The following is a 43165-nucleotide window of genomic DNA, read 5'->3' on the forward strand; positions in this document are numbered from 1 at the left end:
CGCTCGTTCAGTTGTGCTATCAACAGGGTATGCGCTTGTTCCATCGTGTTTTTTCCTGGCGAAAGTCAGGAAACAGTATACTTTTCGCCAGGCATGAAGACTACCACCATGCGTGAAAATGGTGTACCGGACCGATGCCGTGCCCCACTTCCAGCGAATCCGCCTGCGCCAGCGCCGCCGAAAGCCAGCCCTTGGCTTCCGCCACGGTTCGCCCCCAATCCTCGTAACGCGGACGCAGGGCCGCCAGCGCCGCCGACAGCGTACAGCCTGTGCCGTGGGTATTTTTGGTCTGGACTCTCGGCGCGGTAAAGCGCTGCTCCCCGTCGCGGGTAAAGAGCCAGTCCGGGCTTTCCGCATCATCGAGATGGCCGCCTTTCATTAATACCGCTCCGCAGCCCATGCCCAGCAGCGCTCTGCCCTGCTCCAGCATCTCCTGTTCCGTTCTGGCATGCGGCGCATCCAGCAGCGCCGCCGCTTCCGGCAGGTTCGGGGTAATCAGCGAGACCTGCGGCAGCAGGCGCTGGCGCAGCGTCTCCACCGCCGAGGCGGAGAGCAGCGGATCGCCGCTTTTCGCCAGCATGACGGTATCGAGCACCACATTTTTAATCTGATAACGCGCCAGCCGTTCCGCCACCGCCTCGACGATATCGGTTTCCGCCAGCATCCCTATTTTGGTGGTATCGATACGCACATCGCTGAAAACGGAATCGAGCTGCGCGGCGACAAAATCAGGCTCTATCCGGTACACCGACTGGACGCCGCGGGTATTTTGCGCCACCAGCGCGGTGATGACCGAGCAGCCGTAAGCGCCCAGCGCCGAGAAGGTTTTGAGATCCGCCTGGATCCCCGCGCCGCCGCTCGGGTCGGTGCCGGCGATGGTTAACGCATTAATTCGTTTCACAGATCGCCTCCCGCATAGAGCGCATCGAGGAAGGCAGGAGTAAAGCTGCCGGGGCCGCCCTGCAGCGCCGCTTTTCCCCCCGCAAGCTTCATCAGACCGCAGGCCGCGGCCACGTTCTCCAGCCGATCGCCGGGCATCGCCGCAGCGGCGGCAACCACCGCCGATAGCGCGCAGCCGGTGCCGACTACCCGGGTCATCAGCGGATCGCCGCCGGTGACCGCGCGCGTGCGCTGACCATCGGTCACGTAATCGACCTCGCCGGTTACCGCGACAACGGTATTCAGCTGGCGGGCCAGCGCCTGGGCCGCGGGCAGCGCTGCGGCGGCGGTATCGGTCGTATCGACGCCGCGCCCGCCGCCGCTCATTCCGGCCAGGGCCATAATTTCCGACGCATTACCGCGAACGGCGGCAGGCTGCAGCGCCAGCAGCTCCCGGCAAAATTCTGTCCGTAAGGTCAGCGCGCCGACCGCCACCGGGTCCAGCGCCCATGGTTTACCCGCCTGCTGCGCGCTGCGCGCCGCCGCACGCATCGCCGCCGCGCGTTCGACGGTCAGCGTACCGACATTAATCAGCAGCGCATCGGCAATGGCGGCAAACTGGCTGGCTTCGTCCGGGTCAATAACCATCGCCGGGGATGCGCCAATCGCTAACAGGACGTTGGCGGTAAAGGTCTGCACCACGTCGTTGGTCATGCAGTGAACAAGAGGAGAATGGCGGTGAAAAAGGTGCCGCAGATGGGCAATATGCGCGGGGTTCAGCAGGTCAGACATCGTTTGCTCCCGCCAGGCGATGAAGAAGCGACGACCCTGCGGTCTCTGACTTCCCTACGCTGGCATTATCCAGATCAGGTGGTACGGGTTTTTCTCAGCCTTCACAAAGAAGGGCACCCCGAGTCATTGAGAGATAAAAACGTTCTCAGTGGGCAGGTTACGGTAAGTCGCGGGACAACGCAAGCCGGCCAGGCGTAGGTATACAAGCGCGCGGCAATTCAAAATTAACAATAAGCAATCAAATAATTAACAAAATAAACACTTTTGCAGATACGTGTTTATAGTTTAGGAGGCGTTACAGGATGTAACCCGACGTCATATCGAAATTAACGAGTGAATCAGCGTAAACCCATGAGGATTCCGATGAAATTAACACCGATTATGAAAAGTCTGGCTCTGGCAGGAATTATCTCGACTCTCCCTGTGACCAGCTGGGCCGAAACGTCGCCGAAAGAAGCCGCTGCGGCGACCAAACAGGCAAACGACGCGCTGTATAAACAGCTCCCCTTCTCCGACAACACCGACTTTACCAACGCGCATAAAGGTTTTATTGCCGCGCTTCCTACGGAAGTGATTAAAGGTGAACAGGGCAACGTTATCTGGAACCCGCAGCAGTACGCCTTTATCAAAGAGGGGGAAAAGGCGCCGGATACGGTCAACCCCAGCCTCTGGCGTCAATCCCAGCTCATCAATATCAGCGGCCTGTTTGAAGTGACCGAAGGCGTGTACCAGATCCGCAACCTCGATCTCTCCAATATGACCATCATTGAAGGTAAAGAGGGCATCACGGTTGTGGATCCGCTGGTATCAGCGGAGACCGCAAAGGTCGGAATGGATCTGTATTACAAAAATCGCGGCAATAAGCCGGTCGTTGCGGTGATCTACACCCACAGCCACGTTGACCATTACGGCGGCGTGCGCGGCGTGGTCGATGAAGCCGATGTCAAATCCGGCAAAGTCAAAATCTACGCGCCTTCCGGTTTTATGGAAGCTGCCGTTGCTGAAAATATTATGGCCGGTAACGTGATGAGCCGTCGCGCCAGCTATATGTACGGCAACCTGCTCAAACCGGATGCCACCGGCCAGGTTGGCGCAGGTCTCGGCACCACGACCTCTGCCGGCACCGTCACGCTGATCGCTCCCACCAATATCATCGAGAAAGATGGCCAGAAAGAGACCATCGACGGCCTGACCTACGATTTTATGCTGGCGCCGGGCTCGGAAGCACCGTCGGAAATGCTGTGGTATATCGAAGAGAAGAAGCTCATTGAATCCGCCGAAGATGTCACCCATACCCTGCATAACACCTACTCGCTGCGCGGGGCGAAAATTCGTGAACCGCTGCCGTGGTCGAAATATATCAACGCCGCCATTGTGCGCTGGGGCGACAAGGCTGAAATCATTATGGCCCAGCACCACTGGCCGACCTGGGGTAATGAGAACGTGGTTAACCTGCTGAAGAGCCAGCGCGACCTGTATCGGTACATTAATGACCAGACTCTGCGCATGGCCAACGAGGGCCTGACCCGCGATGAGATCGCCGCCAAATTCAAGCTGCCGGACAGCCTGGCCAATACCTGGGCCAACCGCGGCTACTACGGCTCCGTCAGCCATGACGTGAAGGCCACCTACGTCCTCTATCTCGGCTGGTTCGACGGCAACCCGGCTACGCTGGACGAGCTGCCGCCGGAAGAAGCGGCGAAGAAGTTCGTTGATTATATGGGCGGCGCCGACGCTATCCTCAAGAAAGCCAAAGAAGATTACAACCAGGGCAACTATCGCTGGGTAGCTCAGGTAGTCAGCAAAATTGTCTTCGCCGATCCCGGCAATCTGGAGGCGCGCAATCTGGAAGCCGATGCCCTGGAGCAGCTGGGCTATCAGGCGGAATCAGGACCGTGGCGTAACTTCTACCTGACCGGCGCGCAGGAGCTACGCAACGGCGTCGTGAAAGGGCCGACGCCGAATACCGCCAGCCCGGATACCGTGCGGGCCATGACTCCGGAAATGTTTTTCGACTATCTTGCGGTCCATATCAACGGCGAAAAAGCCGGAACCGCCAAAGCGGTATTCAATATCGACCTTGGTAACGATGGCGGTAAATATAAGCTAGAGCTGGAAAACGGCGTGCTCAACCACACCGCCGATGCCGAAGCCAAAGACGCCGACGCTACCATCGCGCTGGATCGCGCCACGCTGAACAAAATCATCCTGAAAGAGGAAACGCTAAAACAGGCGGAGGATAAGGGTGAAGTCAAAGTGACCGGCGACGGCGCGAAGCTGGACGAGATGCTGGGCTATATGGATAAATTTGAGTTCTGGTTCAATATCGTGACGCCGTAAATAAGCTCCCGCGGCGGCCAGCTGCGGGACTTAATCCGTCCGGAGTTTCATTTGCTTTCCCCTCGCCGCAGGCACAAAATTATCAGCAGGTATCACCCTGCGTCGAGGTATCGTTATGTCCGTTTATCACCATGCTCTGGTGCTGATCAACAGCAGCCTTGACGGCGTTCCGCTGCTGGCGCACGCCGCGAAAATGGCGGAAGAGAACGCTATGCGTATTACCATCGCCCATATCAGCACCGACTACCGGTCGCTTAATTATGTCTCCGACAGCCTGCTGGATGATGACGTTTCCCGGGAGGTGATTCAGGCCAAAGCGCTGCTCAATGAACTGGCCACCACGGTCGCCCTACCGGTGCAAACGCTATCGCTGGTGACCACGCGTCGTTTTGCCGATGTCGAAGCGTGCGTGCGGCAGCGGAATATTGATTTGATCATTGCCGGTCACCACAACCGGCTGCTGGGCGTTCTCGCTTCACACTCCCTGGAGTACATTAATCATCTCACCGTCGACGTGCTGATTAAGCATCTTCCCTGACAGCCTCTCCCGCAGACGGCGCGCTGCGTTCGTCGGGCTCCCCCCCGCGCCGGTCAGCGCAGCGAACTTAGCAATAATGCGAAACATTCCTCAATCAGCGGCGGCAAAGGCTGCGGCCCGCGCATCAGCGCCACGGTTCGCGTCAGCGCGGGCTGCTGAAGCTGCGCCACCTTTAACGCCGGATCCTGAAGGTGGGTAGTATAAAGCTCAGGCAGAATCGCCACCGCCAGCCGGGAACGCACCAGGCCGTAAAGCGTTTCAATATAGTCAACCTGATAACGCGTATTCAGCGTGAGGCGATGGCTCTCCGCCAGCGCGCCGACCAGACGCTGAATATTGCCCTTTGAGAACACCGCGATATCGCGCCCCGCGAGCAGCTTCCACGGCAGATGCGGCTGCCCGGCCAGCGGATCGTCACAGTGCAGCACCGCCACAAACGGATCGTCGCGCAGAGGATAAACCTGCAGCTCAGGCGGTAACGAACTGTCTATTGCGCCAACGGCAAAATCTATCTTTCCCGACTGCAGCTCGCAAAACAGGGCGTCGTTGGTCTGATCGTGAAACTCCACTCTCAGGCGCGGAAACGCCTGGGCCAGCGTTTGCGGCAGCAGCGGAAACAGCAGCGAGCTCACCGAGGGCACCAGCCCGATACGCACCGTACCGTCGCCGCCGGCCTCGACTATCTGCTGCATATCCTGAAACGCCAGCTGCGCCACGCTCAGCACCCGCCGGGCGTGGGGCAAAATTGCCGCCCCCAGATCGGTTAAGGTCACCGCCGAGGCGGTGCGGTTGACCAGCTTGCCGCCGAGCACCGTCTCGATTTGCCGCAGCGCGCTGCTTAGCGCCGGCTGGCTGATAGCCAGCCGGTTGGCGGTGTCGGTGAAGTGGCGTAGCTGGGCCAGGGTCACAAAGTACTGGATCTGCTTAAGGGAGAGCGCGGGCAGACGCTGCCAGGGTTCAGTCATCATGTTTTCATCAATGGTGAGCATGCAGAATAACCCGAGGTTATCGGGCGATAAATTTATTCATCTGGGCAAACGTTTGCTCTGCCCCTAGAGTATCCCCATTATCCTTGTGCCGGAGTTGTTATGTCCAGCAGTGCTGAAACCCGCCGCCGCGCCGTGCAGGCCGCACGCGGCGAATCCCCGTTCGATCTCTTATTAACCGACGCGCAGATTGTCGATATGGCCACCGGAGAGATCCGCGAGGCAGACGTCGGGATCGTCGGCGAAACCATCGCCAGCGTGCACCCGCGCGGCAGCCGCTCCGATGCCCACGAACGCCGCTCGCTGGCGGGATATTTCCTGTCGCCGGGTCTGATGGACACGCACGTCCACCTTGAAAGCTCCCACCTGCCGCCTGAACGCTATGCCGAAATCGTGCTGGCTCAGGGCACCACGGCGGTATTCTGGGATCCGCACGAGCTGGCCAACGTGCTGGGCGTCGAAGGCGTGCGCTACGCCGTCGCCGCCAGCCGCCATCTGCCGCTGCAGGTGATGGTCGCGGCGCCGTCCAGCGTGCCGTCGACGCCGGGACTGGAGATGTCCGGCGCCGATTTTGCCGGCGCGGAGATGGAAACCATGCTGGCCTGGCCGGAAGTTTGCGGCGTCGCCGAAGTGATGGATATGCACGGCGTGCTGCACGGCAGCGAGCGGATGCAGGAGATTATCCAGGCCGGTCTCAACAGCGGCAAGCTGATCGAAGGCCACGCCCGCGGTTTGCGCGGCGCGGATCTGCAGGCCTACCTTGCCGCCGGGGTCACCTCCGATCACGAGCTCACCTCGGCGGATGATGCGCTGGAAAAACTGCGCGCCGGGCTGACTATCGAAATTCGCGGCTCGCACCCTTACCTGCTGCCGGATATCGTTACCGCGCTGAAAACGCTGCCGCATCTCTCCTCGCAAATCACCGTCTGCACCGACGATGTGCCGCCGGATATGCTGCTGGAAAAAGGCGGCATTATCGCCCTGCTCAACCTGCTGATTGAGCACGGACTGCCGGCCACCGACGTCCTGCGCTTCGCCACCTTAAACGCGGCGATCCGTCTGCAGCGTAACGATCTGGGGCTGATTGCCGCCGGACGCCGCGCCGATCTGGTGGTTTTTGATTCATTAGAAAAGCTCGACGCGCGGGAGGTGTACGTCGCCGGGAAGCTGATTGCCCGCGAGGGCGCCCTGCTTGAGTCGATTCCGCCGGCGCCGGGTATTACCCCGCCGCGCGATACCCTGCAGATGCCGCCGCTCAGCCCTGACGATTTTATCCTCCGCGTCGGCGCGATTCGCCACGGCGTCGCCCGCCTGCGGCATATTCGCGGCGCGCGCTTTACCCAGTGGGGAGAGGTTGAGGTGCAGGTCCGCGATGGCCGGGTGCAAATCCCGGACGGGTTTAGCCTGATTTGGGTTAAGCACCGCCACGGTCGTCACCAGGCGACGCCGCAAATTGCGCTGCTGGAAGGCTGGGGCGAGCTGCGCGGCGCCATCGCCACCAGCTACTCCCACGATTCCCACAACCTGGTGGTGCTCGGCCGCGATGCCGACGAGATGGCGCTGGCGGCAAACCGCCTGATCGCCTCCGGCGGCGGTATGGCGCTGTCTCAGCAGGGAAAAATCCTTGCCCACGTGGCGATGCCGATTGCCGGAATGCTTTCCGACTTGCCCGCTCCGGAGCTGGCCAGACAGTTCCGCCAGCTTCGCGACCTGAGCGCGGAGGTCGCCGACTGGGAGCCGCCCTATCGCGTATTTAAGGCTATCGAAGGCACCTGCCTTGCCTGTAACGCCGGGCCGCATTTGACCGATTTAGGTTTGACCGACGGCAGCACCCGCCAGATCGTCGAGCCGCTGATAGACTGCCGGGAAATCCCGGAACACACAGAACACAACAATAATCATCAGGGAGCCTGAGCATGGCCGACAATACCCTTCATTCATCCACGCAAGGAAGCTGGCTGGAGCGCCGTTTTGCCTTGTATTCCCGCGGCAGCACGCTGCGCACCGAATGCCTCGCGGGCATCACCGGCTTTCTCGCCGCCGCCTACCTGCTGGTGGTTATCCCCGGCCTGCTGGCGGTTGGCGGGATGGATAAAGGCGCGGCAACCACCGGCACGATTCTGGTGTTCGTCGGCGGCACGCTGCTGATGGCGTTTTATGCCAACCTGCCGTTTATCGTCGGGCCGGGCATCGGCGGCTCGGTGCTGGTCGGCGTCACGCTGGCGGGCAGCGAAGGCATTGGCTGGCAGGTTGGTCTTGGGATCGCCTGCTGGTCGGGGATTCTGTTTTTCCTGCTAACCAAATTCGGCCTGCGTGAAGTGGTGACCCGTTCGGTGCCGCAGTCGATCAAGCTCGGCCTGACGGCCTCCATTGGGCTGTTTGTCGCGGTATTGGGTTTCCGTAACGCCGGGCTGGTGCTGGCTAACGCCAAAACCAACGCCCTGATGCTCGGCGATTTTCTCTCACCGGGGGCGCTGGTGGCGCTATGCGGGCTGTTTCTGGCCATTGCCCTGCAGGCGAGAAAAATCCCCGGCTCAATTCTGTGGGCGATTCTCTTTGCCACCCTGGTCGGCATTCCGATGGGCGTCACCAGACTCCCGGGCAGCTTTATCGATATGCCGCATTCGCTGACGCCGGTGCTGGGGCAAATCGATATGCTGGGCGCGCTGAATATCGTCTTCCTGCCGTTCCTGTTCGTCTTTTTCGCCTCAGAGTTCTTTTCCACGATGGGCACCACGCTGGCGGTAGGCGGCGAAGCGGGTCTGCTGGATGAAGAAGGCAATATGCCGCATATCAATCGCCCGTTTATGGTTGATTCGATCGCCGCAGCCGTTGGCCCCTGGCTGGGCATTCCGGCGGCGACCGCGCTGATTGAATCCTCAGCGGCAGCGGAAGCCGGCGGTAAAACCGGGTTAACCGCGCTGTCGGCGGCGGTGATGTTCCTCCTGATGCTGCTGTTTACCCCGGTGGCGCTGATGATCCCGAAAGAGGCGACCGCGCCTGCGCTGATCCTCATTGGCCTGAATATGTTCAGCGGCCTGCGCAAAGTGGACCTGGCAAACTTCACCGACGGCCTGCCGGTGCTGATGATGGTGATGATTACGCTGATTGCCAATAGCTTCGGGACCGGGATTGCCGGCGGGCTGCTGTTTTATGTGGTGATTAAAACGATTGCCGGCAAATGGCGGGAAATCCCCATCGGGCTGTGGATCCTTGCGATTCCGCTGGTCTACTACTTCGCCACGCTGGTGAAGCATTAAGCTTCGCACCGATCGTTCTCCCGGAGGCGGCGCTGGCGCGCCTGTCCGGGCTACCAATCCGTAGCCCGGCTAAGCGCAGCGCGAACCGGGAAAAAGCCGCGCCGATGCATCACCCCGACACCGTCCCGGAGGCGGCGCTGGCGCACCTGTCCGGGCTACCACTCCGTAGCCCGGCTAAGCGCAGCGCGAGCCGGGAAAAAGCCACGCCGATGCATCACCCCGGCACCATTCCCGAGTCGGCGCTAGCGGCCCGCAGAGGGCGCGCGGGAATGAACCGCTTCGCACGCCTCTTTCACCGCCTCATACAGCAGCCGTACCGCAGGCGAAAGCTGCTTGCGGTGCGGGCAAATCATATTCAGCGGCACCACGTCGCCCTGATACTCCGGCAACAGCACCTGGAGCCGCCCTTCACGGATATCATCCCCGACGTCGAGTTCAGATTTGAACGCGATCCCCTCCCCGGCAACCGCCAGGCGGCGAATCACCTCCGCATCATCGCTCACGATAGTGCCGGCAACCTGCACGTAATGGACCTTCCCGTCCAGGCTCAGCGGCCAGCGATCGAACGCCCTGCCGCGCAGCACGTAGGTCAGCGCATTGTGCCGGGCCAAATCTTCCAGCGTCTTCGGTTCGCCGTGTTCGGCTATCCAGCCGGGCGAGGCCACCAGCATCCGGCGGTTCTCCGGCGCGACGGGCAGGGAAATAAACGAGGCATCGTCGTTATCGCCGTAGCGAAACGCCACGTCTACCGGATCTTTAAATACGTCGGTCCGATGATCGGAAAACAGTATCCGCAGGCGCAGCGCGGGATGGCGCTGGCGAAAAGCGCGAAACACGCGCAGAAGCAAGTTGCGCCCCAGGTCGGACGGCACGGCAATTTGTAACGTACCGCGTACTTCGTCATCCGGCGTGCTGATTTTTTGCAGCCCCGCGTGCAGCGTATCAAGCATCTGCGTGGCATAGGGCAGCCAGGTTTCGCCTTCCGGCGTCAGGCGTAAACTCCGCGTCGAACGGGCAAAAAGACGAATATTCAGCGTCGTTTCCAGACGCTTGATCGCCGCGCTCACCTGCGCGGGCTGCAGCCCGGCCTCTCGCGCCGCATCGCTGAAGCTGCTTAACGCCGCAGCGCGGACAAACAATGCCAGATCTTCCAGCCGGAACATACACACTCCTCAACCCGGATTATTCTCAAAACAGGCGCGCGCCGATGAAAAACGGCGCTGCATCACCGTTTGCTTACACTTTTAACCAAACCAACGCTTGCCAATCCCTTGACGTATCAGGAATCATACGAGGCTGCGATTTTGTGTCCAGGATAATAATGGGGAAATTATGCGTAAAACAAAAATGATGCTTCTGGGCGTACTGTTGGCCTGCGCCAGCGGAGCGTGGGCGGCGACCGGCGAAGGTATACAGAAATATGAGCTGGATGGGGTCACTGCGGACTTCAAACAATTTCACATCGGCGATACCGTCCCGCCGCTGTACCTCACGCCAGAATACAACATCAAGCAGTGGCAGCAGCGCAATTTGCCTGCGCCGGATGCCGGGACCCGCTGGACCTATATGGGCGGAAGCTACGTGCTGATTACCGAAACCGAGGGGAAAATCCTCAAAATTTATGATGGCGAGATTTTCTACCATCGCTAAAAGCTGAACGCCAGCGCGCTCTCCCTGCCGCTGGCGTTTTTTTGTGGCAAAGCGCTATTCGTTAAAGCGGTTCTGTTTTTGCATAAATTCCTCGACGGCAATATATGAAGCAACCTGCTCATAGAGCATTAAAATACTTAATATCAGATCGCCACCGCTACGCAGTAAATCATCCGGGGCCGTACGACTCTTGTCATCCGATAAAAAAACAATCTGTTCAAAAATATCACTGTACTCACCATAAGCGCCAATCGGAATCTCAGCTATCGGGAGATGCTCCTGGCAATAACGCAACGCGTCTGCTGCTTTCTCCGGCAGCGAGCGCGTATGCATAAAAATAACCAGTAGTTCTCGTAACTTAACGATTAGAGCAATATTATTCATCATGCACTCCGGAAATGTGTACGGCTATACTTTCCTTCCATCGTTTTTATATACGTATTACTGATAACATCCACGTTTCGCCAAATAAAAAGCCAAAATTAAACCTCATCACGGCGAATTAAAATCATACTTCTTTGCTATTAAAGCTCGCACAACCGCCAGAGGAAAACAATGTTAGCAATATGTTTTATTGATTAATCTCAATATCGCTAAATGTGAATAAAAATAAATAATATTTAACAGCAATATTATTCGCGCGGTGATTATCTCCTCGGTAGAGAACCGGGACGGAAAAAAATAAAAAACCGCACGGCGAAAAGCGCCGGGCGGCTCAGGAGGGTGAGGAGATTAGACCGCGCGGAAGGCTATCTCTCCGGGAATGACTTCCCCCTGCCAGTACAGCTGCGCCGCGACGCGGTCGGCCAGCTGGCGGTAGGTCTCGGTAAACTCGCTTTCCGGACGCGCAACCACCGTCGGCGTCCCTTTGTCGAGGTCTTCGCGCAGAGTGATATGCAGCGGCAGCTGGCCCAGCAGCTGGGTATGATATTTCTCCGCCAGCTTCTGAGCTCCGCCGGTACCGAAAATCGGCTCGTGGTGTCCGCAGTTGCTGCAGATATGCATGCTCATGTTTTCCACGATACCCAGCACCGGTACCTCGACTTTTTCAAACATCACGATGCCTTTTTTGGCGTCGATCAGGGCAATATCCTGCGGCGTGGTGACGACGACCGCGCCGGTGACCGGAATGTTTTGCGCCAGCGTCAGCTGAATATCACCGGTGCCCGGCGGCATATCCAGTACCAGATAATCGAGATCCGGCCACAGCGTTTCCTGCAGCATCTGCATCAGCGCCTTGCTGGCCATCGGGCCGCGCCACACCATGGCGTTGTCGTCGGTCACCAGATAACCGATGGAGTTGGTAGCGAGACCGAATTTCATAATCGGCGCCATATGGGTGCCGTCCGGCGAAGTCGGACGCTGATCTTCCGCGCCGAGCATGGTCGGAATCGACGGCCCGTAAATATCGGCATCCAGAATGCCGACTTTCGCCCCTTCCGCCGCCAGCGCCAGCGCGAGGTTGACCGCCGTCGACGATTTACCCACCCCGCCCTTGCCGGAGCTGATGGCGATAATGTTTTTCACGCCGTTGATGCCCGGCTGATTTTTTACCCGCTGAAGCGTGGCGATGCTGTGCGTCAGCTTCCAGTCAATGGCTTTGGCGCCGGTAATGCGCAGCAGCTCGGCGCTGCACTGCTCCTTCAGCGCTTCAAACGCGCTGTTCCAGACGAACGGCATCTGAATTTCAATGTGCACGGTCTCGTCCAGCCAGGCGACGTGATGCAGCGCCTTCAGCGTAGTGAGGTTATGTTTCAGGGTTGGGTGCTGGAAATTAGCCAGGGTCCCGGCGACCATCGCGCGCAGACGCTCGGGGGATTTGGCCTGGGATTGCGAACTCATCCCGACTCCTTTGTTATTGTGAGTTGAATCTTGTGCGTTAAGTTTACCTTAAAGGGAATAATTCCCCCACCATAAGCTTTGGGCTTACCAAATTATTGCCTTTGCGGTAACATCAAAACCCCTTTTTACAATAGAAGATGTAATGCCCACTATGACTCAAGTCGCGAAGAAAATTCTGGTAACGTGCGCGCTGCCGTACGCAAACGGCTCAATCCACCTCGGCCACATGCTGGAGCACATCCAGGCTGATGTCTGGGTCCGTTACCAGCGAATGCGCGGCCACGAAGTCAACTTCATCTGCGCCGACGACGCCCACGGCACCCCGATCATGCTGAAAGCGCAGCAGCTCGGAATTACTCCGGAGCAGATGATTGGCGAAATGAGTCAGGAGCATCAGACCGATTTTGCTGGCTTCGACATCAGCTACGACAACTACCACTCCACGCACAGCGATGAAAACCGCGAGCTGTCGGAGCTCATCTACACGCGCCTGAAAGAGAACGGTTTTATCAAAAACCGCACCATCTCTCAGCTTTACGATCCGGAAAAAGGCATGTTCCTGCCGGATCGCTTTGTGAAAGGCACCTGTCCGAAGTGTAAATCACCGGATCAGTACGGCGATAACTGCGAAGTGTGCGGCGCGACCTACAGCCCGACCGAGCTTATCGAGCCGAAATCGGTGGTATCCGGCGCGACGCCGGTGATGCGCGAGTCCGAGCACTTCTTCTTCGACCTGCCGTCGTTCAGCGAAATGCTGCAGGCGTGGACCCGCAGCGGCGCGCTGCAGGAGCAGGTGGCGAATAAAATGCAGGAGTGGTTCGAGTCCGGCCTGCAGCAGTGGGATATCTCCCGCGATGCCCCGTACTTCGGCTTCGAAATCCCGAACGCGCCGGGTAAATACTTCTACGTCTGGCTGGATGCGCCGATCGGCTACATGGGCTCCTTTAAGAACCTGTGCGACAAGCGCGGCGACGCCACCAGCTTCGACGAGTACTGGAAGAAAGACTCTACCGCCGAGCTGTACCACTTTATCGGCAAAGACATCGTTTACTTCCACAGCCTGTTCTGGCCTGCGATGCTGGAAGGCAGCAGCTTCCGCAAACCGACCAACCTGTTCGTACACGGCTACGTGACGGTCAACGGCGCCAAGATGTCCAAGTCGCGCGGTACCTTTATTAAGGCCAGCACCTGGCTGAATCATTTTGACGCCGACAGCCTGCGCTACTACTACACCGCCAAGCTCTCGTCGCGTATCGATGATATCGACCTGAACCTGGAAGACTTCGTGCAGCGCGTCAACGCCGATATCGTCAACAAGGTGGTTAACCTTGCCTCGCGTAACGCCGGTTTCATCAACAAGCGTTTCGACGGCATGCTGTCCGCCGAGCTGGCCGATCCTCAGCTGTATAAAACCTTCACCGATGCGGCAGCAAGCATTGGCGATGCGTGGGACAGCCGCGAGTTCGGGAAAGCCATCCGCGAAATCATGGCGCTGGCCGACGTGGCAAACCGCTACGTTGACGAACAGGCGCCGTGGGTGGTCGCCAAACAGGAAGGCCGCGACGCCGATCTGCAGGCCATCTGCACCATGGGCCTGAATATGTTCCGCGTGCTGATGACCTGGCTGAAGCCGGTTCTGCCGCAGCTGGCCGCCCGCGCCGAAGCGTTCCTCAACGGCGAACTGAGCTGGGATGCTATCCAGCAGCCGCTGCTCGGTCACAAGGTTAACGCCTTTAAAGCGCTGTATAACCGCATCGAAATGAAGCAGGTTGAGGCGCTGGTCGAGGCGTCGAAAGAAGAAGTGAAAGCGCTGTCAGCGCCGGTCACCGGTCCGCTGGCGGACGATCCGATTCAGGAAACTATCACCTTTGACGATTTCGCCAAAGTGGATATGCGCATCGCGCTGATTGAAAACGCCGAGTTCGTCGACGGTTCCGATAAGCTGCTGCGCCTGACGCTGGATCTCGGCGGCGAGAAGCGTAACGTCTTCTCCGGCATCCGCTCCGCCTATCCGGATCCGCAGGCGCTGATTGGCCGCCTGACGGTGATGGTCGCTAACCTGGCGCCGCGCAAAATGCGCTTCGGCATCTCTGAAGGCATGGTGATGGCCGCAGGTCCTGGCGGGAAAGATATCTTCCTGCTCAGCCCGGACAGCGGCGCTCAGCCGGGCCAGCAGGTCAAGTAAGGCTGTATAAAGCGCTGCTCCGGCAGCGCTTTTTTTTTAGAGCGCCACGATATTGTCGACGACATCGCCCGCCGGGTGCTGGCGCAGAAAGAAGAAAACGCTGGCATAGGCGCGAAACGGCGACTTCCGAGGATACGCCCGGCACCATCGCCCAATTCTGTATACAATTAGAGATGATGATTGATTAACAAGGAATGATAATGAAATTTAACCGCAGGATGACCGCCGCTCTGGGCGCCACGCTATTGATGGCCGCGCTTGTCGGCTGCGATAACAACAAAGATGAGGTCAAAACGTTTAACAATACGATCAACGGCGTTGATCTGACCTACATCTATCACTATAAAGGCGATGTCGTCACCCGCCAGGACGCGGAGAATACTATCCCCTATCAATCACTCGGGGTAAGTAACGAAGAGCAGGCGCGCAAGGTCATCGACCCTATCGGCGCGGCCTACAGCAAAATCAAAGGCGTTACCCACAGCGTCGACTATAAAGAGAACGTCGCGCAGGAACACCTCTCCATCGACTTCAATCAGGCTAAAATCAGCGAGCTGTGTCACTTGCCGGGGGCCAGTTTTTCCGACTGTTCACAAAAGTTCATTTCGCTGAGCGAGTCGGAGAAATTGCTGAAATCGCAGGGTTTTAAAGAAGTGAAACAGCCCTGACTGGTGCGGACTACTCCCGGCTTGCGCTGCGCTGAGCCGGGCTACGGAGCCGTGCGTTCAGTAGCCCGGCTCAGGCGTTTACGCCGCAAGCCGGGGAGGCATATCAGGATTTCGCGTGTTCGCGCTCGGTCAGTCCGCGCAGAAAGTAGCGCAGGAACTGGTCGCCGCATTCGCGGAAGTTTTTATGATCCGGGGCGCGCATCATGGCGGTGATTTCCGGCATGGAGACGCGGAATTTCTGCTGGGTGAGGATAGCGAGAATATCATCCGTCTTCAGGGAGAAGGCAATACGCAGCTTTTTCAGCACGATGTTATTATTCACCCGGCGTTCGACCGCCAGCGGCGGCGCCGACGCATCTTTACCGCGTTTGTCGTAAATCAGGCCGTTGAGGAAATTCGACAGCACGATATCCGGGCAGCGCACAAACCCCTCTTCGTCTTCTTTTTTCAGCCAGGGAACCAGCTGTTCCGCGCTGACCGGCGCATCCGCCAGGGCAAAAATACGAACCAGGCCGCTGTTATTGGTTTTCAGGGTGTAGCGCAGGCTACGGAGAATATCGTTACTGATCATATTGCCTTCATGATGAAAAAATCTGCCGCTAAGTCTATCACGATTCCGCCGTTTTACAGCCCAATCGCCTCTTTCAGGCTCTTCAGGTAGCGGCGGCTGACCGGCACCGTTTGCCCGGCGCGCATCAGCAGCTCCGCCTGGCCGTTCTCCTCAAAGCGGATCTCCTTGAGATGGGACATGTTGACCAGGTACTGACGATGGCAGCGCAGCAGCGGCGTTCGGCTCTCGAGCGTGCGCAGGGTGAGCTCGGTAAAGCCCTCCTTCCCTTCGCGGTCGGTCACGTAAATCCCGCTCATCCGGCTGCTGACGAAGGCCACGTCTTCCATCTGCAGCAGCCAGATCCGGCTGTGTCCGGTGCAGGGAATATACTTTAGCGCCTGCTGGGTATCGTCGAGCACGGTGATATCCTGCAGGCTGCGCTCCTGGCGCAGGCGAAACAGCGTTTTTTCCAGCCGGGCGGACTCAATCGGCTTCAGTAAATAATCAAACGCGTGCTCTTCAAAGGCCTTCACCGCGTACTCGTCAAACGCGGTAAGGAAGACGATATAGGGCCGATGCTGCGGATCGAGCATGCCGACCATCTCCAGACCGCTGATGCGCGGCATCTGGATATCCAGAAACAGCACGTCCGGGCGCAGCTTATGCACCGCGCCAATCGCCTCGACGGCATTCCCGCATTCGCCAACGATCTCAATATCAGGCTGGGTCTCCAGCAAAATACGCAGGTTTTCACGCGCCAGCGGCTCGTCGTCGACAATTAATACTTTTAACATGCGCTTTCCTCCAGAGGCAGTCTCAGCGTGACGCGGGTAAAACATTCCGGCTCGCAGGTTACGGTGATCCCGCAGTCGGTGCCAAAGCGCGCCCGCAGTCTGCGGTCGACCAGGTTCATGCCCAGCCCGCTGGCGCTGGGTTTGTCCTGATACAGCCCGGCATTATCTTCAATATCCAGCTGCAGCCAGCGCTCTTGCTGACTGGCGCGGATAGTGATTTCGCCCACCCCAAGGTGCTGCGAAGTCCCGTGTTTAATCGCGTTTTCGACGATTGGCTGCAGGGTAAACGCCGGTAGCTGATGCTGCCCCAGCGCCTCGGGCACCAGCATATGAATCTGCAAATTGGTCTGAAAACGCGCTTTCTCAATCTGCAAATAGGCGTTCACATGTTCGATCTCATCCGCCAGGGTCACGATCTCCGCTGGCCGCTTCAGATTTTTGCGGAAAAAGGTCGACAGATACTGCACCAGCTGCCCGGCCTGGTCGCTATCGCGGCGAATCACCGCTTTCAGGGTATTCAGCGCGTTGAACAGGAAGTGCGGATTCACCTGGGCGTGCAGCAGCTTGATTTCCGACTGCGTCAGCAGCGCCTTTTGCCGCTCATACTGTCCGGCCAGGATCTGCGCCGACAGCAGCTGCGCAATCCCCTCCCCCAGCGTGCGGTTGATGGAGCTAAACAGGCGGTTTTTCGCTTCATAGAGTTTAATGGTACCGATGACCCGCTGATTTTCGCCGCGCAGCGGGATAACCAGCGTCGAGCCCAGCTTGCAGTTCGGATGAATCGAGCAGCGGTAAGGCACCTCGTTGCCGTCGGCGTAAACGACTTCGCCGGTATCGATCGCCTTTTGGGTATAGAGCGAAGAGATGGGTTTGCCCGGGAGGTGGTGATCGTCGCCGATCCCGGTAAACGCCAGCAGCTTGTCGCGATCGGTTATCGCCACCGCGCCGATATCCAGCTCCTGGATCAGCACCTGCGCGACCTTCATGCTGTTCTCTTCGTTGAACCCCTGGCGCAGGATCCCCTCCGTCGAAGCGGCGACCTTCAGCGCCGTAGCCGAAAAGGCCGAGGTATATTTTTCAAACATTGCTCGCTTATCCAGCAGGATGCGCATAAATAGCGCCGCCCCGACGGTGTTGGTGACCATCATGGGCGCGGCGATGCTTTGTACCAGATGCAGGGCATCTTCGAACGGGCGAGCGATAAGCAGAATAATCAGCATCTGCACCATCTCGGCGAAAAAGGTGATCGCGCCGGCGGTGAGCGGGCTGAAGACTTTGTCCGGCCGCCCGCGTTTGACCAGAATACTGTGTACCAGCCCGCCGAGTAGCCCTTCTACGATGGTGGATACCATACAGCTCAGCGCGGTCATGCCGCCCAGCGAGTAGCGGTGAAGCCCGCCGGTCAGCCCCACCAGGCCGCCAACCACCGGCCCGCCCAGCAGCCCCCCCATCACCGCGCCGATGGCGCGCGTATTGGCGATCGAGTCTTCGATATGCAGCCCGAAGTAGGTACCGAGGATGCAGAAAATGGAGAAGGTTACGTAGCACAGGAGCTTATGCGGCAGCCGGACGGTGACCTGCATTAACGGGATGAACAGCCGCGTTTTGCTCATCAGCCACGCAATGACCAAAAACACGCACATCTGCTGAAGCAGCAGCAACACCAGATCAAACTCGTACATACCCGCAGACCACACTTCATTTGAAAGCGCGTAACATACACTGCTTGCTTATAACTTTCTTTGAAGCAATACATGAAAATGATAATTCATGTTCAGGATCACATTTCTTCGCGTCTCGCCGGCCCAGATTTGTACAAAAAACAGACAAAAATTCCCGCTTCGGCAAACAGCTTCTACAGTTAATGGAGGAGAACACAGCGGGAGGAGAAAATGGCGCTTTATACAATCGGCGAAGTGGCCCAGCTTTGCGATATCAATCCCGTGACGTTACGCGCCTGGCAGCGGCGCTACGGATTACTGAAACCCCAGCGTACCGACGGCGGCCACCGCCTGTTCAACGAATATGAGATAGACCGGATTCGCGAAATTAAACGCTGGATTGACTCCGGCGTGCAGGTAGGGAAAGTGAAAACGCTGCTGATGGATAATGAGCAGGAGGTGGCCGACGGCTGGCGCAAGCAGCAGGAAATTTTGCTCGGTTATCTGCAAAACGGTAGCTATCATCGCCTGCGTATGTGGCTTAAGGAGCGCAACCACAGCGAGTCAGCGCAAATTCTGGTGAAGAATCTGATTAATCCATTACGCCAGCGCCTGCTTAGCCCGCAGCCCACGCTGCTGGCGCTGCGGGGCATCCTTGATGGTATTCTGATTAATCATATCGCCCGCACTCTTTCATCCACGGCAAAATATCCCGGCAGCCATGCGCTGATTATCGGCTGGAATGTGAATGATATCACCCGGCTATGGCTGGAGGGCTGGATAGCCAGCGAACAGGGCTGGCGGGTGGACATTCTCGCCCATTCGCTGAACCAGCTCCGACCGGAGCTTTTCCCGGAGAGTACGCTGATGGTCTGGTGTGGAGAAGCGCCCTGTAGCACCCAGGTCAATCAAATGCGCCTCTGGGAGCAGCAGGGGCAGATTATCTGGCTGAATCACGCCACCGCCACGTCTCCCGGAGGCGGCGCCTGACGCGCCTGTCCGGGCTACGGGTTACCGGCAATCTGTGGCCGGGTAGGCCGACTAAGCACAGCGCAAGCCGGGTAGAAGCCGCAGCAATGCTACGTCACGGCATATTCCCCGGGTTGCGGCGTAAACGCCTTACCCGGGCTACGGGCCCGCAGACGGTGATGAACCGAAGCCCGGCTAAGCGCAGCGCAAGCCGGGTAGAAGCCGCAGCAATGCTACGTCGCGGCACATTCCCCGGGTTGCGGCGTAAACGCCTTACCCGGGCTACCGGCCCGCAGACGTTGATGAACCGTAGCCCGGCTAAGCGCAGCGCAAGCGGGTAGAAACCGCAGCAATGCCACATCGCGGCACATTCCCCGGGTTGCGGCGTAAACGCCTTACCCGGGCTACCGGCCCGCAGACGGTGATGAACCGTAGCCCGGCTAAGCGCAGCGCAAGCCGGGGGGTTGTCGTAGCTAAAAAGCAATTAATGTTTTATTAACACCTGCGCTTCACCGTATAATCCCTGCGTTAACATCAGGAGCCTATTATGAAGCCAGCGAAAATTGCGGTGATTACCCTGTTCTTATTTATGGCCATCAGCGGCATCGGCGGCGTGATGCTGGCCGGTTATTCATTTATTGTTCGCGGTGGTGTCGGCTGATTCGCCGGTTCAGCCGTTCAAACCCCCGGTCGACGATAATCGCCGCCAGCGCCACCAGCAGCGCCCCCTGAATCACATAAGCGGTATTAAATCCGCTGAGGCCGATAACAATCGGCGTGCCGAGCGTATTCGCGCCGACGGTTGAAGCAATGGTCGCCGTACCGATATTGACGATGGTCGAGGTACGAATTCCGGCCAGCATCACCGGCGCCGCCAGCGGCAGCTCAACTTTTATCAGCCTCTGCCAGCCGGTCATCCCCATTCCCTGAGCGATAGCTAAAACACCGGACGGTACCGCCCCAATCCCGGCCAGCGTGCCCTGCAAAACCGGTAAGATGCCGTACAGCACCAGCGCAATAAGCGCGGGCTGCCAGCCAAACCCCATCACCGGAACCGCAATCGCCAGCACCGCGACCGGCGGAAACGTCTGCCCCATTGCGGCAATCGTCTCCACCAGCGGGCGAAACTCATGCCCCGCCGGACGGGTGACCGCAATCCCGGCGACGACGCCCACCACCGTAGCCGCGAGGCTGGAGAGCGCCACCAGCCAAAAGTGCGCCAGGGTAAGAGAAACAAAACTCTCCTGTTGATAAACCGGACGCGGCAGTTCGGGAAACAGCGCGCTGAACAGCGGCGCGCTGTAGGGCAACGCCAGCAGCAGCGCGATAAACATGGCGCTGAGCCACAGCAGCGGATCACGCAGCACCTTCACGCCGGGCCTCCTCGCGCAGCAGGTCGGCAAAATGCAGCGTCCCGCAGGCCTCTCCCTGCTCATCGACCACCGGCAGCACCTCGCGGCGATGAGCAACGAACTGCGACAGCGCCTCGCGCAGGGTCATCGTCACGTTCAACGCGTCCCCCGCCAGGCGCTCATCGCGGCGCAGATAATCACTCACGCCGCGTAGCGACAGCAGGCGCACGCCCAGTTCGCTACGGCCAAAGAACGTCTCCACAAACGCATTTTTTGGCTCCAGCAGCATCTGCAACGGCTCGCCCTGCTGTACCACTTCGCCGCCGTCCATCAACACCAGATGGTCCGCCAGCCGCAGCGCCTCATCGATATCGTGAGTCACCAGCACAATAGTGCGTCCCAGCAGACGATGAATGCGGATCATCTCCTGCTGCAAGGCTTCGCGCGTCACCGGATCGAGCGCGCCGAAGGGTTCATCCATCAGCAGCACTTCCGGGTTGGCCGCCAGCGCGCGCGCCACGCCGACGCGCTGCTGCTGGCCGCCGGAAAGCTGATGCGGGTAGCGTTCGCGCAGGCCCGGCTCCAGCCCCAGCAAGGCCATCAGCTCATCGACCCGCGCCTGGGTCTTCTGCCGCGACCACTTTTGCAGCTGCGGGACGGTGGCAATGTTCTGCGCCACCGTCCAGTGGGGGAACAGGCCGATGGACTGGATGGCGTAGCCCATCCTGCGGCGCAGTTCGAGCACCGGCTGCTGGCGAATATCCTGCCCGGCGAAACGGATCGTCCCGCTGTCGTGCTCCACCAGGCGATTAATCATCTTCAGCGTGGTCGACTTCCCCGAGCCGGAGGTGCCAATCAGCACCGAAAATGCCCCCTCGCGCAGATGCAGATTGAGGTTTTTCACCGCAGGCTCTCCGGCAAAGGCTTTATTGACGCCGTCGAACTCAATCACGGGCCTCTCCTTTCAGTAATGCGCCCCACAGCGCGAATAACGCATCCACCACCACCGCCAGCGCGATGGTCGGGATAACCCCCAGCAGCACCAGGTCCAGCGCGCTGCTGAGCAGCCCCTGGAAAACCAGCGCGCCGAAGCCGCCCGCGCCAATCAGGGCCGCCACCACCGCCATACCCACGGTTTGTACGCTGACCACCCGCAGGCTGCGCAACAACACCGGCAACGCCAGCGGTAGCTGTACCTGACGAAAGCGCTGCCCGCCGCTCATCCCCATCGCCGTCGCGCTCTCCAGCGCTTCGCGCGGCACCTGCTGAAGGCCGATCGTCACCCCGCGCACCAGCGGCAATAGCGCATACAGCACCAGCGCAATCAGCGCCGGCGTGATGCCGGTGCCGGAAACGCCGAGCTGCGCCAGCGACGGAAACTGGCGCGCCAGCCCGGCCAGCGGCGCAATAAGCAGGCCAAAAAGCGCGACGGAGGGAACGGTCTGAATCACGTTGAGAACGGCAAAAACCGGCGATTGCCAGCGGGGGTAGCGCCAGAGCCAGACGCCAACGGGCAAGCCAATCAGCAGCCCCGGCAGCAGGGTCCCCAACAGCAGCGTCACATGCTGGGACAGCGCATCGTCAAACACCTCGCGGCGATTGAAATACTCTTTCAGCAAAGAGAGGCCATCGAGCGCGCCGAGTCCCAGCAGCAGCGCGGGCAGCAGCCAGACCTGCGCGTTCAGCAGCCAGCGCCACAGGGCTCGGGTCGTCAGGCGACGAACGGCATCGCTGGCGATAAGCAGGCACAGGGCCAGCGCCAGCCACAGGCCGCTTCCCGGCGAGGTGCGGGCCAGCGGAGAACCGCTCTGAGCCAGCTGTACCGCCGCACTGCCGGCTCCCCATAGCAATAAAGGCAGCAGCAGATCCGCCAGCAGGAAGATAACCAGCAGCGGGAGACGCCCGGGACGCCAGCTCAGCAGCGCTATCAGCAGCCCTGCCGCCCCCTGTACGCCCGCCAGCCACGGCCAGACCTGCCATAGCCAGCGCCCCTCGCCGGATAACAGCCGGTTAGGCGCATAGTTGATAAACGGCAGCGCCATCGCCAGCAGCAGGAGGAATGCCAGCAGCAGCGCAACCCGGTTACAGCAACGAGTGGTCACGCGCGCCCTACTTAAGCAGCCCTTTCTGTTGCAGATAGTCGGCGGCGACTTTCTTCGCATCCAGGCCCTCAACCGCAATACTGGCGTTCAGCTTTTGCAGCGTCTTTTCATCCAGGCTGGCGAAGACCGGCTGTAGCCAGTCGGCTATCTGCGGATACGCTTTTAACACCGCTTCACGTACGACCGGCGTGGGCGCATAAATCGGCTGCACGCCCTTCGGGTCGCTCAGGGTTTGCAGACCCAGCGCGGCGACCGGGCCATCGGTACCGTAGGCCATCGCCGCATTCACGCCGGAGGTTTGCTGCGCCGCCGCTTTGATGGTGACCGCCGTATCGCCGCCCGCCAGCGACAGCAGCTGATTTTGCTTGAGCGTGAAGTCGTAGGCTTTTTCAAACGCCGGCAGCGCGTCCGGCCGTTCAATAAATTCCGCCGAGGCGGCCAGCTTAAAGTCACCGCCCTTTTTCAGATAGCCGGCAAGGTCGCTTAATGAGGCGAGGTGGTTTTTCTCCGCCAGATCCTGACGGACGGCGATAGTCCAGGTGTTGTTGGCCGGAGCCGGGGTAAGCCAGACGAGCTTATTCTTTTCCGCATCCAGCTTTTTAACTTTTTCATATCCCTGCTGCGCGTTTTTCCACGCCGGGTCGTTCTCCTCTTTGAAGAAGAACGCGCCGTTGCCGGTATATTCCGGGTAAATGTCCAGCTCACCGGCGGTTATCGCCCCGCGCACCACCGGGGTGGTGCCGAGCTGGATTTTATTGACGGTTTTCACCCCATGGCTTTCCAGAACCTGCAAAATAATATTGCCGAGCAGCGCCCCTTCGGTGTCAATTTTTGAGCCGACCTTAACCGGCTCCGCCGCCTGCAGCGGCAGGCTTATCAGGGCCGCCAGCGCCAGCGTGCCGGACCACATTCTTGCCTTAATCATCCTCGCGTCCCTCTTTAATTTGCGCTCCATTAACAGGAGCTTAAGCAAAAAGCGTAGTTCATTTGGGGCGGAGCGGAAAAAGAAAAGGCCGATAAATCGGCCTTTGGGGTAAGGAATGCCTGTTCCCGGGTGGCGGCCGCAGCCTCACCCGGGCGACAAATCACCATTACAGCAGTTCAAACTCGCTCTGCTTCACGCGGGCGGAGTCGACGCCGATAAAGACGTTGAATTTACCCGGCTCGGCGTCGTACTTCATCTGCTGGTTCCAGAACTTCAGCGCTTCAACGTCAATCGGGAAGCTGACGGTTTGCGTCTCACCCGGCTTGAGGGTCACCTTTTTAAAGCCGCGCAGCATTTTCACCGGACGGCTCATGGAGGCGGTAACGTCCTGCAGATAAAGCTGAATCACCGTCGCCCCTTCGCGCTTGCCGGTATTGGTTACCTGCACGCTGGCGGTCACGCTGCCGTCGCGCTGCAGGATCGGCGCCGACATTTTTACGTCGGAAACGCTAAAGGTGGTGTAGCTCAGGCCGTAGCCAAACGGATAGAGCGGGCCGTTGGCTTCATCAAAGTAGCGCGAGGTGTACTTGTTCGGCTTATCCGCATTGTACGGGCGACCGGTGTTGAGATGGCTGTAGTAGGTCGGGATCTGCCCCACCGAGCGCGGGAAGGACATGGGCAGCTTGCCAGACGGGTTGTAGTCGCCGAACAGCACATCGGCAATGGCGTTGCCGCCTTCGGTACCGGCAAACCAGGTTTCGAGGATCGCATCAGCCTGCTGATCCTCTTTCACCAGCGCCAGCGGGCGACCGTTCATCAGCACCAGCACCAGCGGTTTACCGGTCGCTTTCAGCGCGCTAATCAGGGCGCGCTGGCTCGGCGGCAGGGTGATGTCGGTGCGGCTGGAGGCTTCGTGGGCCATGCCCTGCGCCTCGCCCACCACGGCAACTACCACGTCGGACTGCTTCGCCGCCGCCACGGCTTCGTCAATCATCTCCTGCGGCGAGCGCGAGTCAACCTGCACCGCTTTCTCGTACAGATTGAGGAAGTCGACGATGCCTTTATCGTCAGTGACGTTAGCGCCTTTGGCATAGATAATCTTGCCTTTGTCGCCCAGCGCGTTCTGCAAACCGGTCAGCACGGTGACCGACTGATCGGCCACGCCCGCCGCCGACCAGCTGCCCATCATGTCGCGCTTGCTGTCGGCCAGCGCGCCGATTACCGCGATAGTGCCCGATTTTTTCAACGGCAGCGTATCGAGGCGGTTTTTCAGCAGCACCAGGCTTTCGCGCGCCACTTCGCGCGCTTCTTTGCGATGCAGGCGGCTTTCGGCGTTGGTATCCTGCGGATCGGAATCTTTCGGCCCCAGGTGGCTATACGGGTCGTTAAACAGGCCCATATCATATTTCACGTTCAGCACGTGGCGGGTCGCGTCATCCAGCTCCGCCATCGTCACCTTACCGGACTTCACCAGTCCCGGCAGATACTTGCTGTAGTACTCGTCGCTCATGCTCATATTGATGCCGGACTTCAGCGCCACGCGCACCGCGTCTTCCGGGTCCGACGCCACGCCGTGTTTGATCAGCTCTTTGATAGCGCCATGGTCGGAGACGGTGATGCCTTTAAAGCCCCACTGGTCGCGCAGCACGTCCTTAAGCAGCCAAGCGTCGGAGGTCGCCGGGGTACCGTTGAGCGAGTTGAGCGCCACCATAACCGCGCCGCTGCCCGCATCCAGCCCCGCTTTGTAGGGCGGCATATAGTCGTTGAACAGGCGCTGCGGGCTCATATCAACGGTGTTGTACTCTTTTCCGCCCTCGACCGCGCCGTAGGCGGCAAAGTGCTTGACGCTGGTCATCACCGAATAGCGATCCGCCGGGCTTTTCCCCTGCATCGACGCCACCATCGCCCTGCCCATCTCGGTGGTCAGGTAGGTATCTTCCCCGAACCCTTCCGAAGCGCGGCCCCAGCGAGGGTCGCGGGAGACGTCGACCATCGGCGCCCAGGTCATGTTCAGGCCATCATCGGCCGCTTCGTAAGCCGACACCCGCCCGACGGTGTTCACCGCGTCGAGGTTAAAAGAGGAGGCCAGGCCAAGGCTAATCGGAAAGACGGTACGCTGGCCGTGGAGCACGTCATAGGCGAAAAAGAGCGGGATTTTCAGGCGGCTGAGTTCCATCACCTGATCCTGCATAATGCGGATATCGTGGCGGGTCACGGTGTTAAAAATCGCCCCCACCTGGCCTTCTTTGATCATCTCGCGGATGGCCTCTTTCGGGTTATCCGGGCCGACGCTAATTAAGCGCAGCTGACCGATTTTTTCATCCACCGTCATTTTCGTCAGCAGTTCCGTCACAAACGCATCCCGCGCCTGCGGCGTTAGGGGATGATTGCCGAACAATTCATCCGCCAGCGCCGGTTGCAGCGCCAGGCTCACAGCGACGCCTACAGTACAAAGCCATTTCATTTTTATCCCTCATTGTTCCAGTCGACCAGATCGGCGAAAAGATAGCAAAAATCGAAGTCTGCCATAAACATAAACGAGACGCCTGAATAAAGCGCGCGTTGTTCTCTGATTTTTCGAAACATTGATGCATCAAATTGTCATACAAAGCGCTATTCTTATTTTTGATAATTTTGTACCACCACAAGGAGTGGAACATGTCATCTGCAACAACCTATAACAACGCTTTTCTGGCTGAACTCGCCCGTCTGGTCGGCTCGTCCCATCTGCTCACCGACCCGGCTAAAACCCAGCGCTACCGTAAAGGCTTTCGCTCCGGCCAGGGCGACGCGCTGGCGGTGGTCTTTCCCGGTACCCTGCTGGAGCTGTGGCGCGTGCTGAACGCCTGCGTCAACGCCGATAAAATCATTCTGATGCAGGCGGCCAACACCGGCCTGACCGAAGGCTCAACGCCGAACGGTAACGATTATGACCGCGATATCGTCATTATCAGCACCCTGCGCCTGGATAAACTGCATCTGCTGGATAAAGGCGAGCAGGTGCTGGCTTATCCCGGCACGACGCTCTATTCGCTGGAAAAAGCGCTGAAGCCGCTGGGTCGCGAACCGCACTCGGTCATTGGTTCATCCTGTATCGGGGCATCGGTGGTCGGCGGGATCTGCAACAACTCCGGCGGCTCGCTGGTACAGCGCGGCCCGGCGTACACCGAAATGTCGCTGTACGCGCAAATTGATGAAAACGGCAAGCTGACGCTGGTGAACCACCTCGGCATTGACCTCGGCACCACGCCGGAGCAAATCCTCAGCCGCCTCGACGACGAACGGGTTAAAGATGAAGATGTCCGCCACGACGGTCGCCACGCCCACGATCATGATTACGTCACCCGCGTGCGCGACGTGAATGCCGATACCCCGGCGCGCTACAACGCCGACCCGGACCGCCTGTTTGAATCCTCGGGCTGCGCCGGCAAGCTGGCGGTGTTCGCCGTGCGCCTCGATACCTTCCCGGCGGAAAAACGCCAGCAGGTGTTCTACATCGGTACCAACCGCCCGGACGTGCTGACCGAAATTCGCCGCCATATTCTCGCCGAGTTCAACCATCTGCCGGTGGCGGGCGAGTATATGCACCGCGATATTTACGACATCGCCGAGCAGTACGGGAAAGACACCTTCCTGATGATCGACAAGCTCGGCACCGATAAAATGCCGTTCTTCTTTACCATGAAGGGCCGCACCGACGCGATGCTGGAGAAAGTGTCGCTGTTTAAGCCGCACTTCACCGACCGCTTTATGCAAAAGCTGGGTCACGTCTTCCCGTCGCATCTGCCGGAGCGAATGAAAACCTGGCGCGATAAATACGAACACCATCTGCTGCTGAAAATGGCGGGCGACGGCATCGAAGAGGCTCAGGCCTGGCTCGGGGAATATTTCCAGAATGCCGAAGGGGATTTCTTCGTCTGCACCGCAGAAGAAGGCAGCAAAGCCTTCCTGCACCGCTTTGCCGCCGCGGGTGCGGCGATCCGCTACCAGGCGGTTCACGCCGATGAGGTGGAAGATATTCTGGCGCTGGACATCGCCCTGCGCCGTAACGACACCGAATGGTTTGAGCATCTTCCCGCCGATATCGATAGCCAGCTGGTGCATAAGCTCTATTACGGCCACTTTATGTGCCACGTTTTCCATCAGGATTACATCGTGAAAAAAGGCGTCGATGCCCACGAACTGAAAGAGAAAATGCTGGTGCTGCTGAAGGAGCGGGGCGCCCAATATCCGGCCGAGCATAACGTCGGCCATCTGTATGAAGCGCCGGAAAGCTTAAAACGCTTCTATCGCGAAAACGATCCCACCAACAGCATGAACCCGGGGATTGGCAAAACCAGTAAGCAAAAATACTGGGGAGAAGCGCAGGATAAACCGACGAGCGCGACCGAACCGCAATAATCCGCACGGGGGACTGTTCAGCCGCGGGGCTTCTGTATTACGCTGCACGCCGGAGAAATTTCCTCTCCGGCAAACCCGTTTAAGGAATTAATCCATCATGTCCGCAGTGGATAAGCTATACGACGCTGACTTAGAGATCCGCGAAGCGCTGCCCGATGACGCCCACGCTATCGCCGCGCTGTACGTCTGGCACGTGCTCAATGGACGCGCCTCTTTTGAAGAGATCCCGCCAACCGTGGATGAGATGCGCAAGCGAATCAAAACCGTGCGCGATAGCGGGCTGCCGTGGCTGGTTGCCCTGTGGCGCGGCACCATCGTCGGCTACTGCTACGCCACCTTTTACCGCCCGCGTCCGGCCTACCGCTACACCCTGGAAGAGTCGATTTACGTTGAGGCGGGAATGGGGGGACGCGGTATCGGCAGCGCCCTGCTCTCGCGGTTAATTGAGAAATGCGAACAGGGACCGTGGCGACAAATGCTGGCGATTATCGGCGATGGCCACAGTAACGCCGGGTCGATTGCGATTCATAAAAAGTTCGGTTTTAGCGTGGCGGGTCAGCTGCGCAGCGTCGGCTATAAGATGGGCGACTGGCGGGATACCTTGATTATGCAACGCCCGCTCGGCGATGGCGACTGGACGCTGCCGGAGTAACCCCCCGGCTCGCGCTGCGCTTAGCCGGGCTACGGTACAGCGCGGTTCGGTAGCCCGGATAAGGCGTTTACGCCGTAATCCGGGGAAATGGGGGTTAATCGTTCTGCGCGGTCTGCGCGCCGCCTTTCAGCATCGCATCGGCCATCTGCGCTTCACGCTGCTTTTTATAGCTGAGCGCGGAAGCCGGAACCGGCATCACTTTTCCCGTTTCAATCCACGTTCTCAGGCGGCTGGCATCGGCGAAGTGGGTATATTTGCCAAACGCATCCATCACCACCAGCGCCACCGGGCGCTGATTAATCACCGTACGCATAATCAGGCAGTGGCCCGCCGCGTTAGTAAAGCCGGTTTTGGTCAGCTGAATATTCCAGTTATCGCGGTAGACCAGATGGTTAGTATTGCGGAACGGCAGCGTATAGGCCGGATGGGCGAATGTCGCCATATCTTCTTTGGTGGTGCTCAGCTGGCCAATCAGCGGATACTGCTCGCTGGCGATCAGCAGCTTAGTCAGATCGCGGGCGGTAGAGACGTTATGAATCGACAGACCGGTGGGCTCAACGTAGCGGGTGCGGGTCATCCCCAGCGCCTGCGCCTTGGCGTTCATCGCGCGGATAAAGGCGTCATAGCCGCCCGGATAATGGTGCGCCAGGCTGGCGGCGGCGCGGTTTTCCGACGACATCAGCGCCAGCAGCAGCATATTGCGGCGGCTGATTTGGCTGTTCAGACGCACCCGTGAATAGATCCCTTTCATTTCAGGCGTCTGGCTGATATCAACGGTCAGCATCTCATCCAGCGGCAGATGGGCATCAAGCACCACCATCGCGGTCATCACCTTGGTGATCGACGCCATCGGGCGAACCAGGTCCGGCTGGCTGGCATAGATGATTTTTTTGCTGGCAAGGTCGACGATCATCGCACTGCCGGAAGCGATATCCGGCTGGGAGGCGGTCACCGCCGTGGAGGTTTTAGCCAACGCCTGGGGCGCAAAAGGCACAGCCAGCAGCAACGTCAGGCTGAGCAAAGAAACTCGAAATTTGGTCATCGTGAACATTCTGAAAAGTATTTTTGCACGTTATGAACGTACGCCGCGGCGCTGGGGTGATGACGCCGCTGGCAAAAATCATCATACCTTGTCAGAACGCGAGCTGGCTAATAAGAATCGTGAACAAATGCTGCATTGCCGACATAAAAATCTATTTATGCCGGCAATGAGTTAAATCAGAAGAGCCTATATCCGTATCCCCAGAGAATAACGGTAATCGCCAACAGCACTTCCAGCACCAGCACCCCTATCGCCAGAGTCGAGCTGGCGAAGCTCAACCCCTCTTCTTTGTTGATCCCCAGGAACGTGGGAATACCGAGATACAGCAGATAGCCGGTGTAAAGCAGCGCGACGGTCCCGACCAGCGCGCACAGCCACACCAGCGGATAGAGCGCCACGAGCCCGCTGAGGAAAAGCGGCGTGGCGACATAGCCGGCGAAAACCATACAGCGCTTAAGGGAAGGCCGCTGCGGATAGCTTCGTGCCATCCACCAGATAACCCGCCCCATCACCGCAACCCCGGCGAGCATCACGGCGTAAAACAGCACCGCCAGGGCCAGCCCGGTCATCAGCGACAGTTTTACCACCGTGCCGTCGCCGAAGTTCCAGCCCAGCTGCGTGGTGCCAATAAAGGCGCAGATAACCGGAACCGCCGCCATGACCAGCACATGGTGCGTATAGTGATGCGAAACGGTTTCGTTTTCGCTTTTAATAACGCTCATCTCTTGATTAGGATGAGAGAAGAGCCCCCAGACATGGTTCATAGCGTCCCCCTTGTCACGGCGTGGTACAGCACTGATCCAAGTATAATTCACCTTATAGATTATTTTGTGTACAGCGAGAAAAATGCGCTTCCCCCGCATTTTTATCATCAGGGTGTATGATTAAGGGACTGACGTTTTATGGAGTTAATCTTTATATGGATATCAATAACCTGATTTCCCAGTACGGCTACGCGGCGCTGGTCATTGGCAGCGTGGCGGAAGGCGAAACCATCACGCTGCTCGGCGGCGTGGCGGCACATCAGGGATTATTGAAGTTCTGGCTGGTGGTTATCTCGGTCGCCCTGGGGGGGATGATTGGCGATCAGCTGCTTTATTTACTCGGCAGGCGCTTTGGCGGACGGATTCTGCGGCGATTCGCACGCCAGAAAAAGCGGATCCAAAAGGCCCAGCGGATGATCCAGCGTCGCCCCTACCTGTTTGTCATCGGCACCCGCTTTATGTACGGCTTTCGGGTTATCGGCCCGCTGCTGATTGGCGCCAGCCGCCTGCCGCCGAAGGTGTTTCTGCCGCTGAATATTGTCGGCGCGATTATCTGGGCGTTAATTTTTACCACGCTCGGCTATCTCGGCGGGGAAGCGATTGGCCCGTGGCTGCATCATCTGGATGCGCATCTGAAGCACTGGATCTGGCTGATTCTGGCGGTGGTGCTGGTGGTTGCGGCGCACTGGTGGCTAAAGCGCCGCGAGGCAAAGAAGAAAGAGTGACGAGAGTTCCCGGATGGCGGCGTAAACGCCTTATCCGGGCGACAACCCCACAGATCGCATGGGCCTGTAGCCCGGCTAAGCGCAGCGCGAGCCGGGGAAACAGAACTACTTCGCCGCCTGATGATACCCGCCGCCCAGCGCGGAGGTCAGCTGGATGCTGGCATCAAGCCACTGGCCGTGCAGGCGCAGCGCGGTGACGCGCTCCTGCAGCGCCGGCAGCTTCGCCAGGCTGACGCGCGAGCCGGAAATAATCCCGGCGTTCATCCGCGCCTGCGCCAGCGCGACCATCCGCTGAGCATCTTTTTCAACCTGCCGCTGCTGCTGATTTTTCGCCATCAGCGTTTCCATCTGGCTGGCGGTTTTCGCCACCTGATTAACCGCATCGACCACCGCTTTGTTGTACTTCGCTATCGACAGGGCATTTTGCGCGCTGGCGATATCCAGATTCGCGTTCAGGCGGCCGCTATCAAAGATCGGCAGGGTCAGCCCGGCGGTGACGCCCATCTGCTGGGCAGAGTGGCGGAACAGATCGCTGAGATGCAGGGCATCCTGCTGCAGGAAGGCCATCAGGTTGATATCCGGATAAAACGCGGCTTTCGCGGCATCAACTTCGCTTAATGAAGCCTCGATATACCAGTGGGCGACCTGCAGGTCCGGGCGTCGCGCCAGCAGCTCATAGCCCAGCTGGTTGGGCATTTGCGCGCTGACGGCGGGTAAATCCGCCGGATGAAGATTCAGCGCCTGGCTCTGGCTGTTGGTCAGCGCCATCAGCCGCGCTTCAATCTCCTTCATATTGCCCGCCACGTCGGCGAGCTGCTGATCGGTTTTACTGACGTTAATATCGTTCTCGGCCCCTTCGGCCGAGTTGGTGATCCCGCGTTGATACAGCGCAGTATCCACGGTAACGACATTATTCTGTTCGCGCTTCACCTGCGTCAGCACGTTTTTAATGGCCGCTTCGGTCTGCCACTGCCAGTAAAGGCGGGCGACGCTGCCGGCCAGCAGTTCGCGGGTCTGGGCTTCTTCGGCGACCTGGGCTTTGACTTCACCGATGCGCGCTTTAAGTAGCGCGCGGTTTTTACCCCACAGATCCAGATCCCATCCGGCGGTCAGTCCGAAGGTGCCGTTGGTGTACCACGGCCCGGTATTGCCGTCGGTATCGGTGGCAAACGGCCCCATCAGCCCCTCGGAGGACATTTTCTGCCGTTCAATATCGGCGGAAAAATCCAGGTTCGGCCCCAGGCTGGATTGCGACATCCGCGCCTGCGCTTCCGCCAGCCTGATGCGCTGTTCGGCAATCTGCATGTCCGGCGCATTGGCTAAGGCACGCTGAATCAGGCTATTGAGCTGAGGGTCATGGTAATCCTGCCACCAGTTGCTCTGCGGCCAGCCGTTTTTCACGGCGGCGGGCAGTTCCGTTGCGACGTGGGATGCCGGGGTTTGCTGCTGGAGCGGCTTGCCAGTATCGTGCGATGGCGCGCAGCCCGCCAGCGCGATAACCAGTGGCAGGCCAGCCAACGCGCGTATGCTCAAAGTCAGGTTCATGAAATCGGTCAGATGATTAAATAAGGTCGGGTATATTAAGCTACTTGCATCCTAGCCGTTTAGTAAAGCGTGTGCCGTAACTATTAGCAGACTAAAAATAAACTTCTCATGGAGTGACAATGAGTCAGAACATCTATGACGATCCCGCTTTTTTTGCCGGATACGCCACCCTCGACCGTTCAGTCAAAGGGCTGGAAGGCGCGCCCGAGTGGCCGACCCTTCAGCAAATGCTTCCGCCATTATCCGGTTTACGGGTCGTCGATCTTGGCTGCGGCTACGGCTGGTTTTGCCGCTGGGCCCGCGATCGGGGCGCCGCGCAGGTGGACGGGCTGGATCTCTCCAGTCGAATGCTGGAGCGCGCCCGCGAAATGACGGAGGGCGAAGGTATCCGCTATCGCTGCGAAGATCTTCAGACGCTTACCCTGCCCGCCGATAGCTGCGAGCTGGTCTATAGCTCGCTGGCGCTGCACTATCTGCCCGACGTGGCGCCGCTGTTCGCCACCGTTTACCGGGCGCTAACGCCCGGCGGTACGCTGCTGTTCTCCGCCGAGCATCCCATCTATACCGCCCCGCCGCGTCAGGGCTGGCAGGTGGATGAGAACGGGCAGAAAAGTTGGCCGGTGAGCCACTACCAGCAGGAGGGCGAGCGCATCAGCAACTGGTTTGCCGACGGGGTGAAAAAGCAGCACCGCAAGCTTTCCAGCTGGATAAACCAGCTGATCGCCGCCGGTTTTATCATCGATCATCTGGATGAGTGGGGACCGACGGCGGAGCAGATTGCCGCTCAGCCGGCGCTGGATGAAGAAAAAGAGCGGCCGATGATTTTTCTCCTGCGCGCGCGCAAGCCGGCGTAATAGGCAAAAAGGCCCGGAAGTTATCCGGGCCATAAGGCTGATGTTAGCTTCGTGCTCAGGGCATTACTCTTTTAAGCTGCCGCCGTTGGTGGCGATTACCTCTTTATACCACCAGAAGCTCTTCTTGCGGCTGCGCGCCAGGGTGCCGTTGCCTTCATCGTCGCGATCGACGTAGATAAAGCCATAGCGTTTGGACATCTCCGCCTTCGACGCGCTCACCAGGTCGATAGGCCCCCAGCTGGTGTAGCCCATCAGCTCAACGCCGTCCTCTATTGCCTCACGAGCCTGCACCAGATGGTCGTTAAGGTAGCTGATCCGGTAATCGTCGTTGATGCTGCCGTCGGCTTCCACCTTATCCTTTGCGCCCAGGCCGTTTTCCACGATAAACAGCGGCTTCTGATAGCGATCCCACAGCACGTTCAGCAGCGTGCGCAGGCCAAGGGGGTCAATCTGCCAGCCCCACTCCGAGCTTGCCAGGTGCGGGTTCGGCACCATGCTGAGAATATTGCCGCGCGATTTTTTGTTCAGCTCTTCGTCGGCGGTCACGCAGCCGGTCATGTAGTAGCTGAAGGAGATAAAATCGACGGTCTCTTTCAGGGCTTCGCGATCGGCATCGGCGATCTCAAGGCTAATGCCGTTGTCGCGGAAATAGCGCAGCATATAGCCCGGGTAAGCGCCGCGGCACTGGACATCGCCAAAGAACTGCCAGCTGCGGTTCTGCTGCAGGGTTTCAAAAATATCGTCCGGTTTGCAGCTCAGCGGATACATCAGGCCGCCGAGCAGCATGTTGCCGATTTTGCCCTCAGGCACGATGTCATGGCAGGCCTTAGCCGCCAGCGCGCTCGCCACCAGCTGATGATGAATGGCCTGGTAGACTTCAGCTTTGCTGCTGTCGGCCGGCAGACCGACGCCGGTCATCGGCGCGTGCAGGGACATATTGATTTCATTAAAGGTCAGCCACAGTTTGACCTTCGCCTGGTAGCGCGCAAACACCGTACGGGCGTAGCGTTCGAAGAAGCCAATGACTTTGCGATTGCCCCAGCCGCCGTAGTTTTTCACCAGCGCCCACGGCATCTCATAGTGGGACAGGGTCACCAGCGGAGTAATATTGTGCTTCGCCATTTCATCAAACAGCTTATCGTAAAAGGCCAGCCCGGCTTCGTTTGGCTGCGCCTCATCGCCCTCAGGGAAAATACGCGCCCAGGCAATGGATACGCGCAGGCAGTTAAAGCCCATCTCGGCAAAGAGGCTGATATCCTCCGGATAACGATGGTAAAAATCGATAGCAACATCTTTTATACCGCTATCGCCAGGCACGCGTTCTACGACGTCGCCAAATACGCCGCGCGGCTGGACGTCAGAAGTGGTTAATCCCTTCCCGTCTTCCAGATAAGCGCCTTCAACCTGGTTTGCCGCGGTCGCGCCGCCCCATAAAAACGCCTGTGGGAATGTCTTCATTCATCTCTCTCCTGTGATTAACGGCTTACGGACAACAGCGGCTGACCGGCATCCACCGCGCTGGCGGATACGATGTCGAGAGCACGAAAATCGTCGCTGTTGCTGATAATAATGGGCGTCGCCAGATCGTAACCGGCGTTCAGAATCGCCTGACGGTCAAACTCCAGCAGCAGATCGCCCGCTTTGATTTTGTCGCCCTCTTTAACGTGGGCGGTGAACGGTGCGCCATCGAGCTTGACGGTGTCGATGCCCACGTGGATGAGCAGCTCGATTCCGCTATCGCTCAGCAGACCGATGGCATGTTTCGTCTGAAAAATCGAGGCGACCTCGCCCGAGAACGGCGCAATAACTTTGCCCACTGAGGGGATAATCGCCACGCCCTGGCCAAGTAAACCGCTGGCGAAGGTGCTATCGGGAACCTGATCCAACGCCAGTACGCTGCCGGTCATCGGCGCCAGGATGTCGTTTTCCGAGGCCGGAGCCACCACAACGGCCGCCTGTTCAGCGGTGCTGCGCGGCAGCCCGGCGACTAACGTGAGCGCGCAGGCGATAATTAAAGCGGCAACCGTCCCCAGCGCGCCGCCCCACACCGTGGCGTCAATGCCCTGCGGCGGGATCATCTGCGCCAGGGTGAAAATATTACCGAAACCGAAAGAATAGACGTGGCTGTCGCTAAAGCCGACAATCGCGCCGCCGATGGCGCCAGCGACGCAGCCGAAGATAAACGGACGGCGGAGCGGCAGATTCAGCCCATAAATCGCCGGCTCGGTCACGCCGAAGATCCCCGCGGATACCGCCGAGCCCGCCAGCACTTTTTGCCGCGCATCGCGGGTGCGCAGGAAAATCCCCAGCGCGGCGCCAACCTGCCCCATCACCGCCGGCAGCAGCATCGGCATCATCGAATCATGGCCAAGCACGGCAAGGTTGTTAATCATTAACGGTATCAGGCCCCAGTGCAGCCCAAAGATGACGCACACCTGCCACAGCGCCCCCATCGCCGCGCCGGCAAGCCAGGGCGCAACCTGATAGATAAGCTGATAGCCGTTGGCCAGCTGCTGGCTCAGCCAGGTCGCAACCGGGCCGATAATCAGAAACGTGAGCGGGACGACCACGGCCAGGCAAATCGCCGGGGTAAAGAAGTTCTTCATCGACGAGGGCAGTATCGCGTTGCTGCGCCGCTCAATCCAGCAGCTCACCCACGAGGCGAGGATAATCGGGATGACCGATGAACTGTAATTGATAAAGGTCACCGGAATCCCAAGGAAATACTCCGCCGCGGCGTCAGGCGCCATACTGGCTTCAAAAGATTGAATCATCAGCGGGTGGGTTAACGCGCCGCCGATCACCATGGTAATAAAGGCGTTGCCGCCAAATTTCTTACCGGCGGTATAGCCGAGAAACAGCGGGAAAAAGAAGAACAGCGCATCGCTGGCGGCAAACCAGATTTTGTAGGTTGCCTGCTGCGTCGTTAACCAGCCGCAAACCACCGCCAGCGCCAGCAGCCCTTTGAGGATCCCCGAGGCCGCCAGGACGCCGATAAACGGGGTGAAAATACCGGAAACCACGTCGATAAGCTGGCCGATAATCGACACTTTTTCGCCTTTCACCGCCACCGGCTCGCTGTCATCCGTCAGTCCGGCTTCGCTGCGCACCGCCAGCCAGACATCGTGCACGTGGTTACCGATGACCACCTGAAACTGGCCGCCGCTTTCCACCACCATGATGACGCCAGGATTCGCCTTCAGTCCTTCGGCATCCGCCTTCTTGCTATCTTTGAGCTTAAAACGCAGCCGCGTTGCGCAGTGAACCAGACTCACAATATTCTCTTTGCCACCAACCCGGCTGAGAATATCCTGCGCGAGTGCTTTATATTCCATGCTGTTTTTCCTTACTTCCGCTGCCCGCAGGCATCGTTAACTGAGTATTAAAAATAAAAAAAAACCCGAGAACAACGCCGTGTAGGCGTTGCGCTCAGGTTTTGCCTGCGTAATGCAGTAACAATCCAGTTGTAGCGCGGGAGCTATGCGCCAGGCCCGATCGGCGCTTAGCGTCCCTCTTTTCTCACCCGCTCAATATGAATGGCGAGAAACATAATTTCTTCCGTCGTCAGCGGCCGCTGGTAGCTCTTTTGCAGGTGCCGGGCGACGGTTTCCGCACACTTCCACGCTTTAGGGTAGTTATCCTTTACCGCGCTGTGCAGCGTCACATCATCATCTTCGACCACCGTTCGCGTCAGCATGCGCTGGGCGAAAAACTTGAGATGGGTGACAAAGCGCTGGTAGCTCAGCGACTCTTCATCGTAGTTCAGCGTCAGCTGATACTTCACCAGCTGCAGGATCTCCTGCATGACCCGGGTGACGTGCATTACTTCCGGCATTTCGCTGTTGAGCTGCGCCGTGACCAGATGCAGGGCGATAAAACCCGCTTCATCTTCGGCCAGTTCAACCCCGAGCCGTTTGGCGATAATCGCCCGCGCTTCCTGCCCTAACTCAAATTCCTTCGGATACAGCCGCTTTATTTCCCACAGCAGCACATTACGAATAGCGATGCCCTTCTTCTGCCGCTCAATCGCAAAGTGGCAGTGATCGGTCAGGGTAATGTACAAACTATCCTGTAACTTACCGAGACGACCGCGCGCCAGATCGATGATCCGATCGCAGGTCGTCATCACTTCTAATGGTATCTGACTGAGTAATTCACCTAAACGGCCAACCAGTTCATCGCTCTGCAGCGCGAAGACCTTTTCAATTTTACTTTCATCAAGAGAGTCACCAACGCGTTTCTGAAAGGCAAGTCCTCGGCCCATGACCACCTGTTCGCGCTGCTGCTCATCAACAACCACCACTACATTATTATTAAGTACTTTGGCGATTTGCATATGAACCCCAAAAACAAAAAAACCTGACCCCGACGGATGCCAGGAAATCAGGTTTTGCCTGCCGGAGCAGTAACAATCGGTAGTGAGTATTTCACTGTCCGCCGGGTAATCTCAATGGGACAAGCTAAAAAATGTGATGCCGGTCAGATAGTTTAGCTACGCCAGTCGTTAATCGTGCGCGCTATGCTGGTTGAATCCTGTAGGGTGCGTACCGCGCTGAACAGGTCAGCCGCTTCGAGGTACTCTTTACGCAAATAGCTCAGCCACTGTTTTATCCGCGCGACGTGATAAAGGCCGGTGTCGCCCTGCTTTTCCAGACGGGTGTATTTTTGCAGCAGTTCGACCACCTGCGGCCAGGGCATACGCGGTTCGTTATATTTTATCACCCGGCTCAGGTTTGGAACGTTCAGCGCGCCGCGGCCAATCATCACCGCATCGCAGCCGGTCGCGGCCAGGCAATCCTGGGCGCTTTGCCAGTCCCAGATTTCACCGTTGGCCACCACCGGGATAGTCAGGCGCTGACGGATTTCGCCAATAGCCTGCCAGTCAATGCGCTCCGCTTTATAGCCATCCTCTTTGGTGCGGCCGTGAACCACCAGCTCGCTGGCGCCCGCCTGCTGGACCGCATCGGCAATTTCAAACCGCCGCTCGCCGCTGTCCCAGCCAAGCCGAACTTTTACCGTGACCGGCAGATGGCCGGGAACCGCCTCGCGCATCGCTTTGGCGCCGCGATAGATAAGCTCGGGATCTTTGAGCAGCGTCGCCCCGCCGCCGCTGCCGTTCACCAGCTTTGACGGGCAGCCGCAGTTAAGGTCAACGCCCCAGGAACCGAGCTCGACCGCGCGAGCGGCGTTTTCCGCCAGCCACTGCGGATACTGCCCGAGCAGCTGTACGCGCACGCGGGTGCCGGACGGCGTCAGGCTGTTGTTATGCAGTTCCGGACACAGTCTGTAGAACGATTTTACCGGCAGGAGCTGATCCACCACGCGCAAAAATTCGGTGATGCAGAGATCGTAATCATTCACTTCGGTCAGCAGCTCGCGCACCAGCGAATCGAGCACGCCTTCCATCGGCGCCAGTAATACACGCATATTGTTTTTTCATTGCCCGGAAAAAAGAGGCGCTATGTTAGCGCCTCTGGATGCGGGTTGAAAGGGGCCAAGATCGGTTTTCCCGGCAGCGGCGCTGCTGCTTCCCGGCTTGCGCTGCGCTTAGCCGGGCTACAAGGTCACCTCTGTCTGCGCCCCGGGAAATGCACAGCCGCTTAACGTGGTTCCAGGCAGTTATCCTCTTTCCAGCCGTACAGCCACTCGATGCCGCGATAAAACTCGCTCTGGGTCTTGCCTTTCCACAGCAGGTTGCGTACCTGGCGCTCAACGCCGGCGGCGTGATAGACCCGCCCCATTTCACGCGTCGACCAGACGATCCGCGCGGTACGCGGAATACGTACCGACTCATACAGCGCGAAAGCGCGGGCGGCGTCGCCGTCGCACTGCGCCAGGGCTTTACCCAGCGTCACCGCGTCTTCCAGCGCCATACAGGCCCCCTGGGCCATATACTGCGCCACCGGGTGAGCGGCATCGCCAACCAGCGTGATGCGGTCGTTGCCCCATTTCTCTACCGGCTCGCGGTCGGCGGTGGACCAGCGCCGCCAGGAGGTCGGCTTATCCAGCATCTGCCGGGGACGCGGGTGAATGCCTTTAAAGTAGGAGAGCACCTCTTCTTTACTGCCGTCGCGCACGCCCCACTCTTCTTTCTCCCGGCTGTGGAAGGTCACCACCAGATTGTACTGCTTGCCGCCGCGCAGCGGATAATGCACCAGGTGGCAGTGCGGACCCGCCCACAGCACCGGCGCGTTAATGCGCAAATCGTCCGGCATATCGGCGGCGTCGACCACCGCGCGATAGACTACATGGCCGGTTACCCGCGGCGTATCGCCCAGCAGGCTCTGACGCACCACCGACTTCACGCCGTCGCAGCCGATCAGGATATCCGCCGTCCAGCTGTTGCCTTTGTCATCGAAAACCGTCACGTCGTCGGCGGTCTGGCGGATATCCGCCACCTGGGTCGAGGTGCGGTACTCCACGCCCGGATGACTCTGCGCCGCCTCCCAGACGGTGGCGTGGATGTCTACCCGGTGGATCACCGCATACGGCCCGCCAAAATGGTCGCGGAACGCCTGTCCGGTCTCAATATGCACCACCTCTTCGCCGCTTACCGCATCCATCATGGTGATATGGTCGGTAAATACCGCCCGCTGCCGGGCGACTGCGCCGACGCCGAGGCTGTCCAGCGCCGAGAACGCGTTAGGGCCAAGCTGGATCCCCGCGCCGATTTCGCCGATTTCATGCGCCTTTTCCAGCAGCATCACCTTGATGCCCTGGCGCGCCAGAGAGAGCGCCGTGGCCGCTCCGCCAATACCACCGCCGACAATAATTGCTCGCATCACTTTTGCCATGTTGCCTCCTAAGCCGGGATCTTATCTTGTTGGTTTTCCGGCGCGGCGGCGATAAACGCCGGTAGCCGGGTGCAGACGTCATAGACCGCCTGGCAGCGCGGATAGTGGCTGAGATCGCAGCCCATTCTCAGCGCGTTGGCCCACTGCGGAACCAGACAGCAGTCTGCCAGCGTGGGCGCATCGCCCACGCAAAAATCGCCGGATTTCGCGTGGCGCAATAGCTGCTCGACGGCGCTGAATCCCTGCTGGATCCAGTGCGCATACCAGCGCTTTTTCTCCTCTTCGCTCACCTTCAGTTCGTCGCTGAGGTAGCGTAAAACGCGCATGTTGTTTATTGGGTGAATATCGCAGGCGATGGCGTAAACAATCTCCAGGACCCGCATCCGCGCGCTGTCCTCCTGGGGCAGCAGCAGCGGCTGCGGATAGTGCCGATCCAGCCAGTCGGCAATCGCCAGCGACTGGCCGAGAGATTCACCATCATCAGTAATCAACGTTGGCACCAGGCCAACCGGATTCAGCCGCCGGTACTCCAGCGCGTTCTGCTGACCGATGCGGATATTGACGCCCACGCTCTGGTAGTCGATGCCTTTCAGCGCCAGCGCGATGCGCACGCGGTAGGAGGCTGAGCTATTGAAAAAACTGTACAGCTTCATCATTCACCTCACACCACGCGCACGGCGATTGGCGTCAGTCCATCTACGTTGCCGGTGATGACATCGCCTTTCACCACCGCGCCGACGCCTTCCGGCGTGCCGGTGAAAATCAGATCGCCGGGCTGCAGCTCAAAGAAGCCGGAAAGATAGCTGATGGTTTCATTGACCGACCAGATCAGGTGACGAATATCGCTGCGCTGATGATCTTCCCCGTTTACCTGCAGCCAAATTCCGGCCTGGTTCACGTCCGCCGTATCCGCTTTATGCAGCGGCGCAATCGGCGCGGACAGGTCAAAAGCTTTACCAATCTCCCACGGACGGCCCATCTGGCGCATCTCCATCTGGCGATCGCGGCGGGTCATATCCAGCCCCGTGGCATAGCCCCAGATATACTCATGGGCCTGCTCCAGCGGGATATCGCTTCCCCGCTTGCCAATCGCCACCACCAGTTCAATTTCGTAGTGATAGTTATCGGTTTGCGTCGGATACGGTAACTCCAGCGTCTCTCCCGCAGCGACGGGCACCACCGCATCGGCTGGCTTACAGAAGAAAAACGGCGGTTCGCGATCCGGGTCAAAGCCCATTTCACGCGCGTGAGCGGCGTAGTTGCGGCCCACGCAGTAAACGCGGCGCACCGGGAACTGCTCATCGCTGCCGACAACCGGAACGCTAATCGGGGCCTGGGGTGCAAAAACGTATTGAGTCATGATGGATTCCTTATTCTTCATTTTTAATAACGCGCTTCGCGGAACAGGCCGAGCGCTTCCTGCACGGGACGGTCCGAAAAGCTGAATAACACGGTATCTTCGGCAGAGTTAAAAGAGACGGCATGCCAGGTCGGCACCACGAAGATATCTTTTGCCTGGAAGGCGAAGGTCTGTTCGCCAATGGTGACCTGGCCGCTGCCTTCCACCACGTGATAGATAGTGCTGTCGGTGGTTTTCGCCGCGCGTGAGGTAAACCCTTTCGGTAACAGCTGCAGGAAGGCGCCCATCGACGGCATCGGATAGCCGCCGGTAACCGGGTTGACGTAGCGCATTTTATAGCCGTCCCACTCGTCGGCATCGCCCATACGCGTCAGGTCGTGCAGCGCTTCGCGGCTGCGGTCGTAGCGATAGTTAAAGATGGGCGAAGAGTTACCGACCTGATGGCGCAGCGGCAGCATATTGGCGGCGTAGCGCGGCAGGTAGTCTCCCTCTTTGCGGGTCACCGGCTGCTGATCTTCCGGGTAATCCTCAGCGAAGCCGCAGCCCAGATAGTTCACCAGCGGCAGGTCGAGGCCGTCGAGCCAGACCACCGGCTCATTGCCGGGATTGCCGTGATCGTGCCAGCGCCACTGCGGCGTCAGAATAAAGTCGCCGGCGCGCATGGCGGTGCGTTCGCCATCGACGGCGGTAAATGCCCCTTCACCTTCAACCACAAAGCGCAGCGCCGACTGGTTATGACGGTGGCTCGGCGCCACTTCGCCGGGCATGATCAGCTGTAAACCGGCGTACAGCGAGGAGGTAATCGATGACTGTCCGCGCAGCGCCGGGTTCTCCAGCACCAGCACGCGGCGTATCGCCTCTTTCGCGCCAATCAGCTCGCCGCTTTTCATCAGCAGCGGACGAATCTCCTGATAATTCCAGTAGGCCGGGGCGCAGGTGGCATTCGGCGTTTTCGGCACCAGGTGGTGCAGGGATTCCCAAAGCGGCGTCAGATTTTGGCCGGAAATATGCTGATAGTACTGCTGACGGTCTTTATTGATTTCCATTGAAGATTGAGTCATGAGCGTTCTCCTTATTTATTCACGATGCCAGCAGAAGGCAACGCGGCAGGTACAGATGTTGGGTTGCGGACGGCAAGCGTCAGCAGGACAAGCATCACGGCGCTAACGACGGCCGGTACTGCGATAACAAAAAACAGGGTGTCAAAAGAGAAATTCATCGCCATCATCACGCCGCCGGAGAGCGAGCCGACGATGGCGCCGCAGCGGCCGACCGCGTTTGACCAGCTCACCCCGGTCGCGCGGCTTTGGGTGGGATACAGCGTAGCGGTTAGCGCATTCAGCCCTACCTGCGAGCCGCTGATGCCAATCCCGGTGCCGAAAATCGCCAGCGCCATCAGCCACAGGCCGTTCTCGCTCAGGCCAATCATGACGATACAAACCGCCCCCAGGCCGTAGCTCAGCGCCAGCACCCGATAGGGATTGAAGCGATCCATCAGCACGCCGAGCAGCAGCGCGCCAAAGGTGCCGCCAATC

38 protein-coding genes, 1 pseudogene and 1 riboswitch are annotated in these 43165 nt (G+C 58.9%); of the genes and pseudogenes, 13 read left to right on the forward strand and 26 right to left on the reverse strand.

Annotated elements, in window-relative coordinates:
- Window positions 1-100: 100 nt before the first annotated feature.
- Entirely contained in the window at window positions 101-901 is an 801-nt protein-coding gene (thiD, locus tag FQK12_RS22810) for a bifunctional hydroxymethylpyrimidine kinase/phosphomethylpyrimidine kinase (RefSeq protein WP_004852589.1), read from the reverse strand.
- The gene (gene thiM, locus FQK12_RS22815; protein WP_004852591.1) at window positions 898-1671 is read right to left on the reverse strand and encodes a hydroxyethylthiazole kinase; all 774 of its coding nucleotides are present in this window, start codon (window positions 1669-1671) and stop codon (window positions 898-900) included. Before thiM ends, thiD begins: the two co-directional genes overlap by 4 nt.
- A 34-nt stretch (window positions 1672-1705) precedes the next feature.
- Window positions 1706-1802, reverse strand: a riboswitch (TPP riboswitch).
- Between the two features lie 232 nt (window positions 1803-2034).
- Between thiM and FQK12_RS22820 the strand changes: the two genes are divergently transcribed.
- Together FQK12_RS22820 and FQK12_RS22825 are read left to right on the forward strand one after the other, a co-directional pair.
- Entirely contained in the window at window positions 2035-4011 is a 1977-nt protein-coding gene (locus FQK12_RS22820) for an alkyl/aryl-sulfatase (protein WP_014230122.1), read from the forward strand.
- A gap of 115 nt (window positions 4012-4126) precedes the next feature.
- Complete coding sequence (locus tag FQK12_RS22825; RefSeq protein ID WP_014230123.1) at window positions 4127-4549, forward strand: universal stress protein; 423 nt, start codon at window positions 4127-4129, stop codon at window positions 4547-4549.
- Between the two features lie 53 nt (window positions 4550-4602).
- Here FQK12_RS22825 and FQK12_RS22830 read toward each other — a convergent pair whose 3' ends face one another.
- On the reverse strand, window positions 4603-5517 hold the full coding sequence (locus FQK12_RS22830; RefSeq protein WP_162097205.1) for a LysR family transcriptional regulator: 915 nt from the start codon (window positions 5515-5517) through the stop codon (window positions 4603-4605).
- Window positions 5518-5637: 120 nt separating this feature from the next.
- Here FQK12_RS22830 and FQK12_RS22835 point away from each other — a divergent pair, with 120 nt between their 5' ends.
- Both FQK12_RS22835 and FQK12_RS22840 read left to right on the forward strand, forming a co-directional pair.
- Entirely contained in the window at window positions 5638-7449 is a 1812-nt protein-coding gene (locus FQK12_RS22835; protein WP_014230125.1) for an adenine deaminase, read from the forward strand.
- Window positions 7450-7451: 2 nt separating this feature from the next.
- On the forward strand, window positions 7452-8795 hold the full coding sequence (locus tag FQK12_RS22840) for an NCS2 family permease (RefSeq protein WP_014230126.1): 1344 nt from the start codon (window positions 7452-7454) through the stop codon (window positions 8793-8795).
- Window positions 8796-9037: 242 nt separating this feature from the next.
- Here the strand turns inward: FQK12_RS22840 and FQK12_RS22845 are convergent, their stop codons facing one another.
- On the reverse strand, window positions 9038-9958 hold the full coding sequence (locus tag FQK12_RS22845) for a LysR family transcriptional regulator (RefSeq protein WP_014230127.1): 921 nt from the start codon (window positions 9956-9958) through the stop codon (window positions 9038-9040).
- Between the two features lie 169 nt (window positions 9959-10127).
- Between FQK12_RS22845 and FQK12_RS22850 the strand changes: the two genes are divergently transcribed.
- Window positions 10128-10445 (forward strand): RcnB family protein, encoded by a 318-nt coding sequence (locus FQK12_RS22850; RefSeq protein WP_004852605.1) that lies wholly within the window; start codon window positions 10128-10130, stop codon window positions 10443-10445.
- A 54-nt stretch (window positions 10446-10499) separates the two neighbouring features.
- Here FQK12_RS22850 and FQK12_RS22855 read toward each other — a convergent pair whose 3' ends face one another.
- Complete coding sequence (locus FQK12_RS22855) at window positions 10500-10829, reverse strand: hypothetical protein (protein WP_004852607.1); 330 nt, start codon at window positions 10827-10829, stop codon at window positions 10500-10502.
- A gap of 348 nt (window positions 10830-11177) precedes the next feature.
- Entirely contained in the window at window positions 11178-12287 is a 1110-nt protein-coding gene (gene apbC, locus FQK12_RS22860) for an iron-sulfur cluster carrier protein ApbC (protein WP_004103811.1), read from the reverse strand.
- Window positions 12288-12438: 151 nt separating this feature from the next.
- Between apbC and metG the strand changes: the two genes are divergently transcribed.
- Window positions 12439-14472, forward strand: a complete 2034-nt coding sequence (metG, locus tag FQK12_RS22865; RefSeq protein WP_014230128.1) for a methionine--tRNA ligase — start codon at window positions 12439-12441, stop codon at window positions 14470-14472.
- 200 nt (window positions 14473-14672) lie between these two features.
- The gene (locus FQK12_RS22870; RefSeq protein ID WP_014230129.1) at window positions 14673-15140 is read left to right on the forward strand and encodes a YehR family lipoprotein; all 468 of its coding nucleotides are present in this window, start codon (window positions 14673-14675) and stop codon (window positions 15138-15140) included.
- A gap of 103 nt (window positions 15141-15243) precedes the next feature.
- On the opposite strand, the gene FQK12_RS22875 is transcribed toward FQK12_RS22870, so the two are convergent.
- Genes FQK12_RS22875 through FQK12_RS22885 form a run of 3 tightly spaced genes read right to left on the reverse strand, consistent with a single transcriptional unit; the run spans window position 15244 to window position 18166 of the window.
- Window positions 15244-15711, reverse strand: a complete 468-nt coding sequence (locus FQK12_RS22875; RefSeq protein WP_004852612.1) for a DUF1456 family protein — start codon at window positions 15709-15711, stop codon at window positions 15244-15246.
- A gap of 53 nt (window positions 15712-15764) precedes the next feature.
- Window positions 15765-16484, reverse strand: a complete 720-nt coding sequence (btsR, locus tag FQK12_RS22880) for a two-component system response regulator BtsR (RefSeq protein ID WP_014230130.1) — start codon at window positions 16482-16484, stop codon at window positions 15765-15767.
- Entirely contained in the window at window positions 16478-18166 is a 1689-nt protein-coding gene (locus FQK12_RS22885) for a sensor histidine kinase (RefSeq protein ID WP_004852614.1), read from the reverse strand. Before FQK12_RS22885 ends, btsR begins: the two co-directional genes overlap by 7 nt.
- 210 nt (window positions 18167-18376) lie before the next feature.
- Here FQK12_RS22885 and FQK12_RS22890 point away from each other — a divergent pair, with 210 nt between their 5' ends.
- Entirely contained in the window at window positions 18377-19135 is a 759-nt protein-coding gene (locus tag FQK12_RS22890) for a MerR family transcriptional regulator (protein ID WP_014230131.1), read from the forward strand.
- 526 nt (window positions 19136-19661) lie between these two features.
- Window positions 19662-19775, forward strand: a complete 114-nt coding sequence (locus tag FQK12_RS22895; RefSeq protein WP_004103838.1) for a protein YohO — start codon at window positions 19662-19664, stop codon at window positions 19773-19775.
- Here the strand turns inward: FQK12_RS22895 and FQK12_RS22900 are convergent.
- From FQK12_RS22900 to bglX, 5 genes are all read right to left on the reverse strand, one after another.
- Window positions 19750-20487, reverse strand: coding sequence for an ABC transporter permease (locus tag FQK12_RS22900; protein WP_014230132.1), 738 nt, complete (start codon window positions 20485-20487; stop codon window positions 19750-19752). The genes FQK12_RS22895 and FQK12_RS22900 overlap by 26 nt on opposite strands.
- Window positions 20471-21418 carry an ABC transporter ATP-binding protein gene (locus FQK12_RS22905; RefSeq protein WP_014230133.1) on the reverse strand — a complete coding sequence of 316 codons (948 nt, stop codon included), beginning with the start codon at window positions 21416-21418 and terminating at the stop codon, window positions 20471-20473. The genes FQK12_RS22900 and FQK12_RS22905 overlap by 17 nt, the downstream gene beginning before the upstream one ends.
- Entirely contained in the window at window positions 21411-22568 is a 1158-nt protein-coding gene (locus FQK12_RS22910; protein WP_014230134.1) for an ABC transporter permease, read from the reverse strand. The genes FQK12_RS22905 and FQK12_RS22910 overlap by 8 nt, the downstream gene beginning before the upstream one ends.
- 7 nt (window positions 22569-22575) lie before the next feature.
- A complete protein-coding gene (locus FQK12_RS22915; RefSeq protein WP_014230135.1) occupies window positions 22576-23493 on the reverse strand; it encodes an ABC transporter substrate-binding protein in 918 nt (305 codons plus the stop codon).
- Between the two features lie 166 nt (window positions 23494-23659).
- A complete protein-coding gene (bglX, locus tag FQK12_RS22920) occupies window positions 23660-25957 on the reverse strand; it encodes a beta-glucosidase BglX (RefSeq protein WP_014230136.1) in 2298 nt (765 codons plus the stop codon).
- 194 nt (window positions 25958-26151) lie between these two features.
- Here bglX and dld point away from each other — a divergent pair, with 194 nt between their 5' ends.
- Together dld and FQK12_RS22930 are read left to right on the forward strand one after the other, a co-directional pair.
- On the forward strand, window positions 26152-27894 hold the full coding sequence (gene dld, locus FQK12_RS22925) for a D-lactate dehydrogenase (protein ID WP_004852628.1): 1743 nt from the start codon (window positions 26152-26154) through the stop codon (window positions 27892-27894).
- A 97-nt stretch (window positions 27895-27991) separates the two neighbouring features.
- Window positions 27992-28546: a GNAT family N-acetyltransferase gene (locus tag FQK12_RS22930; RefSeq protein ID WP_014230137.1), complete on the forward strand. Its 555-nt coding sequence runs from the start codon at window positions 27992-27994 to the stop codon at window positions 28544-28546.
- Between the two features lie 94 nt (window positions 28547-28640).
- On the opposite strand, the gene pbpG is transcribed toward FQK12_RS22930, so the two are convergent.
- On the reverse strand, window positions 28641-29588 hold the full coding sequence (pbpG, locus tag FQK12_RS22935; protein WP_014230138.1) for a D-alanyl-D-alanine endopeptidase: 948 nt from the start codon (window positions 29586-29588) through the stop codon (window positions 28641-28643).
- 176 nt (window positions 29589-29764) lie between these two features.
- Window positions 29765-30352: a Yip1 family protein gene (locus FQK12_RS22940; protein ID WP_004122818.1), complete on the reverse strand. Its 588-nt coding sequence runs from the start codon at window positions 30350-30352 to the stop codon at window positions 29765-29767.
- A 155-nt stretch (window positions 30353-30507) separates the two neighbouring features.
- Here FQK12_RS22940 and FQK12_RS22945 point away from each other — a divergent pair, with 155 nt between their 5' ends.
- Window positions 30508-31077, forward strand: coding sequence for a DedA family protein (locus tag FQK12_RS22945; protein ID WP_014230139.1), 570 nt, complete (start codon window positions 30508-30510; stop codon window positions 31075-31077).
- Window positions 31078-31182: 105 nt separating this feature from the next.
- Here the strand turns inward: FQK12_RS22945 and mdtQ are convergent, their stop codons facing one another.
- Window positions 31183-32622: a multidrug resistance outer membrane protein MdtQ gene (gene mdtQ, locus FQK12_RS22950; RefSeq protein WP_038423082.1), complete on the reverse strand. Its 1440-nt coding sequence runs from the start codon at window positions 32620-32622 to the stop codon at window positions 31183-31185.
- A gap of 119 nt (window positions 32623-32741) precedes the next feature.
- Here mdtQ and FQK12_RS22955 point away from each other — a divergent pair, with 119 nt between their 5' ends.
- The gene (locus FQK12_RS22955) at window positions 32742-33476 is read left to right on the forward strand and encodes a class I SAM-dependent methyltransferase (RefSeq protein WP_014230141.1); all 735 of its coding nucleotides are present in this window, start codon (window positions 32742-32744) and stop codon (window positions 33474-33476) included.
- 63 nt (window positions 33477-33539) lie between these two features.
- Here FQK12_RS22955 and ascB read toward each other — a convergent pair whose 3' ends face one another.
- From ascB to FQK12_RS27765, 9 genes and pseudogenes are all read right to left on the reverse strand, one after another.
- Window positions 33540-34934, reverse strand: coding sequence for a 6-phospho-beta-glucosidase (gene ascB / locus FQK12_RS22960; protein WP_014230142.1), 1395 nt, complete (start codon window positions 34932-34934; stop codon window positions 33540-33542).
- Window positions 34935-34951: 17 nt separating this feature from the next.
- Window positions 34952-36925 (reverse strand): annotated as a pseudogene (gene bglF / locus FQK12_RS22965) (PTS beta-glucoside transporter subunit IIABC).
- A 53-nt stretch (window positions 36926-36978) separates the two neighbouring features.
- Complete coding sequence (bglG, locus tag FQK12_RS22970) at window positions 36979-37812, reverse strand: transcriptional antiterminator BglG (RefSeq protein ID WP_014230144.1); 834 nt, start codon at window positions 37810-37812, stop codon at window positions 36979-36981.
- Between the two features lie 152 nt (window positions 37813-37964).
- Complete coding sequence (gene dusC / locus FQK12_RS22975) at window positions 37965-38903, reverse strand: tRNA dihydrouridine(16) synthase DusC (RefSeq protein ID WP_014230145.1); 939 nt, start codon at window positions 38901-38903, stop codon at window positions 37965-37967.
- A gap of 173 nt (window positions 38904-39076) precedes the next feature.
- The gene (locus FQK12_RS22980; protein ID WP_014230146.1) at window positions 39077-40270 is read right to left on the reverse strand and encodes a 3-hydroxybenzoate 6-monooxygenase; all 1194 of its coding nucleotides are present in this window, start codon (window positions 40268-40270) and stop codon (window positions 39077-39079) included.
- Window positions 40271-40278: 8 nt separating this feature from the next.
- Window positions 40279-40923 carry a maleylacetoacetate isomerase gene (maiA, locus tag FQK12_RS22985; RefSeq protein ID WP_014230147.1) on the reverse strand — a complete coding sequence of 215 codons (645 nt, stop codon included), beginning with the start codon at window positions 40921-40923 and terminating at the stop codon, window positions 40279-40281.
- Between the two features lie 8 nt (window positions 40924-40931).
- A complete protein-coding gene (locus FQK12_RS22990) occupies window positions 40932-41630 on the reverse strand; it encodes a fumarylacetoacetate hydrolase family protein (protein WP_014230148.1) in 699 nt (232 codons plus the stop codon).
- A 23-nt stretch (window positions 41631-41653) separates the two neighbouring features.
- Entirely contained in the window at window positions 41654-42691 is a 1038-nt protein-coding gene (gene gtdA, locus FQK12_RS22995; protein ID WP_014230149.1) for a gentisate 1,2-dioxygenase, read from the reverse strand.
- A gap of 11 nt (window positions 42692-42702) precedes the next feature.
- The coding region (locus FQK12_RS27765; RefSeq protein WP_261393148.1) for an MFS transporter at window positions 42703-43165 on the reverse strand (463 nt) is incomplete at its 5' end.

This window comes from Klebsiella sp. ME-303 (assembly GCF_007910085.1).
Taxonomy (GTDB): domain Bacteria; phylum Pseudomonadota; class Gammaproteobacteria; order Enterobacterales; family Enterobacteriaceae; genus Klebsiella; species Klebsiella michiganensis.

Bases quoted from the DNA above. Each gene is read 5' to 3' on its own strand.
- FQK12_RS22870 (WP_014230129.1), top strand. From the start codon at position 14,673: ATGAAATTTAACCGCAGGATGACCGCCGCTCTGGGCGCCACGCTATTG.
- thiM (WP_004852591.1), bottom strand. From the start codon at position 1,671: ATGTCTGACCTGCTGAACCCCGCGCATATTGCCCATCTGCGGCACCTT.
- apbC (WP_004103811.1), bottom strand. From the start codon at position 12,287: ATGAGTTCGCAATCCCAGGCCAAATCCCCCGAGCGTCTGCGCGCGATG.
- bglG (WP_014230144.1), bottom strand. From the start codon at position 37,812: ATGCAAATCGCCAAAGTACTTAATAATAATGTAGTGGTGGTTGTTGAT.
- btsR (WP_014230130.1), bottom strand. From the start codon at position 16,484: ATGTTAAAAGTATTAATTGTCGACGACGAGCCGCTGGCGCGTGAAAAC.
- dusC (WP_014230145.1), bottom strand. From the start codon at position 38,903: ATGCGTGTATTACTGGCGCCGATGGAAGGCGTGCTCGATTCGCTGGTG.
- gtdA (WP_014230149.1), bottom strand. From the start codon at position 42,691: ATGACTCAATCTTCAATGGAAATCAATAAAGACCGTCAGCAGTACTAT.
- maiA (WP_014230147.1), bottom strand. From the start codon at position 40,923: ATGAAGCTGTACAGTTTTTTCAATAGCTCAGCCTCCTACCGCGTGCGC.
- FQK12_RS22830 (WP_162097205.1), bottom strand. From the start codon at position 5,517: ATGATGACTGAACCCTGGCAGCGTCTGCCCGCGCTCTCCCTTAAGCAG.
- FQK12_RS22885 (WP_004852614.1), bottom strand. From the start codon at position 18,166: ATGTACGAGTTTGATCTGGTGTTGCTGCTGCTTCAGCAGATGTGCGTG.
- FQK12_RS22840 (WP_014230126.1), top strand. From the start codon at position 7,452: ATGGCCGACAATACCCTTCATTCATCCACGCAAGGAAGCTGGCTGGAG.
- FQK12_RS22855 (WP_004852607.1), bottom strand. From the start codon at position 10,829: ATGAATAATATTGCTCTAATCGTTAAGTTACGAGAACTACTGGTTATT.
- FQK12_RS22955 (WP_014230141.1), top strand. From the start codon at position 32,742: ATGAGTCAGAACATCTATGACGATCCCGCTTTTTTTGCCGGATACGCC.
- FQK12_RS22875 (WP_004852612.1), bottom strand. From the start codon at position 15,711: ATGATCAGTAACGATATTCTCCGTAGCCTGCGCTACACCCTGAAAACC.
- FQK12_RS22845 (WP_014230127.1), bottom strand. From the start codon at position 9,958: ATGTTCCGGCTGGAAGATCTGGCATTGTTTGTCCGCGCTGCGGCGTTA.
- FQK12_RS22990 (WP_014230148.1), bottom strand. From the start codon at position 41,630: ATGACTCAATACGTTTTTGCACCCCAGGCCCCGATTAGCGTTCCGGTT.
- bglX (WP_014230136.1), bottom strand. From the start codon at position 25,957: ATGAAATGGCTTTGTACTGTAGGCGTCGCTGTGAGCCTGGCGCTGCAA.
- FQK12_RS22895 (WP_004103838.1), top strand. From the start codon at position 19,662: ATGAAGCCAGCGAAAATTGCGGTGATTACCCTGTTCTTATTTATGGCC.
- FQK12_RS22940 (WP_004122818.1), bottom strand. From the start codon at position 30,352: ATGAACCATGTCTGGGGGCTCTTCTCTCATCCTAATCAAGAGATGAGC.
- FQK12_RS22825 (WP_014230123.1), top strand. From the start codon at position 4,127: ATGTCCGTTTATCACCATGCTCTGGTGCTGATCAACAGCAGCCTTGAC.
- FQK12_RS22915 (WP_014230135.1), bottom strand. From the start codon at position 23,493: ATGATTAAGGCAAGAATGTGGTCCGGCACGCTGGCGCTGGCGGCCCTG.
- metG (WP_014230128.1), top strand. From the start codon at position 12,439: ATGACTCAAGTCGCGAAGAAAATTCTGGTAACGTGCGCGCTGCCGTAC.
- FQK12_RS22930 (WP_014230137.1), top strand. From the start codon at position 27,992: ATGTCCGCAGTGGATAAGCTATACGACGCTGACTTAGAGATCCGCGAA.
- mdtQ (WP_038423082.1), bottom strand. From the start codon at position 32,622: ATGAACCTGACTTTGAGCATACGCGCGTTGGCTGGCCTGCCACTGGTT.
- ascB (WP_014230142.1), bottom strand. From the start codon at position 34,934: ATGAAGACATTCCCACAGGCGTTTTTATGGGGCGGCGCGACCGCGGCA.
- FQK12_RS22945 (WP_014230139.1), top strand. From the start codon at position 30,508: ATGGATATCAATAACCTGATTTCCCAGTACGGCTACGCGGCGCTGGTC.
- FQK12_RS22890 (WP_014230131.1), top strand. From the start codon at position 18,377: ATGGCGCTTTATACAATCGGCGAAGTGGCCCAGCTTTGCGATATCAAT.
- FQK12_RS22850 (WP_004852605.1), top strand. From the start codon at position 10,128: ATGCGTAAAACAAAAATGATGCTTCTGGGCGTACTGTTGGCCTGCGCC.
- pbpG (WP_014230138.1), bottom strand. From the start codon at position 29,588: ATGACCAAATTTCGAGTTTCTTTGCTCAGCCTGACGTTGCTGCTGGCT.
- FQK12_RS22980 (WP_014230146.1), bottom strand. From the start codon at position 40,270: ATGGCAAAAGTGATGCGAGCAATTATTGTCGGCGGTGGTATTGGCGGA.
- FQK12_RS22835 (WP_014230125.1), top strand. From the start codon at position 5,638: ATGTCCAGCAGTGCTGAAACCCGCCGCCGCGCCGTGCAGGCCGCACGC.
- FQK12_RS22820 (WP_014230122.1), top strand. From the start codon at position 2,035: ATGAAATTAACACCGATTATGAAAAGTCTGGCTCTGGCAGGAATTATC.
- dld (WP_004852628.1), top strand. From the start codon at position 26,152: ATGTCATCTGCAACAACCTATAACAACGCTTTTCTGGCTGAACTCGCC.